The sequence below is a fragment of the Aeromonas sp. 102P genome (assembly GCF_051920345.1).
Taxonomy (GTDB): domain Bacteria; phylum Pseudomonadota; class Gammaproteobacteria; order Enterobacterales; family Aeromonadaceae; genus Aeromonas; species Aeromonas veronii.
In genome coordinates this window covers 3,277,669-3,332,228 of record NZ_JBQBCZ010000001.1, presented here as the reverse complement: position 1 = coordinate 3,332,228, position 54,560 = coordinate 3,277,669, and the positions used below count along the sequence as shown (strand labels likewise).

Genomic DNA, 54,560 nt, shown 5'->3' with positions numbered 1-54,560 from the left:
CGGCAATGCCGATGAGGCCTATCTCGATCTGAAAGCGGGTCGGGTGCTGGCCCTGCTGGCCGATGCCTCTGCCATCGAGCAGGGGCTGCTTGGCAAAGAGGGGGGTGACCAGTTCGATTATGTGGGGCCCGCCCTGACCGATCGCCAGTGGTTTGGTGATGGTATGGGGATCGCCGTGCGCAAGAGCGATAAGGAGCTCAAGGGCAAGCTGGACGAGGCGATCAAGGCACTGCGTGCCAATGGCACCTATCAGCAGATCAACCAGAAGTACTTCAAGTACGATATATATGGTGGTTGACGGGGGGAGGGAGCTTGCTCCCTCTCTTTTCATTGGGCAAGCGACAATCGTGCAAGGAGGATCGCCATGTTGACCCTGATCGAGGGGGCCGAGATCTTCAGCCCCACCCACCTTGGCCAGCAGGATCTGCTGGTGGCTGATGGCCGTATCGTCTGGATGGGCAAGGGGTTGACGGTGCCCACAAACTGGCCGCTGCATCGGGTCGATGGTCGTGGCCGCTATCTGGTGCCCGGGCTGGTGGATCCGCTGGCCCATATTACCGGCGGCGGCGGTGAGGGGGGCTTTGCCTTTCGCACCCCTGAGCTGGCGGCGAGCGAGGCGCTCAGGGCCGGTGTCACTACCCTGGTGGCGGCGCTTGGCACCGACAGCCTGACCCGCACTCCCGCGCAGGTGCTCGGCAAGGTGCGCGAGTTTCGCGCCGCCGGGGTGAGCGCCTTTATGTATAGCGGCTCCTACCATCTGCCGGTCAAGACCCTGACCGGCACGGTGGAGTCGGACATCATCCTGATCCCCGAGGTATTGGGGGTGGGGGAGGTGGCCATCAGCGACCACAGATCCAGTGCGCCGACCCACGACGAGCTGGCCAGGCTTGCCAGCGAGGCGCGGGTGGCCGGGCTGCTTGCGGGCAAGAGCGGGGTCAGCTTCTTCCATGTCGGGGATGGCAAGGGGGCATTGGCCCCCCTAAGGGCTCTTCGCGATGAGACCGATATTCCGCTGCGCCAGCTCTATCCCACTCACTGCAACCGCAACCCCTGGCTCTTTGCCGAGGCCATCGAGTGGGGCAAGGCGGGAGGTTGGGTCGACCTCACCACCTCGAGCTTTCCCGATCTGCTGGAGGATGGCGAGCGGCTTGCCGCCGATGCGTTTCTCGAGCTGCTGGCTGCCAACGTGCCTGCCGATCGCATCACCTTCAGCTCGGATGCCAACGCCAGCCTGCCGCGCTTTGATGGCGAAGGGCGGCTAATCGAGATGCGCTGCGGCCAGATTGCCAGCCTGTGGCAGCAGTGCGTGCGCGCGACCCGGCTCGGTGTCTCGCTGGAGAGGGCGTTGGCCGTGGTGACGAGCAATCCGGCGCAGGCGCTGGGGCTTGGCAGCAAGGGGCGTATCGGGGTCGGGCAGGATGCGGATCTGCTGCTGGTGCACGACCGGACGTTTGCTATCGAACGGGTGATGAGTGGCGGCCAATGGCGCGAATAAGGCTGCGGGCAATATCGCAGCCAGTGCGAGTGCGTGGTTGCTCCAAACAGCCAAAGCCCGACAACAAGGTCGGGCTTTTTTATCTTCAATGTGGGAATCAGGCTTAGAGCGCCAGAAACCCGAGGATCAGGATGGGGCCGAGCAGGCTCAGGATAAAGCCGGAGACAATGGCCACCGGCACGACGGTGATGCCGCCTGACTTCTGGATGACCGGCAGGGTGAAGTCGAGGGCGGTGGCGCCGCCGTAACCGATGGCCGCCGAGGGGTGGCGTCGCATCAGGACCGGGATGATCAGAATGGCGATAAGCTCGCGCCCAAGATCGTTGATAAAGGCAGCAGAACCGAGCACCGGCCCCAGTTTGTCGGCCACCAGAATGCCGGAGAGCGAATACCAGCCGAAGCTCGAGCTCATCGCCAGACCATGGGCAAAGGGCATCCCCAGCAATTGGGCCGCCAGCAGGCTGCCAAGCCAGCTGCTGAGGATGACGGTGGCGGCTATCTTCATCCCCCAGGGGTTGAGCAGGATCTGGCGCAGCCGCATGCCGGAGTTGCGCATCTGCACCCCGATGAGAAACAGCAGCAGCATCAGGGCCCACTCGCTCCACTTGTCGATGGGCAGTGCGCGCAGATCCACCAGCAGCCCGAGCAGCACGCCGCCGAGCACCACAAAGCAGAGCTGCAGGGATTCCCACAACAGGTGCAGCTTGCTCGGCATCTTTGCATCGCTCGCCTCATGGGTCGGCGGTGTGCGCTTGTCGAGCCACCAGAGGGCCAGCAGGTTGCAGAGCGTGATCGCGGTCAGCATCACCCCGGCGACCTTGAAGATCACCGCCAGATTGCTGCCCAGGTTCTCCACATAGGCAAGCCCGAGCCCCATCAGAAACAGAATGAGGTAGACCATCTTGCCCAGACTCTGGTTGACCAGCTTGATCAGCCGGGCAGAGGAGAGGGGAATCAGATAGCCGATTGCCAGTGGCAACAGGATCAGCAACACATTGAGCAGCATCGAGGCCTCGATCACAAAAACTGATAAAAACACCACCTTATCATTACTTATTGGCTCTGTGTCACATATCTATCGCTTTCATGGCCGAAAACAGCCCTTTTGGGGGCAGATTGTTACTTTTTTGCCACAACCTCTCTGTTTGATAAGGTTCTGTGCGAGCCCGAGTGCACCAATGAAATCAAGTTGATCCAATCGGGGGGCCGATATTTCGCTCGGCAAGGGGGTGCATAAAGCCATTTTGGTGCCGGTTTGGCACACATCACGCTTTTCTCTTGCCACTGATATGATTGGGGTATAAAAAGGCGGTATCGGAATAGCCATTGAAACGGCTGTTTATGCAAACAAAGTGCTGAAAAATACGCAAAGAGCGAATAAAAATAGAGCGAAATCCCTGAAGACCCTCGTTCTGTATTGTTTTTTCACTATCCGGGTGATATTTTCGCTGAAGGTTGCCATCGGTTAACTTTTTGTTAAATGGACGATGGCTGAGTCACGCCCCCTGCGGCGTCTAGGGACAGACAAGGTTGTAATGGATGAGCGACGTTGCCGCACTGGAAGTACGTGATCTGCACAAATATTTTGGCACCCACGAAGTGCTCAAGGGCATCGACATGACCGCCCACAAGGGGGATGTGATCTCCCTTATCGGCTCCTCCGGCTCGGGGAAGTCGACCTTTCTTCGCTGTATCAATCTGCTCGAAACCCCCTCATCCGGCACCGTCTCGCTCCATGGCGAGTTGATCCGGATGAAAACCAGCCGCGCCGGCGAGCGGTTGCCCGAGGATATGCGTCAGGTGGAGCGGATCCGCAGCCGACTGGCCATGGTGTTTCAAAGTTTCAATCTCTGGTCACACATGACCATCATGCAGAACATCATCGAAGTGCCGATCCAGGTGCTCAAGGTGCCTCGCGCCGAAGCACTGGCCAAGGCGGAGCAACTGCTCAACCGGGTTGGACTCTGGGAGCGGCGTGACTACTATCCCGGCCACCTCTCCGGTGGTCAGCAGCAGCGGGCCGCCATTGCCCGTGCGCTGGCGGTAGAGCCCGAGGTGATGCTGTTCGATGAACCCACCTCGGCGCTGGATCCCGAGCTGGTGGGAGAGGTGCTCGGCCTGATGCGCGAGCTGGCTGAAGAGGGGCGCACCATGCTGGTGGTGACCCACGAGATGTCGTTTGCCCGGGATGTATCGAACAAGGTGATGTTTCTGCATCAGGGGCGGGTGGAAGAGGAGGGCAACCCCAAGGAGATTTTCGCCCATCCCAAATCCGAGCGGTTCAAGCAATTCATCTCATCCATCTACTGATGGCGGGATGCCTGGTTACCCAATCAACTGTTTTATCAAGGAGAGATACATGAACAAGCTGATGCTGGCGACAGCCGTAGTTACTGCCCTCGCGTCCGGTAGCCTGATGGCCAAGGAGTGGAAAGAGGTCCGGATCGGTGTTGAGGGTGCCTATCCCCCCTTCTCCTGGACCGAGCCCAGTGGCGAGGTGAAAGGCTTTGATATCGACATCGCCAACGCCCTGTGCGAAGAGATGAAAGTGAAGTGCACCCTGGTCAAGCAGGACTGGGACGGCATCATTCCGGCGCTGCTGTCACGCAAGTTTGACGCCATCATCGCCACCATGGACATCACAGAAGAGCGCAAGAAGAAGGTGGACTTCACCCAGAAGTACCAGCACATTCCGGCCCGCTTTGCCGCCAAGAAGGGCACTGATGTGCAGCTCGACAAAGCCTTTATGGAAGGCAAGTCCGTCGCGGTGCAGCGTGCGACCTCCATGGATACCTTTATTACCGACAACTTCCCCAATGCCACCATCAAGCGTTACGGCACCGCCGATGAAGCCTATCTCGATCTGAAATCCGGTCGTGTGGACTATGTGCTGGCCGACTCTGCCGCCATCACCGACGGTCTGCTGAAGAAAGAGGGCGGTGATGCCTTTGAATTCGTCGGCCCGAAACTGACCGATCCTAAGTGGTTTGGCGAGGGTGCCGGTATTGCGGTGCGCAAGGCTGACAAGGATCTGAAAGAGAAATTCAACGCCGCCATTCTGGCGCTGCGTGCCAACGGCAAGTACAAGGAAATCAACGACAAGTACTTCGAGTTCGACGTATACGGCGAGTAAAAAACCGGAGCCGTGTTCGGTGAGTCATTCGCCACATAGATAGCGAATAACAGGCCGACCGGCTCACCTCGTCAGTCGTCATCGGGCCCGTTCTCTCCGCGTGGAGTGATGGGCCCTATTAATTGCAATGGAGCTGCATCTGACCGTGTTAAGGATGTGGGTTCTCTTGTTGTTCAGAGGCATCAGCCCACTCGATAAGTTGCAATGGAGCTGCATATGTTTGATTTGAAAGGATACGAAGCCTCGCTGCTGGAGGGCGCCTGGGTCACCCTGGAAGTGGCGCTGGCCTCCCTGCTGCTGGCGTTGCTGCTGGGGATGCTGGGGGCGCTGGCCAAACTCTCTCCCTACAAGTGGGCCCGGGCCATCGCCACCGGCTACACCACCATTATTCGCGGTATCCCCGATCTGGTGCTGATGATGCTGCTCTTCTTTGGCGGCCAGGTGCTGATCAACGGCATCTGCACCTGGGTCAACGAGACTTACAACAGCTGGTTGCTGGAGAGTAATCCCAATCAGGAGTGGGTCTCCCTGCTGCCGGACTATATCGACATCAGCCCCTTTGTGGCCGGTGTCGCGACCATCGGTTTTATCTTCGGCGCCTACATGACCGAGACCTTTCGCGGCGCCATTCTGGCTGTGGACAAAGGCGAGCTGGAGGCCGCACGCGCCTTTGGCATGCGTGCAACCCAGGTGTTTGTGCGGATCCTCTTCCCCCAGATGATGCGCCACGCTCTGCCCGGGTTTGGCAACAACTGGCTGGTACTGCTGAAAACCACCGCGCTGGTCTCCATTATCGGCCTCGATGACATGGTGCGCAAAGCCTCGCTGGCAGCGGGCTCGACCCAGCAACCCTTCACCTTCTACATGGCGGTGGCGCTGATCTTCCTGATCTTCACCGCAGTCTCCACCTCGGCGCTCAAGTGGGCCGAGCGTCACTATGCCATCAAGACGAGGTAAGCCATGGATTTCTCAATCATTCTCAAAGAGTGGCCCACCTACTGGGAGGGGCTCTATACCACCGTCTGGCTGGTGGCCCTCTCTCTGATCCTTGGGTTGATGCTGGCGGTGCCCATGGGCATCCTGCGCAACAGCCGCAACTGGCTGATCAAGGGGCCAATCTGGGCCTATATCTACTTCTTTCGCGGTACCCCGCTGCTGGTGCAGCTCTTTATCATCTACTACGGTGCCGCCCAGTGGGAGTGGCTGAAGAACAGTGCCGCCTGGTCGCTCTTCTCCGAAGCCTGGTTCTGTGCGCTGCTGGCTTTCACCCTCAATACCGCCGCCTATACCGCCGAGATCGTGCGCGGAGCGGTGCACAATATGCCGCGCGGCCAGATTGAGGCAGCCAACGCCTTTGGCATGACCCGCTGGCAGACCCTGACCCGGATCATTTTGCCCAACTCGTTTCGTCGGGCACTGCCGGCTTACAGCAACGAGGTGATTTTCATGCTGCAGGGCTCGGCGGTGGCGGGCATCATCACCATCGTCGATCTGACCGGCGCGGCGCGGATCATCAACTCTCGCTACTACAGTCCGTTCGAGGCGTTTTTGACCGCAGGGCTGCTCTATATGCTGCTCACCTTTGTCATCGTCTGGCTGTTCAAGAAGTGGGAAGCGCGCTGGCACGCCCATCTGCGCCCGCGCAATGTGTAAGGTGTGATCTGCCAAGATGAGCGAAAATGACCCCGCCTGTTGCAGGCGGGGTCATTTTTCATCTTCATCCTCTGCCCGCCCGGTTTGCCAAATGGCGGCCGAGCAGGGAGAATGCAGCACTCCCGAGCGCCGCCAGTCGTTGGCTGCATGCCTTATTCCCCAGTTCCCGAGGTTTTATGTACCGGATATTGTTTGAGCATCCCGCTTTCCTGGTTATCGACAAGCAGCCCGGTATCGGCATGCACGACGAGAAGGGTGACGGTGAGTCGGTCAATTCGGGGCTGGTCAATCGCGTGAAGGCCGATACCGGGCTCACTCTCTATCCGGTACACCGGCTCGACAAGATGACCTCCGGCTTGGTGCTGCTGGCTCGCACCACAGAGGCGAACCGTGAGCTGAGCATGGCTTTTGCGGCCCGCGAGGTGAGCAAACAGTATCTGGCGCTCTCCGATCGCAAACCGAAGAAGAAGCAGGGTTGGGTGAAAGGGGATATGCAAAAGGGGCGTGGCGGCAGCTGGCTGCTGGCGCGCACGCTGGATAATCCTGCCATCAGCTGGTTCGATTCGGTGTCGGTGCGCGAGGGGCTGCGGCTCTATCGCGTCAAGCCCCAGACCGGCAAAACCCACCAGATCCGGGTTGCCCTCAAAAGTATCGGTGCCCCCATTCTCGGGGATGAGCGCTATGGCGGCACGCCAGCCGATCGCGGCTATCTGCACGCCTGGCGACTGAGTTTTACCCTGGCGGGCGAGCCGTTCGATTTTGTCTGCCCGCCCGATGTGGGGAGTGAATTTGTCACTCCCACGCTCACGGCAGCCATCGCAGCCCTTGCGCCCTGATGCTTATGCGCCCAGCGCCTGACGCCATTATCCATTCAGCGAAAGAGCGTGATCCTGACGGACGTGCGCCGCGCTGGATCCTGGCCGACTTTGACGACACCCTGGCCCCCGGCGACAGCCACGCCGGTCTGCTGCGCTATATCCTGCGCCGCCGGATCTGGCCGCTGCTGCTGTTGCCGGTGATTGCGCTGGGCGGGGTGGTCTATTTGCTGCCCAGCCAGCGGCGGCGCGGTATCTCCCTGATCTGGTGGGCCATCTCGTTGGGGCTTTCTCCTTTGGAGTGGCGCAAGCTGGTGCGCGTCTATTGCCGCACCAGGCCGGGGCTGTTTCGTCAGGCTCGCGATCTGCTGCAAAGCGAGGGGGCGCGCTGCTGGGTGATCTCCGCCAGTCCCTGCGCACTGGTGCGTGCCCAGCTCCATCAGCAACTGCCCGGCCAGTTGCCCCACCGGATCATTGGCTCGCAGATGCATTACCGTTTTGGCGGTCTGATGCCGCGCTTCTATTGCCACGGCCAGCACAAGCTGTTGCCTGAAATCTGCGCCCTCGATGTCGAGCTGGCGCTTAGCGACAGCCTGCACGATCTGCCGCTGCTGGGGTTGGGGGAAGAGGCGTGGTTGATCAATCCGACGCCCACGCGACTGCAAAAAGCCCGGGCCCGCTTGCCCCATCTGATAGTCAAAAACTGGCAACTGTAATGCAAAGCTGACAGCCATGCGGGTCGTCACACTTTGATCCGCAGGGCTGCGGCTTGAATGTCACAATCCATTTACATCTTTTGCTACCAGCTGCGAAAAACTATCTGCATCTCGCCTCTTCTCTTCCTGCTACGCCCTGCCTCTAATGAAACAAGTTGTTAACACTTGCTGCGCCACTGGGTGCTGCAATCCGTTTTAACCTAATCAAGAGCAAGGAGCGCCCGATGAATGCCACCTCTTCCGCCACTCACACCATCAATCCGTTAGGCACAGATGGCTTCGAGTTCGTCGAGTACACGGCCCCCGATGCCAAAGGGATTGCTGCCCTCAAGAGCCTGTTCGTTTCGCTGGGGTTTGCCGAGGTCGCCAGGCACAAACACAAGCAGTGCTGGCTCTACCGACAGGGGGATATCAACTTCGTGGTCAATGCCGAGCCTCACTCCCAGGCGGAGCAGTTTGCCAGCCTGCACGGGCCAAGTGTCTGCGGCATGGCGTTTCGGGTGAGCGATGCGGGCAAGGCCCAGCAGTTCGCCATTACCAAGGGGGCCAAGCCCTTTGTCGGCAAGATTGGCCCGATGGAGCTCAACATTCCCGCTATTTACGGTATCGGCGAGAGCACTCTCTCCTTTGTCGACCGCTACGGCGACAAGGGCTCCATCTATGACGTGGACTTTGTCTTCTACCCCGACTGGCAGGCCCGGATGGCCGAGGTGGATGCCGGTCTTATCGAGATCGATCACCTGACCCACAACGTCCATCGCGGCAATATGGATGTCTGGTCCAATTTCTATGAGCGGATCGGCAACTTCCGTGAAATTCGCTACTTCGATATCGAGGGCAAGCTGACCGGGTTGCATTCGCGTGCCATGACCGCCCCCTGCGGCAAGATCCGCATCCCCATCAACGAGTCGGCGGATGACAAGTCCCAGATTGAGGAGTACCTGCGCCAGTACAAGGGGGAGGGGATCCAGCACATCGCCATGGCCTCCAGCGATATCTACCAGACCATCCGTACCCTGCGCAGCCGCGGTACCGGCTTTATGCCGACGCCCGATACCTACTATGAGCAGGTGAACAGCCGGGTCGAGGGGCATCAGGAGGATCTGGCGGCCCTCAAAGAGCTGCGCATCCTCATCGACGGCTCCCCCACCAAGGATGGCATCCTGCTGCAGATCTTCACCGATACCGTGATTGGCCCGGTTTTCTTCGAGATCATCCAGCGCAAGGGCAACGAAGGGTTTGGTGAGGGCAATTTCAAGGCGCTGTTTGAATCGATCGAGCTGGACCAGATCCGCCGTGGCGTGCTGGATGGCGCCGAGGATGAGAAGGGTGCCCGCAAAGAGGGAGCGAGCGATGCGTAACTGGATTAGCTTCCCCCATCGGGAGGGGACCCACTCCCGGCAGGCCCATGCCGACCTGCCGGAGCAGGCCATCTATGAGCGCGAGCTGGGGCGAAGCGGCTTTTTCGGCCCTGCCACCCACATGCACCACAAGCATGCCCCCACCGACTGGAGCAGTTGGGAGGGGCCGCTGCGGCCACGGCTGTTTGACCTCAATGCCCTGCAAGAGGAGGTGAGTTCCCTCTCCCCCTGGGTGGCCCCCGATATTCTCAGCAACCCCCACTGTCGCTACCGTATCTGGCGGCTCTCCGAGGCGATGCCGTTTCTGGTGCGCAATGCCGACGGTGACGAGCTGCTCTTTATCCACGAGGGGGGCGGCGAGTTCTTCTGCGACTACGGCCACCTGACTTTGCGTGATGGCGACTATGTGGTGATCCCCCGCGGTACCATGTGGCGCATCGAGCCGACGGCGCCCATGTTCATCCTGATGATCGAGGCGACCAACGACAGCTACCAGCTGCCGGACAAGGGGCTGGTGGGCAATCACGCCATCTTCGACCCGGCGGCGCTCGATGTGCCCGCCATCAACGAGCGCTTTTTGGCCCAGCAGGATGAGAACCCCTGGTCGCTGCAGGTGAAGCGCCACGACGAGATTAGCGTCATCACCTGGCCCTTCAACCCGCTGGATGCACAAGGGTGGCACGGGGATTTGTGCGTGGTGCGCCTCAACTGGCGGGATATCCGCCCGCTGATGAGCCACCGTTACCATCTGCCGCCGTCGGCCCACTCCACCTTTGTGGCGAGCCGCTTCGTGATTTGTACCTTCGTACCGCGCCCCATCGAGAGCGACCCCGGCGCCCTCAAGGTGCCCTTCTATCACAGCAATGACGATTACGATGAAGTGCTCTTTTACCACGCCGGGGACTTCTTCAGCCGGGACAATATCGAGCGGGGCATGGTCACCTTCCACCCCGCCGGTTTTACCCACGGCCCCCATCCCAAGGCGTTTGCGGCGGGGCAGGTCTATGCCAAGAAGTTCACCGACGAGGTGGCGGTGATGCTCGATACCCGCGATGCGCTGAACGTCGGCAGCCTGTGCGAAGGGATCGAGAACACCCGGTATGTCTCCAGCTGGCAGCGCCCGGACGCGGCTGCCGACAAATAAGGAATCGCTTATGAAATTGGCAACATTGAACAATGGCAAGCGCGATGGCGCGTTGGTGGTGGTGAGCCGGGATCTGACCCGGGCGGTGCGGGTGAGCGAGATTGCCCCCACCTTGCAGGCAGCTCTCGACGAGTGGGCAGAGGTTGCCCCCAGGCTTGAGGCTGTCTATCAGCAACTTAACGAGGGCCGTGCGGCCGAGGTGTTCCCCTTTGACGAAGCGTCTTGCCTCTCTCCCTTGCCGCGGGCCTACCAGTGGGCCGATGGCAGCGCCTACGTCAACCACGTGGAGCTGGTGCGCAAGGCGCGCGGCGCCGAGATGCCCGAGAGCTTCTGGCACGATCCGCTGATGTATCAGGGGGGCTCCGACAGCTTCCTCGCCCCCCGTGGCCCCATCGTGATGGGCTCGGAAGAGTGGGGGATCGATTTCGAGTCGGAAGTGGCCATCATCACCGACGACGTGCCGATGGGGGTGAACCCGCAGGGTGCCGCCAGCCACGTCAAATTGCTGATGCTGGTCAACGACGTGAGCCTGCGCAACCTCATTCCGGGGGAGCTGGCCAAGGGCTTTGGTTTCTTCCAGTCCAAGCCGTCGAGCGCCTTCTCGCCGCTGGCCATCACCCCTGACGAACTGGGGAATGACTGGCGCGATGGCAAGGTGCTGCTGCCCCTGCGCACCCATCTGAATGGCGCCCTGTTTGGCGCACCGGATGCGGGGGTGGACATGACCTTCAGCTTCTTCGAGCTGATTGCCCACGCCGCCAAGACAAGACCGCTCGGGGCGGGCTGCATCATCGGCTCCGGCACCGTCTCCAATTACGATCGCAGCGCCGGTTCATCCTGCATCGCCGAGCGCCGCATGCTGGAAATTCTTGATTGTGATCAAGCTACAACCTCCTATTTGCAGTTTGGTGATAGAGTGTCGATCGCGATGGAAGATCGCTCTGGCCAAAACCTGTTTGGCACCATCTCTCAACAAGTGGTGCCTGCGAGCGGTCAGGGAGGTTGATGGCCAGCGCCGGTTGGCGGCAACGATATCCCGATTTTTCTGGATAACGACAAGCCGTCAACCGGTGCCGGATACACAAGGAGGCAGGTGGCGAGCACCTGCCGGGCTTCGGGCCCAGATAAGATGCAGGGACAGATTATGTTGCAGTTGTTTGGCTATTGGCGTTCGTCGGCAAGTTTTCGGGTTCGGATCGTGTTGCAGCTCAAGGGGCTCGCCTACGAGCAGCATCCCATCAATTTGCGGCAAGGCGAGCAGAGCGAGAAGGCCTATCGCCGGATCAACCCGCAAGGGTTGGTGCCGTTTCTGGTGGATGGCGATGTGCAGATCGGTCAGTCGGTCGCCATCATGGAGTACCTTGACGAGACCTATCCTGCCTATTCTCTGATGCCCTCTTCCCCCGACGCGCGGGCCCGAGTGCGCCAGATCGTCAACATGATCGCCTGTGATATTCACCCGCTCAACAATCTGCGGGTGCTCAACTATCTGGAAGAGCACTTCAGGGCCAACAACGAGCAGGAGGCTCGCTGGTATCGCCACTGGATTGACGAGACCTTCACCGCCCTCGAACAGCTGTTGATGACCACCGCCGGTGTCTACTGCGTCGGCAATGAAGTGACCCTGGCCGACTGCATGCTGGTGCCACAGGTCTACAACGCCCGCCGCTACGACATGACCCTGGACGATTACCCCACTATCCGCCGCATCGTCGCCAACTGCGAACAGTTGCAAGCCTTTATCAAGGCCGCCCCCGCCAACCAGCCGGATGCGCAGTGACCTACTGACTTGAATCGCGGGATGGCGTCAGCACGCCATCCCGCGCGTTATTTTCCCGTCATCTCAGTCTGGACCTGTGATATCACCTATATCGCCACCGACGAAGGTTGGCTTTATCTGGCTGGTCTCAAGGATGTGTTTACCTGTGAGATAGTGGGTTATGTGATGGGAGAGCGAATGACCACCGGGTTGGTCAGTCAGGCGCTGTTTCGGGCTGTGCAGCAGAAGAGGCAGCCTGTTGGGCTTATCCATCACACAGACCGGGGTGTGCCAAGGCTTACCGGGCTCTCCAGGTACAATTTGGTATGCAGACCTCCATGTCACGCAAGGGGAACTGCTTCGACAATGCCCTGATAGAAAGCTTTTGGGGGACTCTTAAAAATGAACTGGTTCACCACCATAGATTCAAGACGAGAGCGGAGGCCAAGGCAGCGATCCAGGAGTACATAGAGATTTTTTACAACCGCCAACGTCGGCATTCACGACTTGGCAATGTCAGCCCGACGGAGTTTAACAAGAGGTATTGGAGAACAGCTCAGGCTGCTTGATCCGGGACTGTCCGATCTTGTCAGGACACCTCATTTCTCCCACTTGTCCGTTGTAGTTACGCAGACTGATTTTCCCCGCCAGCAACTGCTTGAACCGATGTATCGCCGTCTCTGCCAGCGAGTGCCGGTGATACCCCGATATCTTCTTCCAGTGCGCCAACCCTTCCTTGCGCATCACCAGCACGGCCTCATTTCTTGGGTGTCCCTTTTTCCATAACCCCGCGTTCTTGCGAGGCGGGATACAGGCTGTCGCCCCTTTACCTGCTATCAGCTGATGGCTGGCTTTGCTGTCGTAGGCGCCATCCGCATAAATACGGCACAGCTTGCGCCGCAGGGGATCGAGTAAGGTGGGCTGCACCTCGGCATCATGGACATTTTCCAGCGAGACTTCCGCTGCCACGATATCGTGAGTTGCTGGGTCCACCGCCAGATGCAGTTTGCGCCACACTCGCCACTTCTCGGCACCGTGTTTTCTGACTTTCCACTCGCCTTCGCCAAACACCTTCAGCCCGGTTGAATCGATAACCAGGTCGGTAATGCCTCCCTTTGGTGGCTGTCGATAAGCCACTGTCACCGTGCGTGCTCGCTTGCTGACACAGCTATAGTCCGGCTCACACAGCGGTACGTTCATCAACTCGAACAGGGAGTCGAGTAGCCCCTGAGTTGCGCGAAGCGTGAGGCTGAAAATCCCCTTGAGCATCAGGAAGGTAGAGATGGTTTGGTCGGTGTAGAGCTGGCTGCGTCCCCGCCGCCTATGATGGTCGTGGTGAAACCAGTTACGCATGGCCTCGGCATCAACCCAGAAGGTGAGTGAACCACGGTTAAGCAAAGACTTGTTGTATTGAGGCCAGTTGGTGACCCATGATGCAGACTTGAAGAGGATGGTGGTGATCAGATCACCAAGTCCTCAGTTAGTTCCTTGATTTGGACAATAACACAAATAGACATAACAGGATTCTGTGTTCAAAAGAGGCTCCCGCGCGAAGCGGGAGCGGGGGGATCAGGGCTTGAGCAGTTGCAGCGACTCTTCTGCGGCCTTGCCTTGAGAGAGGGTGATATCGACCCGGCGGTTCGCCTGGCGATGTTCGGGGGTGTCATTGGCAAAGCGGGGTTGAGTGTCGGCAACACCTTGAGCGATGACTCGTCTGGCATCCAGCTGGGGATTGGTCAGCATGGTCTGCACGATGGAAGAGGCCCGCAGCACCGAGAGCTCCCAGTTGTTGCGATAGAGCTCCACCGGCGCTTGGGAGTTGTCGGTATGACCGGTGACCACTACTTGCCCCGGGATGTTGGCCAAAATGCCGGCGATCTTGTTGACCAGCGGGATGAACTGGGGCTGCAGGAACGCCGAATCGGCGGGAAACAGCGCCTTCTCGCCGATGCGGATCACCAGCTGACTGCCAAGCTGCTCGACCTCCAGATCCTTCGATTCGATCTGGGCCTTTAGCTGCTGCTCCAGCTTCTGCTTGGTCACTTGCACCCACTCCTGCTCCTTGGTCTTGTGGGGCCAGGCTTCGGTGGCGCTCGGTTTTTCAGAGGCACCTATGGTCTCGTTGAAGGGGTCCGATGCCGCCATGGGGGCATCTTTCTCCAGCACAGTCTCCTCTTTCGGGCTGCTCGGCGTAGTTTTTGATTCTGGCTCGAGAATCCCTGTGCCCCCCTGCATCAAAGGTGAGCCGGCAGGCGGGGAGATAAGGCCGATTTTACCCAGCGACTCGATAAAGCCCTGGATAAGCACCCGGGTTTCGGACTGCTTGGCCATGGCAAAGGAGTAGAGCACCACAAACAGGGCGAACAGCAGGGTCATGAAGTCGGCATAGGAGACCAGCCAGCGTTCGTGGTTCTCCGGTGCTTCAGCTTTTTTCTTTTTGGCCACCGTGACCTCCCAGATAAGGTTCGAGGGTAACTTGCAGGCGCGCTTGGGATTCGCCATCCACGATGCAGAGAATGCCGGTCAGGGTCATCTCCTTGTAGTGGCGGATCTGGTGGGCAAACCCTTTGTAGCGGTTGCCGAACGGCAAGAAGATCAGGTTGGCGGCGGATACCCCGTAGATGGTGGCGATAAAGGCCACCGCGATGGCGCCGCCCAGCTTGTCGGGGGCATCCAGCAGACCCATGGCGTGGATCAGGCCAAATACCGCCCCGACGATCCCCATGGTCGGGCAGTAGCCGCCCATGGCTTCATAGAATTTGACCGTCTGTTCGAGATCTTCCTGTTCAAATTCGATCTCGTTCTCCAGCACCTCGTGGATTTTGGCCTTCTCGTAGCCATCGACCATCATCTGCACCCCTTTCTTCAGGAAGGGATCCTTGATCTCCTCGATCATCCCTTCCAGCGCCAGCATGCCGCTGCGGCGGGCGTTGCCTGCCAGGGTCTCCAGTAACTGGGCCTGTTCATGCATGTCGAGCTTGAGGGGGAGAGCAGCCATTTGAAACGCTTCATGGTGCTGCCGACGACGGAGAAGGGGAACTGGGTCAGCGCAGCACCTATGGTACCGCCGATCACGATAAGAAATGCGGGCAGATCGAGCAGTGCGCTGGGATGACCACCCTCGATCATGTTGCCGCCAAGGATGGCGATTAACGCCAGTACCAAGCCAATCAAGCTCATTTTTTACACATCCCTGCATGTTGATAATCGCTAGTGTAGCTACTTAAGTATCAGTTTTTCAAAATGATATCCAATCGCTGAGCAATTAATGGGCGCTGGGTAACGTCCATAAAAGAAGGCGTGTTGCGGCCATAAGATGGCATTGCAATCATCTTGTTGCTCCTGTTGTGACTGGAAGGAACGCTTGTCGGGTGGGGCAATCACAAAAGCAAGGTAGGGGGTGGGGGCTGGCAATACGAAAAGCAGTGATGTTCCATCAGGGCTTTGCAAACCGGGGGATGAGTGCGTGGATGATCTGCCACTGCGTGGCTCTGGCTCACTTGTCGGCATAGGTGTTTGCCGGAAAGCAAAAAACCGACCCTGAGGTCGGTTTTTTTAGATTTGGCGGTGAGGGAGGGATTCGAACCCTCGATACGTTGCCGTATACACACTTTCCAGGCGTGCTCCTTCAGCCACTCGGACACCTCACCAAATTTTCGTTCGCTGCGCTGTTGCGCTGGAACGGGGCGTAATTTAGGGGAAAGGGCTGTGTGGGTCAACCTCTTTTCCCCTTATTTTTCATAATCTTTTCCGAATGCCTAACGCTTGCGCAGAATGCCTGTTTTTTAAACCGGATCAGGGCTTGTCGAGGATGATCAGGCTGTCCGGCAGCTCGTTTTGATCCCGGGTGGCCGGGAAGGCATCGGTCAGAATGGCGCTAACGCGCTCAACGCACTCCAGAAAACCTTGTTCGATCTCCTTGTTGCGCACTCGCGCCACGAAGTCGTCGATGATCTCCTGCCACTGGCCGTTGTCGATATGCTGGGCGATGCCGTCATCCACCAGTATTTCTACATAGTGCTCGGCGGCCGAGACGAAGATCAGCACCCCGAGCCGGTCGCGGGTGCGGTGCAGCCCCTGCTCGACAAATTGCAGGCGGGCCATCAGGGCCGCCCGGTGCTGGCGAACCTTCTTCGGGATTAGCCGCATCTTGATGGGGGTCCAGTGGAACAGCAGGCTCAGCAGCAGCCAGACTGACCACTGCACCAGCAGGATTTCATACCAGCCTAGCCAGAAGCCGAGCTGGAACACCAGCAGCGGGGTGAGCATCGCCAGCAGCGCCGCCCAGAGGGTGGGAATGTAGCGATAGCCATCGCTGGCCGGGGCCAGCACGGTGACCAGTTCAGCATCAGTCTCTAGCTCCGCTTCGCGCACCTTGGCCTGAAGCGTGTGGAAGAACTGTTTAGAAATCATGATTTGTCTCTTTACTCCTGTTACCAGCCACCGGAGGCTCCGCCGCCGCCAAAACTGCCGCCGCCACCGCTGAATCCGCCGCCAGAGCGACCACCAAAGGAGCCGGCACCCAATCCACCAGCCATGTAGGTCGACCGACGTCGTCCTCCCGGCCCACCGCCGCCACCCCCGCGCAGGTTGTGGAGCACGATCATCGCAATCACCACCAGAATAAACAGCCAGGGGCCGCCACCGTTGTCACTCTTTGGCTGCTCGACCGGCTGATATTCCCCGGCGAGTGCCTTCATGATGCTCTGGCTGCCCGCCATGATCCCGGCCACCATATCGCCGCGCTTGAAGGCGGGCAGGATGCGGCCATGGATGATGTTGGCGGCGATGGCGTCGGGCAGGGCGCCTTCCAGCCCATATCCCACCTCGATCCGCACCTTGCGCTCATCCTGGGCGATCAGCAACAACACGCCATTGTTCTTGCCTTTCTGGCCGATCCCCCAGTGGCGACCGAGCTGGTAGCCGTACTCCTCGATGGTCTCCCCATCGAGGCTGTCGACAGAGACCACCACCAGCTGGATACCGCTGCGCTTTTCAAAGGCGGCTAGCTGTTGGGTCAGTTGATGGGCCTGTTTGCGGGACATCAGACTGGCTTCATCCACCACCCGTCCGCTCAGCGTCGGGAAGTCCGGCGCCGCTTGCAGGGCACTGGCCCAGAGCAGTAGACAGGGAAGAAACCAGCGCAGCATCATCTTCATTGGAAGCTGACCTTGGGCGCCTCATCGGCACCGGGTTTGGCACTGAAACTGGGTTTGGCCTCCAGATCCGAGTAGAGCAACTTGGACCAGATGACGCCGGGGAAGGTGCGGATCTCGGTATTAAACTGGCGCACCGCCTCGATATAGTCGCGGCGTGCCACCGAGATGCGATTCTCGGTTCCTTCCAGTTGGGCCTGCAGGGCAAGGAACTGCTGATCCGCTTTCAGCTCGGGGTAGCGCTCTACCACCACCATCAGGCGAGAGAGGGCGCTGGAGAGCTGGTTCTGCGCCGCTTCAAACTCCTTGAGCTGGGCAGGATCGCTCACCTGTACGCTGCCGACCCGGGCACGGGCATCGGTGACCGCCTTTAGGGTCTCCTGCTCATGGCTGGCGTAGCCCTTGACGGTGGCGACCAGATTGGGAATGAGGTCGGCGCGGCGCTGATACTGGTTCTCCACCTGCCCCCAGCTTGCTTTAACCTGCTCATCCAGGGTCGGAATGTTGTTCATGCCGCAACCGGTCAGGCCGAGCAGCAGGGTCAGGGTCAACAGGCTCTGCGTGGTTCTGCGCCAGAGTGATGTGGCCATCTTGTTGTTCTCCTTTGGTATTTCGAGTCGATAGTGCGCCATGGATGGTTTACGACCAAGAGTGCACCACCATACCAGCTTGGTGTCAGTTGCCACAACGCGCAGGTAGCTCAGGTCGCTTGTTGATGCCGGAGACCTTGGGCAACTGGGGCTTGTCTTTTAGCCAGGATGCCAGCTCTTCCCCACAGCCATTGCCGGGCGGAATGGGAGCCTGGGGTTCACAATCGGGGCTGCCCACCGGGCAGCGCAGCCGCACGTGGAAGTGGCTGAAGTGGCCCACCCAGGGGCGTAGCTTGGCGACCCAGGGTTCGTTACCAGCCTGCTGGCAGACCGCGGATTTGATCACCGGATTGACGAAGATGCGGGCCACCTCGGGCTTGCTGGCCGCCAGCCGCAGCAGGGTGAGCTGCTGGGGGCCAAAGCGCCCCGGCAACATCTTGTAGCTGGGTTCGTCGATCAGCGCCCACTCCTTGGGGGCATCCTGCTCCCACTTGCTGATGGGGCGGTTGGCCATGCGAAACCAGATATCGGCATCAAGGCCAGTCTGGTGGCTGCGATGGCCGGAGGTAAAGGGGCCGCCCCGGGCCATCGCCAGATCGGCGATATAGAGATCCGGCAGCCCGGCCATGCGGGTCTGGTTGGCCAGCGCTTGCAGATAGTGGATGAGGTCGGGGTGGCCGTAGTAGCGCAGCCGTTTGGTGCGGATCACCTGATAACCCGGCCCTTCGAGGGGCAGGGATACGCCGTTTTTCAGGCAACCGGCGGCATAACCACCGATGGCTTCCGCTTGCAATACAGTCGCCAGCAACAGGGACGTCAGCATGTGCGTGCTCCTTGTCTTGCTTCGAGTCGGCTCAGCAATACGAACAGACTCAAACATATAAATAAATAGGCTGCGGCTACCAGCAGCCAGATCTCGTAGACCAGTCCGCTGGAGTTGGCCATCTCGGTGCCGACAAACGTGAGCTCCTGTACCGAGATAAGCGAAACGATGGCGGTATCCTTCACCAGCGCAATGAGCTGGCCGGTGAGGGGGGGGAGCATCAGCAACATGGCCTGCGGCAGGATCACATGGCGCAGCCGCACCCAGGGGGAGAGCCCGAGGCTCTGCGCCGCCTCCCACTGGCCACGGGGGATGGCGGCCAGCCCGGCGCGGACGATCTCGGCGACGAAGGCTGCGCTGATCATGCCAACGCAAAGGGTGCCTGAGATGAGGTTCTCCCAGCGGGCAGGGGGGCCAAACAGCGCCTCTTGCCACGGGGAGAGTGATACGGTGCCGAGCCAGCGGGAGAGGCCGCTCGCAGGCAGCAGCTGGTTGGCGATAAAGAAGTAGAAGATGAAGATAAAGACCAGCGGCGGCAGATTGCGGATCAGCTGGATAAACAGGGTCGCGGGCATCACCAGCCAGGGGCGGCGGCTGAAGGCGGCTACCCCCAGCGCAGTGCCGAGCAGCAGCGCCAGCACCATGCCGAGCAGGGCGATGCGCAAGGTGGTGAGCAGACCGCTGAAAAAGTAGGGCAACTCGCCGTGAGGGCCAGGGGTGAACAGCAGATCGAAGGCCTCATGCCAGCGCCACTGATAGGCCACTCCGATGTGCAAGCGGCTGGCCAGCCAGAGGCCAGCCAGCAGCAGGATCAGGGCGATCGCCCCATCCAGCCAGTTGATGTTCCGACATGGCCCACGGACGATGCGTCGGATGGTCTCTTTTAGAGCAATCAGCATCAGGGGTTGGCGACCTGCGCTTCCCAGGCCAGCGACTTGAACCAGTAGTCATGGCGCGCCTTGAGCCAGCCATCGGCCTGACGGGCGGCGATCCACTCGTTGAACTGCTCAGCCAGGGCATCATCCCCCTTGCGCAGGGCAAAGCCTTCATCGCCTTGTGCCAACGGCTCGGCAAACGGCATAAAGAGGGCATCGGGGTGGCGCAGCGCCTCTTGCTCGGGTTTCGGGGAAGAAGAGAGGGCGCCGTGGGCGCGGCCGTTCAGCACCTCCTGAAATACCTGTGACTCGTCATCAAACTGGCGCAGGGTGGCCTTGGGGAAGTGTTCTTTTGCCACCTGTACCGGTGAGGCGCCACGACGTACCGCCAGGATCACCCCGCGCTGGTTGAAGTCCGCCACGGTTTTCTTCTCTTTGGCCATGGTGCTGGAGGCGGCCAGCTGCACCCCCGAATGGGAGTAGGCCTGGGTGAAGCGCACGCTCTTCTCCCGCTCGGGGGTGATGGTGAGGCCGCCGATGATGACGTCATATTTTTTCGCCAACAGGGAGGGGATGATGCCATCCCAGGCGGTAGGCACGAACTCTACCTGCCAGCCGTTATCTGTGGCGAGGCGACGGGCCACGTCAATCTCGAAACCGATCAGGGCCCCCTGCTTGTCGCGCATCGCCCAGGGGGCGAAGGTGGACATGCCGACCCGCAGGGTACCGCTCTGCTCGATCTGTGCCTGGGTGTCGGAGGGGGCAGTTTGTGCCAGTGCCGGAGTGAGCAGGCTTGCCAGCAGCAGGGCAGCGCCCGACAGGGTGGTCTTGAATGACAGATTCATGGTTAGCGTCCTTGTTGATCCGGATTCAGGTGACGGGCCAGCGCCCGCGAACAGGCTGACAGCGTCAGGGTTAACAGCAAATAGAGGGCAGCCACGGTAAACCACACCTCAAAGGTCAGAAACGTATCGGCAACCAGAGTACGCCCTTCGTTGGTCAGATCGAAGATGGCGATCACACTCACCAGCGCCGAATGTTTGATAAGGGAGACCAGCTCGTTGGTCAGTGGCGGCAAGGTGATGGGCACCAGCTGGGGCAGGATCACCTTGCGCAGGGTGATGGCCCGTGACAAGCCAAGCGACCGGGCTGCCTCCCACTGTCCTTTGGGAATGGCCTGTACACCTGCACGCAGCACTTCGGCGGTGAAGGCCCCCTGATAGAGGGAGAGGCTCAACACGGCGCAGGCAAGGGGGGCCAATCCCAGCATGGGGCCCAGCAAGAAATAGAGAATATAAAGTTGCACCAGCTGGGGCGTGGTGCGCACCAGCGCCAGATAGGCGATGGCGAGCCAGGGGCCGAGCATGGAGGGAAGCAGCCGCAGGCTAACCACGCACACCCCGACCGCCATCGTGCCCAACAGACTGAGCAGCGCCACCTGCAAAGTGACCAGCAGGCCGTTTAGCAAGGGGCCGGCATAAAAGGTTCCCTCATCCCATTCGCCGAGAAAGGGCAACACCCGCGGCCACTGCCACTCATAGCCCATCTGGCGAGCGCCGCTATAGAGCGCCCAGCTCAGTAGCGCAGAGAGCATCACAGTGCCTGACAACCAGCCGAGCAGGCGGGGGCGTTTGAGCCTAGCCATGATAGCTGAGCACCTGTTCGAGGAAGGCCCGGGTGCGCGGGTGCCGGGGGGCGTTGAACAGCTGGGCGGGCGGTGCCGACTCGATGATCTTCCCCTCGTCCATAAAGAGCACCCGATCCGCCACCTGACGGGCAAAGCCCATCTCGTGGGTGACGCAGATCAGGGTCATCCCCTCGTCAGCCAGCTCGCGGATTACATCGAGCACTTCGCGGATCATCTCGGGGTCGAGGGCGGAGGTGGGTTCGTCAAACAGCATCAGCTCGGGTTGCATACAGAGTGAGCGGGCGATGGCGACCCGCTGCTGCTGGCCGCCGGAGAGCTGGTGGGGGTACTTGTCGGCCTGTGCCTGAATGCGCACCCGCTCGAGCAGCCCGAGCGCCCGGGCTTTGGCCTCCTGAGGGCGCAACCCCAGGGTATGCACCGGCGCCACCATCAGGTTCTCCAGCACCGTCATATGGGGGAAGAGGTTGAACTGCTGAAACACCATGCCAACCCGACCTTGCAGGCGGCGCAGGTAGGAAGGGGTCACCGGCTCGCCAAACAGGAACAGCTGGCCGTCGTCGATCCCCTCCAGCCCGTTGATGGTGCGGATCAGGGTCGATTTTCCCGAGCCTGACGGGCCACAGATGACCCACTTCTCTCCCCGTTCAATGGTGAGATCGATGTGATGAAGAGCCTGAAAGTCGCCATAGAATTTGTCGACGCCACAAAAGCGCACACAGGGTTGCGAGCTGGTCAAGAAGCGGGTTCCACTGAGAATCATTTACGCCATGGTATTGATTTTATAGGGGGATGACAAAGAAAACCCCCTTGTCAGCATCCTGATGGCTATTCACAATGGCGCCATTTCGTGATGACAGGAGCTTTTCATGCGTATTACATCCTTGCTTGCCGGTTCGCAGGTGCAGCTGTTGATGCCGCCAGTGGTGCGCTATCGCTGCGTCATTTTTCTGCTGTTGCTGGTGAGTTGGGGCGTGGTGGTGGCCTCCTTGTGGGATGGTTGGGGCGCCATGGCGCTGCTCAACTGGGTGGGCGTGGTCTTTGGTGGCATCACCGGGATCATGGTGTCGCTGCCCCGCAGCTGGCAGCCCTGGCGCCTGGCGGAGCTGGGGTGGGATGAACAGCATATCTATCTGCTCAATGGCAACAAGGATGAAGCGCTGGCGCTGCCCCGCAACCAGCTGGTGGCGCTTGAGCGGGAGCGGCGAGTGGGCCACGACGGCCAGTGGCTCGACTTCAGCCTCGATCTGCAACTGAGTGAAGAGGAGCTGGCGGCGGCCATGGCCTTGCTGGATCTCAAGGCGGGGGAGCTGCATCTGGTGAGCCCGTCTGTCTATCGCTTCGGCTTTAAACGGGCCTGGCACGGTCGCCGGATGCTGGCGCAACGGTTGTCAGATCTGCAATCGGTCTGAGTCGACTATTTTCTCGACAATTCCCGGCAAAGCTCAGATACTGCCAGTGACTCGAATTGATCTTGTCTGCACTGTTAACCCAAGAGATCAATCACTTGACGACAGTGTGGAGAAGGCCACGGCATGAAGCCATGGCAGGTCCGGCATAGGGGTTGTGCCCTTACCGTTATGCTGGGAATTGCATAGAGAAGGCACCTTGAATCGAGAGTGGATGGCATGAAGATTTACGTAGGAAATCTGTCGTACCGGATGACGGCCGACGAACTGAAAACCCTGTTCAGCCAGTTTGGACAGGTCGACAAGGTTGATATCATCATCGACCGCGATACCGGCCAGTCAAAGGGGTTTGGTTTTATTGAAATGCCGGTCAATGGTGATGCCGAAAAGGCCATCGCTGGTCTGCATGGCACTGAAGTCGGTGGCCGTACCATCACCGTCAACCAGGCCAAACCGAAGACAGATGCTCCCCGTGGTCGCCCGCAACAGCGCCACCGCTAAGGTGCCTCGGCAATAAAAAAACGGCATGGGTTTCCCCCATGCCGTTTTTGTTTCTGGACGTTTTGCTGTTATCAGGGGACGTCGTAACCGAGCGCCGCCTTGCGGATGCGGAACCACTGCTGGCGGTTCAGCTCGACAGATTCGGCGGCTACGGCGGCAGCAATCCGCTCCCGTTTGCCGGAGCCAATCAATGGCAGCGGCTGGCTTGGCAGCATCATTACCCAGGCGTAGACCACCTGCTCGATAGTCTGGGCGCCCACTTCCTGACGGATCTGCTCTAGTTCGGCACGCAGCGGGGCATAGGCGTCATCGCTGAACAGTCGGCCGCCGCCGAGACATGACCAGGCCATCGGCTTGATGCCAAGCTGCTGGCACTGATCCAGGGTACCATCGAGGGTCGCTTCCTGATGAAGCGGCGAGATCTCCAGCTGGTTGGTGACCAGCGGGAAGGGGAGGCGCGATTGCAGTAGCTCGAACTGACGGGCGGTGAAGTTGGATACCCCGGCGTGCTTGATCTTGCCCGCCTGTTTCAGGGTGATAAAGGCGTCGGCCACTTCATCTGCGTTCATCAGGGGATCCGGGCGGTGGATCAGCAGCAGGTCCAGATGGTCGGTGCCGAGCTTGTGCAGCGAGGCCTCGGCGCTGGCGATGATATGGTCCTTGCCGGTGTTGTAGTGGTTGAGAGCATGCTCCGGATTGGCGGTGAGGGCGATACCGCACTTGGTGACGATCTCCATCCGGCTGCGCAGGGAAGGCTCGAGGCGTAGGGCGTGACCAAAGGCCTCTTCGCACTGGTAGCCACCATAGATATCGGCGTGATCGATGGTGGTGACCCCCAGATCCAGATGATATTTCATCAGATCGAGCAGAGCGGCCGGAGAGAGCTGCCACTCCATCAGGCGCCAGTAACCCATGATGAGGCGAGAGAAGGTGGGGCCTTGCGGATGCAGGGCGACACGGGATACAGACATGGTTGACTCCTTGAAAAACACGATGCGAAAACGATGTGCAACATAGATGACTGCGGGCATCTTGGCCTCATGTGGCTGGCAAAGCAATAATGGGCAGTGGCATGATTCGAACTTTGGTTCTGATCGCAGAGTAGGAGAGAGAGTTGGATGGAAGGATTTGCCGAGCGTTTGCAGAGCCTGATCGGGGAGATGAGCGTGAGCGCGTTTGCCCGCAAGGTGGGGCTCAGTGAAGCGCTGATCCGCAAATACTTAAAGGGAGCCGAGCCTGGCCTGGCGCGGGCCAACCAGATCGCCATGGGGGCCAACTGCTCGCTGGAGTGGCTGGCAACCGGCTGCGGTTATCTCTACCGTCAGGCGGAAGTGGTGGACAGGGAGGCGCTTGCAGCGGCGCAGCTACTGCTGGGCGAGCAGCAACCCGGGGTGGGGCTGCCCGATGAGGAGGCACTGGTCACCCTGCTCGCCTATTACCAGTTTTTGCGCACCCACAAGAAAGCGGACGGTTTTCTCAACTTGGCGATGGCGCGGGAGTTTGGTCGCCATCTGGGGGAAGCGTGATGAGGGGCATATTACCCTTTGGTCGTGTCACGGCCGGTTGATTATTCTGATACGCTCTAAGCAAGATAACTCTCCATGGAATGGGCGATGAGCTACTTGATCCTCGGAAGCGGTGCGCTGGGCTCGGCGCTGGCAAGAGAGCTGATGGCAAGGGGGGAGTCCTTCCTTCTGGCCGGGCGCACCTATCCAAAAGGGATCGAGATGGGGGCCTTCTTCCCGCTGCAAGAGGTGGACGCCATCTCGTTCGACGCCCTGTTTACCCTCTACGACACCGATCCGCTCCCCACTGTGGTGATCAACACCATCGGCCTGTTGCACGATGTCAGCTTTATGCCAGAGCGGCGGGTCGAAGAGGTGCACCCCAAGTGGCTGTGCGACAGCCTGCTGGCCAATGCCTGGCCAACACTGGCGCTGGCTGCCCGTTTCAGTCGGTTGATGGGCAATGACCATCCGCTGTGGCTCTGTGCCATCTCTGATCTGGCGGGTTCCATCACCGCCAATCTGGAGGGGGGGCGTTACAGCTACCGGATGAGCAAGGCGGCCCTCGACATGGGGGTGAAAACTCTGGCCCTCGAGTGGGCGCAACGTTTCCCGCAAGCGGGGGTGGTGGCGGTGGCGCCTGGCTTGATGGACTCCCCGATGAATGCTCCCTTTCTGAGCGAGTTGCCTGTGGAACAATTACAGGAGCCTGCCGAGGTGGCGGTGAAACTGCTCAATCTCATCAAGGGGTTATCGTTGACCCAATCGGGTCAGCTACTGAATCTCAACGGTCAGCCGCTGCCTTGGTAAAACCCGCCTGCGGGTTCTATGGACGTCTATTGGCTTCACATTCTGCTCATGCGCCCCTTGCCAAGCGAGGGGCGCATGGCTAACGTCACTCTCCTGTTTCAGGAGGGATCTCATGCGCTATATCGATTTACGAAGTGACACCGTCACCCAGCCTACTGACGCCATGCGTCAAGCCATGCTCCACGCCGAAGTCGGTGACGATGTCTATGGTGAAGATCCGGGCGTCAACGCGCTGGAGGCCTTTGGGGCCAGATTGCTGGGCAAACAGGCTGCGCTGTTTGTGCCGTCCGGCACCATGTCCAATCTGTTGGCGGTGATGAGCCACTGTCAGCGCGGTGAGGGGGCCATCCTCGGCAACGCCGCTCACATCTATCGCTATGAAGCGCAGGGGAGTGCCGTGCTGGGCTCCGTAGCCCTGCAACCCTTGCCGATGCAGCGCGATGGCACGCTGGCATTCGATGATATCAAGGCTGCGCTGGCCCCTGATGATGCCCACTTCGTCCAGACTCGCCTGATCTGCCTTGAGAACACCCACAACGGCAAGGTGCTGCCGCTCTCCTATCTGCAGGAGATGGGGGCATTCGTTGCCGAGCGCGGCTTGAAGCTTCATCTCGATGGCGCCCGGCTCTTTAACGCCGCCGTGGCCAGCGAGACCCCGGTCGCGGTGATCGCCGCTCCATTTGATAGCATCTCGATTTGTCTCTCCAAGGGGTTGGGCGCACCGGTGGGCTCGCTGCTGGTGGGCAGCCACGATTTCATCGCCCGTGCGCGCCGCCTACGCAAGATGCTGGGAGGTGGCATGCGCCAGGCGGGCATTCTGGCGCAAGCCGGTCTGTTTGCCCTCGAGCAGCATGTGACCCGTCTGGCCGATGATCACCGCCGTGCCAAACGGCTGGCCGAAGGGTTGGCTGCACTGCCGGGCATCGAGCTCGACCTCTCGCTGGTGCAGAGCAACATGGTGTTCCTGCGGCTGCATGAGGGGGAATCGGCCCCTCTGCTCGCTTTTATGAAGGAGCGGGGGATCCTCTTCTCCGGTTACGGCGAGCTGCGGCTGGTGACCCATCTGCAAATCAACGATGACGATATTGAAGAGGTGATCGACGCCTTCACCGAGTATCTTGGAGCGCGTTGAGACGGCTGGTGAGGTAGAGGTTATACCGAGACCTGTTCATACCTAAATAACAGAGGGCGCCGCGGCGCCCTCTGTTATTTGCTGAAAGCTCAAGCCTGCCGCTGGCCGCTCATCAGCATGGCCTCATCGGTGGCATCGTAGATCATCACCGCGATGTGGGTCACCTGACCGCCGAAATCGGCCAGTGGCACCAGGGTCAGGTTCTGGAACATGTGGGGGGCCGAGCCGGTAATGGGGCGGTAGTTGGAGAAACGCAGCAGATAGGGCTTCTGCTCCCAGGTGCTGAAGGCGCGGTTGTTGAGTTTGAAGACCATGTTGGCCTTGCGTTCGAACCAGGCTCTGTCCACATCGGGGAAGAGCTCGAACAGTACGCCATCGCGCACGTCACTGGCCAGTCGGCCGCTGTGGCTCTCCATAAAGCCGTTCCACACCTGAACCTTGTACTCCTTGTCGAGCACTACCAAGCCTACGTCCAGGTTCTGGACTATGTTCATCAGCCAATGAAATTCACGGATTTCCATAGTCACTCCTAGAGCATGTGCATGATTTTGTTGTTCATGGTGGCGATGGAATCTTCGGTAAACAGCAGCAGCAGATCACACTGCACCGCGTAATCCTGGATCCGGTAGTTGATCTCGATGGCGAGCGTGCGGCGCCAGCGACTCTTGTTGGTGTTGATCAGCTCGTTGATGGGTCTGTGCTGGCCGAGCACCACCGGGTGCCCCTGACTGAAGGGGGTGTCGAGCTGGTTGGCGTAGCCGCGCAGGAAGGCGCCGATCAGCACGTTGGCGGTATCCATCAACAGCTCCAGTTCGGCGGTGCGATCCAGCGTCCCCTGATGGTTCATCAGCTTGGCCAAATCTTTGAAGCTGGAGTCATGGAACAGGATCAGCGCTTCACCGGCGATCCCCGCTCCGATAAACCCCTGACAGACGGCGGAGAGGGTATCCGAATCCGCAGCGGCCGAGAGGGCCATGTGCAGCTCGGAGACCTCCAGCACGTTGACGTTGGGGATGGGCAGTACCACGAAGGCGTTGAGCAGACGAGCCAGCAAGTCGGCTGCCTGACCCATGGAGACGTTGGCCAGCTCCTGATAGACATCGCGGATTTCGGGGGTGATCTTGACGCCTGCATCGGCTACCACGCCGCTTGTCAGCTGCTCGGGGGCGCTTGGTTGACCGCTCGGGGCGGTACTCCAGAAATCATGCTTTTTGAGCAGGGCGAGCAGGGTTTCTGGGGCGGCGGGTTTCTTGATGAAATCGAGCGCCCCCAGCCCCATGACCCGTTGATAGGCCTCTGGCTGGATATCCCCGGAGACCACGATCACCTTGTTGCGTAGACCCTCCCGTTGGAGGGTCTCCAGCACGCCGTAACCGTCCATTTCCGGCATGGTCAGATCGAGGAAGATGAGATCGCCATGACCCATCAGCACCTGTTCGATCCCTTCGAGACCATTGGCTGCGTAGTGCAAATCGACTTTCCAGTCGGCCGGGAGCGCCCGCGCCAGCTGTTTGCGGGCGAACCCGGAGTCATCACATATCAATACATTCATGGCGTTAGGCAGGCTCTGTTGGCAAGGGATGCTATAAGTGTGGCCCGCTAACGGTCAGATGCAATGGGTGAGGCTATCACCTTGTGAAAATTGGTTGTCCCACTGCCGATTGCGATAGCGTGCTGAGTATTTTTCAACAAATTCAACGAACATCTTAACACGCAACGGAGCGAACTGGTGCTGGCAACACAACATGTAGAAGGGGCGATTGCCGGTTTGCCAGTCGGTCAGTACCGGCACCAGCTGCTCGTCATGGAGGAAGCTGCTCAGATAGTGCAGCGGGGCGTTGACGATCCCCAGATGACGCCGGGCTGCGCGTACCGCGGCCTGGGTCTGGTTGACGGTCAGTTTGGCGCTGCGTTTGATGCAGACGCTCTGGCCATCCTTGTCGGTCAGCTGCCAGTGCTGGTGAGGCCAGCAGTAGATGAGATCGTGCTCTTCCAGCTGGTTGGGGTGGGAGGGGGTGCCCTTCTTGGTCAAATAGAGTGGTGAGGCAAACAGGCCGTACTCGATATGACCGAGACAGATCGCATTGGGCAGCGACTGGGGCAGCTCACCGTTGAAGAACACCAGATCCCGATCATTGTCGAACAGGTGCTGGTGATCATTGGTCTGGGTGATATCGAACTGTACCTCGGGATAGTGCAGCCCGAATTCGGCCAGCATATCGATGAGGATGGTGTTGGAGAGCGCGATGGGCGCAGCTATCCGGATAAGCCCGGTGATGTCGGCCTCTTGACCCTGGATCTCGCTGGTGGCCTGCTCGATTTGTGCGAGTGGCGTGCAGAGACGTTCGTAGTATCTGAGGCCATCATCGGTAAGGCGGAGCTTGCGGGTAGAGCGATGTAGCAGGGAGCAACCCAGTTGCTCTTCCAGCTGGGAAATGCGTCGACTGATGGTGCCTGTTGGCATGCCCAGTGCGGCTGCAGCGTGGGAGAATCCTCCCTCTTGCACCACCTTGACGAACAGGTAGAACTCTTCGATGTGCTTCATAAACGCTGTTCTGGGTGTAACAAGGGGGCAACCATAAAAAGAGCGTTCCGGGTTGGCAAGGGTAATTCAGCGTTTAATTGATCTGGATTCGATTTCTGTTGATACCAGTTATCCACCCGCCCGTCATCTCAGTTTCCCCGAGCTGGTGATTATTTCGGCACGATGCCAAATGGTGCTGCGGCAGAGATGTTTGCCATATTTCCTGATTTGTTCCGCTATAACCGCGGGCGAAGGCCGATATTGCAATCTGATGGAAGGAATCTGGGTTGCTCTGCGTACTCAGCCGGGGTGGTTTGCCATCCACTGCCAATGTGATGCAGATCATATATTCGGGTTTTGCCCATTGCCTGTTGAAAAATGAATTTGGGGTATATCAATTCCGCCTTAGTGAACTATTTTTGTCCGTTTTGGCGTTTTTTTGGCTGTTTATCCATCCGCTTGGTTAATTAATGGAAGCTTTGTGACAGAGAGTGATGACTATTTCCACCATTGATTTAAATGTTAATAACAAATTTATCGCAGCAAATATGCAATTGCTCTTTCAAGGTCTCGAGTGGATAGCTCTTAGTGCTTGTTTTTACTGGGGAAAAAAGTTAAAAATCGACTATATGATTTGCTTGGATTAACAGGGTCCTTGGCTGAGTCCTTTGTAGTATTGCCGTACAGGCTGCCCTGTTGTTGATATCTGAAATAGTTTTGTCCGCTCTTGGCTATGTGAAAAGGGATAATGGCCGAGAGGTATTTGCACCTTGCATTCTGCAGCTAGCGGTTTGCCAGATCTGTTTTCCGGTTAACCAGTGACCATCCAGCATGAATGACCTTGACCAGATGAATACGCTTGACGAACGGTTACTGAAGACGATGGATGTTCTGCATACCCCGATCTGGGTTTATGACATCGAGCATCACCATATTTTCTGGGCAAACAGCGCCGCGCTCTCCGTGTGGGAGGCGACGTCTCTCGACGAACTCTGCTCCCGCGACTTCTCTGCCGATATGGCAACCGCCATCGATCTGCTGCTACAGCGCTATCTGGGTGATTTTCAGCAGGGGCGCAGTTACAACGAGTGGTGGACCCTCTCCCCAAAGGGGGTCAAGAAGCAGATCTATCTGCGCCTCTCTGGCATTCAGCTGGCTGGCCGGCTGATGATGATGACCGAAGCGGTGCTCGACTCCGATACCCTCTATCAGGAGTCCTCGCTGGCAACCGGCGATACCCTTGCCTGCCTGTTCGATAGCCATGGTGTGTTCGAGAGTGGCAACTATCACTTCGAAATGTGTTTCGGCCACCAGATCGCCAAGCTCTCCCAGGTTTTCTCCGGCAATGATGACAGCTTCTACCAGAAGCTCTCCCGTCTCGATGAAGTGGTGACCGAGGGGGAGTGCCGAACCCTCAAGGGGATGCGCTGGTTCCAGTATCAGTTCCGCTATATCCAGCAGGGGGCCCGCATTCTGCTCACCATGCGGGATATTACCGATCGCAAACTCGAAGAGCTGGAGCATCGCCACCTCGCCTGGCACGACTCCCTGACCGGCCTGCTCAATCGGTATGGCTTGATGAAATCCCTCGAGGCCTATTGCGGGTTGGGGGAGCGTTTCGCGCTGGTGTTCATGGATCTGGACAACTTCAAGCTGGTCAACGACAACTACGGCCACAAGGCGGGAGATCGCCTGCTGGAGCGGGTCGCCGGTCGCCTCAAACAGATTTGCCCGCGGGATGTGGAGCTGGCTCGCCTCGGTGGCGATGAATTCACAGCACTGGTGCCGCTGGGCAATCAGGGGGATCGGGCGCAAGAGGTGGCCGATCAGATGCTCTCCCAGATGACCAAGCCGCTGCAACTGAGCGGGCTGCCGGAGGTGACCATCGGCGGCAGTATCGGTATCGCCATCTATCCCGATGATGCGGATGACGGGGACAACCTCATCACCCGTGCCGACATGGCCATGTATCAGGCCAAGCAGATGGGGCGGCTGCGCTGGCAGCGTTTCACCCCCAGCATGCAGCAGACCCTGCAGCGCAAGCTCAATCTCAAACAGTTTCTGGCCAAGGCCATCGGCCGCCAGGAGCTGAGCCTCTGTTACCAGCCGCAGGTCGATGCCGCCAAACGGCGTCTGATCGGTTACGAGGCACTGCTGCGCTGGTACAACCCGGTGCTCGGCCATGTCTCGCCGGTGGAATTTATCCCGCTGGCCGAAGAGATGGGGCTGATCCGCGAGATCGGCAGCTGGGTGCTCTCCACCGCGCTGGCACAGGTAGCCAGCTGGCAGAAGCGCTTCCATCAGCGGGTGCCGGTCTCCGTCAACCTCTCCGGTTTCCAGCTCTCGTCGGCGCTGCCCGGGCAAGTTCGCCAGCAGCTGGAACTGCACGGGGTGGATGCCTCCCTGTTGACGCTGGAGCTGACCGAAACCGTGTTGATGCTCGATATGAAGGGGTGTCTCGGCATTCTCGATGATTTGAGCGAGCAGGGGATCAAGATTGCCATCGATGATTTCGGTACCGGCTACTCCTCGCTGGCCTATCTCAACCGGTTGCCGATCAACAACATCAAGCTGGATCGCTCCTTCGTGGTCGGCCTCAACTTGCCGGTGATCCGGGCGACTGCGGCCATGGCCACCAATCTGGGGTTGGGGATCATGGCGGAAGGAGTGGAGGAGCCCCACGAGCTGGCCGCACTGCAGACCCAGGGGTGCCATGTGTTCCAGGGATATCTGTTCAGCAAGCCGCTGACTGTGGCGCAAGTCGAGGCGAGCGGTTTTGTGGTTGAGTGCCAGGTTGGGCGTTATCCACTGCTAGATGCCGTAATGGCAGAGTAACAAGTGTGCGTTAGGCCACAACTTGGGATTTTATTCCGCAATATTTAATCAAAATTAATCATTCTTTTGCGATCGGTCATGAGACGGATTGGCTGGAATTGCTAGCATGCGCCCTCGTTTCTAGGGAAAGGAGTATCGCAATAATGAGTCATGCTGCTGTCAATGACCGTCCGGCCAGCCCTCCCAAAGGTTGGTTGAACCGTTTCCTCAATGGCGTCGAGAAAGCCGGGAACAAATTACCCGACCCCGCCATGCTGTTCCTCTACGCCTTGCTGATCGTCTGGGTCGGCTCCTGGGTGTTGTCACAATTCCAGTTTGATCTGGTCAATCCCCGTACCGGGGAAGCGGTAGTGGTCAACAACCTGCTGACCGGTGCCGGTCTGGCCGAGTTTCTCTCCACCATGGTGACCACCTTTACCGGCTTTGCCCCGCTCGGGATCGTGCTTGTGGCCATGCTCGGGGTCGGGGTGGCCGAGCAGTCAGGTTTTATCAATACCGGTCTGAAAAAGTTGCTCAAAGTGACGCCTGCCCGTTTTCTCACTCCCATGCTGATCCTGGTGGCGATCGTCAGCCACACCGCCGCAGATGCGGGTTATGTGCTGGTGATCCCCATCGGTGGCATCATCTTCCACGCTGCCGGACGCCATCCGCTGGCGGGGATCGCCGCTGCCTTTGCCGGCGTTTCCGGCGGTTTTGCCGCCAACTTCCTGCCCTCCGGCGGTGATGCGCTGCTGCAGGGTTTTACCCAGTCCGCCGCTCAGTTGCTCGATCCTGACTACATGGTCAACACCCTGTGCAACATCATCTTTACCGGTGCCTCTTCGTTGCTGATCATCTGCGTCGGCTGGTTCATCACCGAAAAGGTGGTGGAGCCGCGCCTCAAGCACGTGGCGCTCAACGAGGATCTGGAGAGTGCCGACGAGATGGGGCGCTACAGCGCGCAAGAGAGCCGGGCTTTCAACTGGGCCGGGTTTGCCATGCTGGCGGCTATCGTGCTGCTGGCGCTGGCGCTCTCCCCGAGCGACTCACCGCTGCGTGCTGCTGATGGCTCTCTGACCACCTTCGCCGCGCCAGTGATGAAGTCCATAGTGCCGCTCATCTTCCTGCTCTTTATCCTGCCCGGGATTGTCTACGGCTTTGTCGCAGGCAGCTTCAAGAGTGGCAAGGATGTGATCGATGCCATGTCGGCCACCATGAACAAGATGGGCTCCTACATGGTGATGGCCTTCTTCTGCGCGCTCTTTATCAAGGCGTTTGGTGACTCCAATCTGGGCACCCTGCTGGCCCTCTCCGGTGCCGAAGTGCTCCATGCGCTGGCGCTGCCCGGTGAGGTGACCATCGTCGGGATGATCCTGCTCACCGCCACCGTCAATCTGGTAGTCGGCTCGGCCTCCGCCAAGTGGGCGCTGATCAGCCCGATCCTGGTACCCATGTTGATGGCGGTGGGGATCTCCCCCGAGCTGACCCAGGCGGCCTATCGGGTTGGGGATTCTGCTTCCAATATCATCACCCCGCTGATGGTCTTCTTCCCGCTGGTGGTGGTCTATTGCCAGCAGTATGTGAAGAGCACCGGGATCGGTACCCTGGTCTCCATGATGCTGCCGTACTCGCTTGCCTTCCTGGTGAGCTGGACGATTTTCCTGCTGATCTACTGGGCGCTCGGCTTCCCGCTCGGGTTGCAAGCCCCTTACGTCTATCCGGCCCCTTAAGCTGGGTGTGCGAGGGAGCCTTGGGCTCCCTCGTTTTTTTCGCTATGGTGTTACCTCATTTTGGAGGTGCCATGAATCAGACCATCGATCTTATCCTTTCCCATCGCTCCATTCGTCAGTTCACTGCCGAGCCGATCGCCCCGCAGCAGCTGGATGCCATTCTCGCCGCCGCCCAGTCCGCCTCGACCTCGAGCTTTTTGCAGGTGACCAGTATTGTGCGAGTCTGCGAACCCGAGGCGCGTCAGCAGTTGGCCATGCTGGCGGGCAATCAACCCTATGTGGTGCAGGCGGCCGAGTTTCTGGTGTTCTGCGCCGATTACCACCGCCACACCCAGATCGTGCCAGAGGCCCAGACCGGCTATGCGGAGCAGTTGCTGATCGGAGCCATCGACGGCGCCCTGATGGCGCAAAACGCCTTGCTGGCGGCGCAGTCGCTGGGGCTGGGCGGGGTCTATATCGGCGGCATTCGCAACCATCCCGCCGAGGTGAGCGAGCTGCTGGGCTTGCCCCATCAGGTGATCCCGCTGTTTGGCCTCTGCCTCGGTCATCCTGCCCAGCAGCCGGAGCAGAAACCCCGTCTGCCCAGGGGGTTGGTGGTGCATCAGGATCGCTACCAGCACGAGCTGGATCGTGACCTACTGGCTCAATACGATCAGCAGATCGCGGACTACTATCAGGCCAGCAGCAGCAACAACAAACAGCAGACCTGGAGTGGCCAGATCCGCGCCATTCTGGGCAAGGAGTCCCGTCCTTTCATGTTGGGCTTCCTGCAATCACGGGGCTTTAACCTCAAGTAATGGCGCTGATGGGCGATACTATGAGGAGGTGACCGTCATGGTCATCATCCCCTGATCCTGCAATCTCTCCCTGAGACCGGGGGCACAGCTTGGTGACAAATCGTGGGCAAGGGGGGATCTGCAGGCTACCTTAAGTGGGTAAGCTGTTGTAGGATCACGCAATTGGATAGGAACAGGGGTTTGGACATCCTATGATTTTAACTTTGGTATTGCTGTCTATTGGCGCACTCCTGTTTTTGGTTATCGCCTATAACGTGGTGCAGCAATATAAGCAGAAGGCTGAGGCGGACAAGCGTCACGCCGTTGCCAGACACAAGACGGTGGCTGACGAGACCGAAGAGGTGTTGCTGAACGTCAATCTGGTGCCTTTCTCCAAGAACATGGTGTTGCTGTTGCAGCACCGGATCCTCGATGCCTATCGCGCCATCGCCCAGGTGATGCCGAATAATCAAATCAAGCAGCGCATCGTTGATGTGCAGACCCAAATCAAGAATGTACAGGAGAACTACAGCGTGCAGGATGAGGGGCAGTTCAAGACCCCGGAGTCCGATCGTCAGGCGATCCAGATGCTGCAGCTGGTCAAGAAGATGCGGGCTGTGCTGCGGGTCGAGCACAACAAGGGCAAGATTGACCCTCAGGGGTTTGCCCAGGAAGAGCGCCGCCTCGAGCTGATGCAGCTCAAGATCAACATCTCCAATCTGGTCAAGCGGGCGATGGATGCCCGCATTCAGGGCCAATATGGTACTTGCCGCCAGCTCTATACCAAGGGACTCTCTGCCATGGCGAGCGTGGGCGACAAGGATCCCTATCTGCTGGCCCGTGAAGAAGATATGCGTCAGGGGCTCAAGGAGCTTGAAGAGCTGCAGCAGCAAAATAGCGCGCAGGATCTGCAAAACATCAAGGACAAGGAAGCCGACGAGCTCGATGTCCTGTTTCAACCCAAGAAGAAATGGTAAGCATGTCCCATCCACTCGATTCCACACTGGGGCCAATGGCCCCATTTGTTTCTCAGCTGTTGGCCGAACTGTCCGCCACTGGCGTCACAATTTCCCGGCCAACGGTCGATCACCTCTGTTATCGGGCGGCTACCCTGCAGGAGTACCGCGCGCTATGTGCTGTGCTGGCTGAGGCAGGTACCTTGCTGGTGGAGGGGATGATTGGCGGACGTCCCATCGCCACTTATCAGTTGCATCAGCCGCTGTTGGCTGGTGAGGTACAGGTACCCTGTATCGAGCTGGCTGCACCGAAACCGGGTCGCGCCCATCAGGCGGGGCTGGAACATATCGAGCTGGTGGTCACTTCACTGCAAGATCTGGTAGCGCGCTATCCCGAGCTGCCATTCAAAACTGGCAACATGCAGGATACCCGCAACCCCGATATTGGCCTGATGTTGCCCTCCGGACAGATCAAGTTTCATCTGCGCTCGCTGGCTGAGGTGATCGCCGAAGAGGTGGCGACCGGTGCTGTGGTCGCGGTGCCTGCGGATTATTTCAATCAGGAGTGATCCTGCTCTAAATGCGGTGCGAGCCTGACAGGCTCTTGAATAACGCAGCAAAAGGGGTCACCGGTGTGACCCCTTTTGTTATCTGGTGGCGCTGGGTTGCGGATCGCCATCTGCTCGTGGGTGACCCTGTTTGCGCTGAGCCTGTTACCCGTGTCGGTGGGGTTGCTGGGCGGGCAGTGGCGATTGGCTTCGCTGCTTGAGACGGCCGAGCCAGAGGCTCAAGCCCGCCGTCAAGATGAGGACCAGTTCAATTCCCATGACCAGACCGCCCAGCTCGCCCAGCTCCCAGAACGGGTGCAGGTAAAGTCCCCCCAGACTGGCTCCCAGATAGTAGGCTACCAGATAGAGAGAGGAGGCGAGGGCGCGGTTGTGTTCGACATGATGACCGACCCAGGCACTGGCGCAGGCGTGTGCCAGGAAAAAGCCGAAGCTGGAGATCAGCAAGCCACTCAGGATCCCGAGCAGGCTAGCTTGCAGTAGCCACAGACTGCCGAGGGCCATCAGGGCGATCCCGACCAGCAGCATGCGTTGTGCCCCCCAGCGGTTGGCAAAGCGACCGCTCAGGGAGGAAGCCACCGTTCCCGAGAGATAGGTGAGAAATAGCATGCCGAGCCACTGGGTGGGCAGGGAGAAAGGGGGCTTGGCCAGCAGGAAGGTGAGATAACTGAACTGGTTCAGAAACACCATAAAGTTGAGCCCGCCTATAAGGTAAGCCCCTACCAGCAAGGGATTGGTCAAGTGTTGCTGCAAGGCGCGGGCAAATTGACCGCGAACGGGGGCGCTCGCCACAAAGCGGGTTTGGTGGGGCAGCAGCCAGAAGACCAGCGGCAGCAGTAACAGGCTGATCACTCCGATCCCCAGAAAGGTATGCTGCCAGTCGCCAAACCAGCCCGCCAACAGACCGCCGACCACCCGACCGGCAATGCCACCGAGGGAGTTGGCGGCAATATAGACCCCCACCGCCGAGAGGAGCGCCCGTTTGCTGAACTCTTCCCCCATATAGGCAATCGCAGTGGCTGGTAACCCGGCCAGCAGCGCGCCCTGCAGGATACGCAGCAGCAGCAGGGAGCCAAACTGCTCAACCAGCGGGATCAACAGTGAGAGCAGGATCGCCAGGGTGAGGGTACCCAGCATGACCTGCCGACGGCCATGGCGATCCGCCAGTCTGGCGCAGATCAGCAGGGAGGCGGCGAGGCCAGCAGTGCATCCTGCTAGGGTCCAGCTGGCCGAGAGGGAGTTGACCGAGAAGACCTCGGCAATCAGGGGTAACAGGGGATGGGTCTGGTAGAGGTTCAGAAACACCAGAAAAGAGCCCAGGCTGAGGGCCAGGGTTGCACGTATCCACTCGCGACTTCCAACTTCAATCATTGCGTATTGTCCTGACTACTTTTGGTCAGGGTAGAGTCCATGCAGTTATAAATATAATATATTTAAGTTATCCATCTCATAAGATGAATTGATACATGGATCTGAAACAGCTCACCTATCTGCTGGCGGTCAGGGATGCCGGCTCATTTACCAAGGCAGCCAACAGTCTGCATGTGGCACAGCCGGCCATCAGCATGGCCATCGCCAAGCTGGAGCAGCAGCTCGAATTGCGGCTGTTTGATCGACAGGACCGGGCGGTACGGCTCACCCCGGAGGGAGAGGTGCTCTGTCGCCATGCCGAGCGCTTGTTGTTGCAGATGCATCAGGCCGAGGCCGAGATGGCCGAGCTCAAGGGGCTGGAGCGGGGGGAGGTGCGGATCGGGATCCCCTATATGATGGGCTCCTACTATTTCCCCCCTCGACTGATGGCCTTCAAGCATCGCTATCCCGGCCTCAAGATCCGGGTCGAAGAGGCCGGCACCCGCGAGCTGCTCAGCCGGATGGTGGATGGTTCCCTCGATCTGGCCATTCTCATCACCAGTGATCTCCCCCCGCCATCGAGGGGGCACATCTGCTGAGCGAAGAGATGTTGATGGTGGTGGGGGACGATCACCCCTTGCGTGGCGCATCGGCCGTCACCCTCTCTCAGTTTTTCGCTCAGGAGCTGGCGCTGTTTCGCCGCGGCTTTTATCACCGGGAGCATATGGAGGCGCTGGCCCAGAGCCTTGGCGTTGAACCCGATATCGCCTTCGAGAGCAATCTTATCCCTCTGCTCAAGGCGGTGGTGCGGCAAGGTTTTGCGGTGACAACCTTCTTGCGGATGGTGCTGGAAGAGGAGCCGGATCTGAGTGGCGTGCCCTTCGACCCGCCCATCTACCTCGACCTCTGCGTGGCGTGGCGGCGTGGCGATCCGCTCTCCATGGCCAACCGTGCCTTGCGTGATTTCCTACTCAAGGAGCGCCCGGCCTGATGGCGGCGGGTCATTGCTGAAAGTTTGTTACTATTAACGGTGGGTTCGCTTGAGGGCTACACCATGAAACTGCAGCAATTGCGCTATATCGTCGAGGTGGCGAACCACAGGCTGAATCTGTCGGCCACCGCCGAGAGCCTCTTTACCTCCCAGCCCGGGATCAGCAAACAGGTGCGGATGCTGGAGGATGAGCTGGGGATCCAGATCTTCGAGCGCAGCGGCAAACACCTGACCCAGATCACCCCCATAGGTCGGGACGTGATCAAAGTGGCCGCGGAGGTGCTGGACAAGGTCGCCACCATCAAGGTGATGGCCAGGCAGCATGTGCATCCGGAGCAGGGAACCCTCACCATTGCGGCTACTCATCTGCAAGCCCGTTATATTCTGCCCGCCATCCTCAAGGGTTTTATGGCCCGCTTTCCCAAAGTTGCCGTAACTGTGATGCAGGGGAGTGCGGCGCAGTGCCGCGCAGCCGTGCATGATGGCGCTGCCGATCTGCTGCTGGCGGATGAACCGGAGGAGGGGAGCGATCTGCTGATGCTCCCCTCTTTTCAGTGGCAACGGGGCTTGGTGCTGCCAAAGGAGCATCCGTTGGCCAAAGCAACATCGCTGACCCCGGCCGAGCTGGTGGAGTTTGCATTGGTGACAGATGGAAGGGCTCTCTCCACAGCTCATGGCACTGATTGCGCTCATGCCGAGAGCCGGATCGCCTGCTGTGCGAGCGACAGCGATGTGCTCAAGACCTATGTCAGACAAGGGATGGGCATCGGGGTGATGGCAACCTTTGCCTGGGAGCCCCAGCGCGATGGCGAGCTGGTGCTCAAAACGGCGCCCTGGCTACCAGGCGGTGTGGCCGCTATCGGGTTGCGCAGAGGGGCATTTTTATGCGGCTATCTCTACGATCTGATTGAACGTCTCGCGCCGCAATTGACCCGCGAGCGGGTCGAACAATACTGTGCTGCCTGCACTGGCGAAGAGCTTGAAGCTCTGCTGGCCAATCTGACCGTACCACAGCGATAGCTAGGGTCGTCCCAAGAAAAACGCCTCCGTTCGGGAGGCGTTTGACTATCTGACATTCGTCAATTCAGGCTCACTTCTTCAGCATATGATCCAGCTTGTTGGCCTTGGTCGACAGATAGAACTCGTTGTGGGGATTGCGCCCTTCCTGCAACGGTACCCGTTCGGCCACCGGAATACCGAAGGATTCCATGGCTTTCATCTTGCGCGGGTTGTTGGTCATCAGTTTGAGAGACTTGACCTCAAGCTGCTTGAGCATATCGGCGCAGATGGTGTAGTCGCGCATGTCGGCGGCAAAACCAAGGGCCACGTTGGCCTCCACGGTATCGGCACCCTGATCCTGCAGGTGATAGGCGCGGATCTTGTTGAGCAAGCCGATGCCACGGCCCTCTTGACGCACATACAGCAACACGCCACGACCGGCTTTGGCGATATTCTCCATGGCCGCCTGCAACTGGAAACCGCAGTCACAACGCAGGCTGAACAGGGCGTCGCCGGTCAGGCACTCTGAGTGGATCCGGCCCAGCACGGGCTCGTCACCGGTAATGTCGCCCATCACCAGTGCGGCGTGGTCTTTGCCTGTGCCGGTTTCCTGAAAACCTACCAGCGTGAAGGTGCCCCAGGGGGTTGGCAATTTGGATTTGGCCACGAGGGTAACGCTGCTCATAGGTTGCTCCTTACTACTAACGGCTCAAAAAAGGGGGCCAGTTTAGCGCGCCTTGTCAGGAACGACCATAAGAACAAGTCCCTGCATTGCTTAATGAAATCTCCAAATGAGATACAAGCACAGCTGTCCGTCGGGGTTTTGGCCCTTTGTGCGGATTGATGACTGCCAGGCTCACCACATTCGGGTATAATCGGCGCCCATTAACCCACCCCTTCGGGATGGGAGCAACACAGTGCAGGAGAGAAGTTATGCCTCAGATGGCCCCCGTAATGACAATTGATGGCCCCAGTGGTGCAGGTAAAGGCACCTTGTGTCAGCTGCTTGCTGAGAAGCTGGGTTGGCACTTGCTGGACTCGGGCGCCATCTATCGGGTGTTGTCCCTGGCCGCCCTGCATCACGATGTAGAGCTGGACAGTGAAGCCTCACTGGTGCCGCTGGCCGCCAATCTGGATGTGCAATTTCAGGTTGAGGGCGATCTGGTCAAGGTTATCCTGGAAGGGGAAGATGTCTCCCGCACCATCCGCACCGAAGAAGTGGGTAATGCTGCCAGTAAAATCGCCGCCTTCCCCCGGGTGCGCGAAGCATTGTTGCGCCGTCAGCGTGCATTTCGTCAGGCCCCGGGTCTGATTGCCGATGGTCGTGACATGGGTACAGTTGTTTTCCCCGAGGCCGAGGTGAAGATTTTCCTCGACGCCAGTGCCGAAGAACGGGCCCAGCGTCGCTATAAGCAGTTGCAAGATAAGGGCTTTGATGTTAACTTTGAGCGTCTTTTAACCGAGATTCGGGAACGTGACGATCGCGACAGAAATCGCGCTACTGCACCCCTGAAACCGGCAGAAGGTGCTCTGGTGGTAGACTCTACCGCCATGACCATAGATGAAGTGCTGGCAACAGTACTCGCCTATGCAGAGCAACAACTTGGTGATGCCAGCGCAAGCTGACATCCGGTCGTCTGCACCAAGGATGGCGCAGATTATTTAAAACAGCCCCGCTTGTGCCGGATTGCAAGTGGATGTTTCATTTGTGACATAAACAATGATCGAATCTTTTGCTCAACTCTTTGAAGAGTCCCTGAACGCCGTTGAAACCCGTCAAGGTTCCATCGTCAAGGGTACTGTCGTTGCTATCGAGAACGGTTTCGTACTGGTTGACGCCGGTCTGAAATCCGAGTCCGCTATCCCGGCTGAAGAATTCAAGAACGCCATGGGCGAGCTGGAAATCAACGTCGGCGACACCGTTGACGTGGCTCTGGACTCTATCGAAGATGGTTTCGGCGAAACCAAGCTGTCCCGCGAAAAAGCCAAGCGCCACGAAGCCTGGCTGCAGCTTGAGAAGGCTTACGAAGAGCAAGCTACCGTTATCGGTATCATCAACGGCAAGGTCAAGGGTGGTTTCACCGTTGAACTGAACGGCATCCGTGCCTTCCTGCCGGGTTCTCTGGTTGACGTGCGTCCGATCCGTGACACCGCTCACCTGGAAAACAAAGAACTCGAGTTCAAAGTCATCAAGCTGGACCAGAAGCGCAACAACGTTGTTGTTTCCCGTCGTGCCGTGATCGAGACCGAGAACACCTCCGAGCGCGAAAGCCTGCTGGCTAACCTGCAAGAAGGTCAAGAAGTTAAGGGTATCGTCAAGAACCTGACCGACTACGGTGCATTCGTAGATCTGGGCGGTGTTGACGGCCTGCTGCACATCACCGACATGGCGTGGAAGCGCGTTAAGCATCCTTCCGAAATCGTCAACGTTGGCGACGAGATCGCTGTCAAGGTTCTGAAGTTCGACCGCGAGCGTACCCGTGTATCCCTGGGTCTGAAGCAGCTGGGCGAAGATCCCTGGGTTGCTATCGCCAAGCGTTACCCGGAGACCACCCGTCTGTCTGGCCGCGTGACCAACCTGACCGACTACGGCTGCTTCGTTGAAATCGAAGAAGGCGTTGAAGGCCTGGTACACGTATCCGAGATGGATTGGACCAACAAGAACATCCACCCGTCCAAAGTTGTTAACGTTGGCGACGTGGTTGACGTGATGGTTCTGGACATCGACGAAGAGCGTCGTCGTATCTCCCTGGGTCTGAAGCAGTGCAAATCCAACCCGTGGCAGCTGTTTGCCGAAACTCACGCCAAAGGCGACCGTGTTTCCGGCAAGATCAAGTCCATCACTGACTTCGGTATCTTCATCGGTCTGGATGGCGGCATCGACGGCCTGGTTCACCTGTCTGACATCTCCTGGAACAACCAGGGCGAAGAAGCCGTGCGTGAATTCAAGAAAGGCGACGAGATCGAAGCCGTTGTTCTGCAAGTGGATCCGGAGCGTGAGCGCATCTCCCTGGGTGTCAAGCAGATCGAAGAAGACCCGTTCAACAAGTACCTGGCTGACAACAAGAAAGGTGCTATCGTGAAGGGTAAGGTTACTGAGGTTGATGCCAAAGGTGCCGTTATCGAACTGGCTGATGGCGTAGAAGGCTACCTGCGTGCCTCCGACGCTGCTCGTGACCGCGTAGAAGACGCCACTCTGGTGCTGTCTGTTGGTGACGAAGTTGAAGCTAAATTCATGGGCGTTGATCGTAAGAACCGCACCGTAAGCCTGTCTGTCCGTGCTAAGGACGAGGCTGATGAGCGTGTTGCTATCGATAACCTGAACCAGCAAGAAGAAGTTGTGTTCAGCAATGCTATGATGGAAGCGTTCAAAGCCGCCAAGGGTGAGTAATCCTTGATGCAAGAAAAGGGCGGCATTGCGCCGCCCTTTTTTATCCTGGCAAAATGAATATTGCATGTGATCGGGGAAGGAGATTTAACGTTATGACCAAATCAGATCTCATCGAACAACTGGCAGCCAGCCGCATGCATATGCCGGCCAAGGATGTCGAAGCCGCCATCAAGGAGATCCTTGAGCAGATGGCGTCGACCTTGCAAAACGGCGACCGGATTGAAATCCGCGGATTTGGCAGTTTTTCACTGCACTATCGTGCGCCCCGTGTGGGCCGCAACCCCAAGACTGGGGACAAGGTTGAACTGACCGGGAAATATGTCCCGCACTTCAAACCTGGTAAAGAGTTGCGCGAGCGCGTCAACATCATTGAATAATGCAGAAATGGGCATACCTCGGGTATGCCTTTTTTCTTTTTGGCACCGATTCCTGTGCCAATCGTCTTGTTTCTTAAACTCTTTTCCCATTCACTCTAGAGTCTGCCTGCGATTTTAAGGATAATCAGCCTCTCATTAGATACTGACAGGGAGCTCTTATGAAGCGTATTTTGGCCCTCATTCCGCTGGTGCTGGTGTTTGTTCTGACCCTGGCGCTGGGCTCACAAAATGGCCAGCTGGTTCAGTTCAATTACCTGATCGCTCAGGGTGAGTTTTCACTTGCCATGCTGTTGGGCTTCTTCTTCGCTGGCGGTTTTTTGCTGGGCTGGCTGGTATTCGGCCTGCTGTTCCTGCGCCTGAAAATGCAAAACCGCACCCTCAACCGCACCATGCGTCGTCAATCCCGCGAGTTGGAGCTGGCCCGGTCACCGGGTAAGGAATAATGTTCCTCAATGCTTGAACTGCTTTTCCTGCTGTTGCCCATCGCCGCCGGTTATGGTTGGTACATGGGTCGCAGGAGTGTTCGCCAGGACACCCAAAAACAGAGTAACCAGTTTTCCCGCCAGTATGTGGCGGGCCTCAACTATTTGCTGTCCGATGAATCCGACAAGGCGGTGGATCTCTTTATCCAGCTGCTTGAGGTGGACAGTGAAACCATCGAAACACACCTCTCCCTCGGCAACCTGTTTCGCCAGCGTGGGGAGGTCGATCGTGCCATCAAGATCCACCAGAACCTGGTAACCCGCCAACTGACCCGGGAGCAGCGACAGCTTGCCCTGCAGGAGCTTGCGCGCGACTTTTTGGCTGCCGGTCTGCTGGACCGAGCGGAAGCGCTCTGGAATGAGCTGTGTGATGACAGCGACTATGAAGAGACGGCGCTGGCACAGCTGTTGATCATCCATCAGCAGTTGCGGGATTGGGATAAGGCCATCGATGTGGCGGTTCGTCTACAAAAATTCCAGGGCAAGAAGCTGGCCGACCCCATCTCCCATTTCTATTGCGAGCAAGCCGAGATCGCGCTGCGTGAGGGCAATAAAGGGGAGGGGCTGGCCAAGCTCAAACGGGCGCTCAGTATCAATCCGGCATGTGCCCGGGCCAGTTTGCGCCTCGCTGAGCTCGCCATGGCAGAGGGGGAGTATGAGCAGGCCAGCAAGGAGCTGCTACGGGTGTTCGAGCAGGATATCGACTTTGCCTCCGAGGCAATGCCCAAATTGCTCGAGTGCTATCAGCAGTTGGGGCGCACGCCTGCGTTGATCCCGCTGCTTGAGAAGGCAGTGGAAGATCACGCCGGTGTCAGCGTGACCCTGGCCCTTGCCAAGCTGGTTGAAGAGCGTGATGGCCTGAGCCAGGCCCGTTCGCTGGTGCTGCGTCAGCTGCGTCGTCATCCGTCGATGAAAGGTTTTTACCAGCTGGTGGGTTTTCAGCTGGCCAGTGCGGAGGAGGGGCCTGCCAAGGAGAGCCTCGAACTGCTGCAACAGCTGGTCGGCGAGCAGATCAAAATCAAGTCAACCCACAAGTGTCGGCAGTGCGGCTTTGCCACTCACTCGCTGTTCTGGCAGTGCCCGTCTTGTCGCCAGTGGGGTTCCATCAAGCCGATCCGTGGTCTGGACGGTGAATAACAAGCAATAGGATGTGAGATGCAAGATCCCAAAGTACTGGTAGCGCTGGATTATCAGCACGAGGCAGATGCCTTAGCGTTCGTTGAACGTATCTCTCCGGCCCAGTGCCGTCTCAAGGTAGGCAAGGAGATGTTTACCCTGTTTGGCCCGCAGTTTGTACGCCAGCTGGTGGCCAAGGGATTCGATGTCTTTCTGGATCTGAAGTTTCACGATATTCCCAATACTGTTGCCAAAGCCGTGGCAGCCAGTGCCGAGCTCGGTGTCTGGATGGTCAACGTGCATGCCAGTGGTGGTGAGCGGATGATGCGTGCCGCCAAAGAGGCGCTACTGCCTTATGGCGACAAGGCCCCCCTGCTTATCGGCGTGACCGTGCTGACCAGCATGGAGCAGTCCGACATGATCCCTCTTGGCCTGGATGTGAGCCCTGCCGAGCAGGTGATCCGGCTGGCTACCTTGACCAAGGCATCCGGCTTGGATGGGGTTGTCTGCTCTGCCAACGAGGCCCATGAGCTTAAAGCCTTGCTGGGTGATGAGTTCAAGCTGGTGACCCCGGGGATTCGCCCGACCGGTTCAGCGGCCGGGGATCAGCGCCGGGTGATGACACCGAAAGCAGCGGTCGAGGCGGGGTCCGATTATCTGGTTATCGGTCGCCCCATTACGCAGGCTGCCGATCCGGCCGCCATGCTGGCCAGCATCAATGCCGAGCTGGCTGGTGCGTAACAGGCTCACTCAGTGATACGCGGTGCAGGCCGAGCAACAGGCCTGCACCGGCCCCGATAAGATGAGAGCCGATGTGTACCTTGGCATTGATCAGGGTGGATATCGGGCTCTCTCCTGCGTTGTAGAAGTCCATCGCCAGCTTGAGCCCCATCCCTGCCAACAGTAGCCAGCCCGACGTGCGGCGTCCGTGGCGGATATCCTGCATTGCCCCCCAGACAAACAGACCATGCAGCGAGCCGGATAGCCCCATGTACCACTGGGTCTGCGGGCACCACCACCAGATCCCCAAGCCCACTGCCAACCAGAGCAGCAACATCAGCAGCGGCAGGCGAGCCCCACCCAGATAGTCGCGAAACAGGCTATAGAGGATGGCGAGGCCGCCCAGATTGAGCAGCAGGTGCCACAGATTGGTATGAGCCAGATTGCCTGTTATGATCCGCCACCCTTCGCCCCCGGCGATCAAGGGCCGATCGAAGGAGAGCTGAAGATTGGGAACGGTAAAGAAGAGTAGCAAGCTGGTGAGAGAGAGCGTGATAACCCAGAGCAATCCAGATTTGTCTGACAACATGAAACAGTCCAACGACAAGAACAGTCGATACTGTACACGTTGCACCCGAGCCCTCAAAGCCTGCCTGTGCGATTATATTGTGCCGGTTGACAATCACACGCCCCTCTACATCTTGCAGCACCCCAACGAGGTGGCACATCCCAAGGGGACCGCGGCACTGCTGACGGCCTCTTTGCAACAGTGCGAGATCCATGTGGGGGAGGACTTTTCCCGCGATGAGTGGCTCAATATGCTGCTGGCTGACCAATCCCGTCGTTATTATTTGCTCTGGCCGGATGAGGATGCCATTTCGCTGACCGATCTTCGCCAACAGTGGGAGAGTGAATCCTCTAGCTCCGCATCCGTCGCCTTTATCTTGCTTGACGGCACCTGGCGCAAAGCCTATCGCATGTTGCAGAGCAACCCGGCTCTGGCCCGCTTGCCCCGCATCGGCATTGGTGCCATTGCCGGTCAATATGCCATTCGCAAGAAACCCTTTCCCGATGCCCTCTCTACCATAGAGGCGGGCTATCACCTCTTGTCCCGGTGGGAGGGGAGGCCGGAGCACTATGCGCCCTTGCTGACCCTGTTTAACCGGTTGAATACCCAGTGGCAGGACTTTGCCGAAGGCCGCCGCGCGTGACATTTGAAGGAGTTATCAAGATGAAAAAAGCAGTCGTGGTTTTCAGTGGCGGTCAGGACAGCACCACTTGTCTGGTACAGGCATTGGCTCAGTATGATGAAGTGCACGCCATCACCTTCGACTATGGCCAGCGCCATCGGGAAGAGATCGACACCGCGCGTCGTCTGGGCAGTGCTCTGGGGATCGCCGCCCACAAGGTGATGGATGTGACGCTGCTCAATGAGCTGGCGGTCTCTGCCCTGACCCGTGACGACATTCCTGTCAGCTGCGAGCTGCAGGATAACGGGCTGCCCAACACCTTCGTGCCAGGCCGCAATATCCTGTTCCTGACCCTGGCTTCCATCTATGCCTATCAGGTGGGCGCCGAAGCGGTGATCACCGGTGTCTGCGAGACCGACTTCTCCGGCTATCCCGATTGCCGTGACGAGTTCGTCAAGGCCCTCAATCAGGCGGTGTCGCTCGGGTTGGATCGCGGCATCCGTTTTGAAACTCCCTTGATGTGGCTCGACAAGGCCGAGACTTGGGCTCTGGCGGATCACTATGGTCACCTCGACACGGTGCGCCAGCAGACCCTGACCTGCTACAACGGCATTGCCGGTGACGGTTGCGGCACGTGTCCTGCGTGTGAACTGCGCCGTCGCGGCTTGAACAACTATCTGGCCGACAAGGCGGGCATCATGGCCAGACTGTTTGAGAAAACCGGGCTGGGCGAGAAAAGCGCAGAGTGAGCCTGCGTCTTGCCGTGGCTTGGGGTATAATCCGCGACTTTTGCAACAAGCCGTGATCGAGATGCACTACCCAATCAACGAGATTTTCCAGACCATCCAGGGGGAGGGCATCTTTACCGGCCTGCCCGCCATCTTTGTTCGCCTGCAGGGTTGCCCGGTGGGCTGCCCCTGGTGCGATACCCGTCATACCTGGGTTGTTGATCCGGCTCGTGAAGTGGGCAAGGCGGCGGTGCTGGATCGCTCCAACGAATCCGATTGTTGGAGCCAACTTAGCACCGCGCAGATTATCAAGAGCTTTACCGACCTGGGTTATCAGGCGCGCCATGTGGTGATCACCGGTGGCGAGCCCTGCCTCTACGATCTGCACGAACTCTCGTCAGCCCTGCTGGCGGCGGGTTATCAGGTGCAGATTGAAACCAGTGGCACCAGCGAGATCAAGACCCATGAGCAGACCTGGGTGACCGTCTCCCCCAAAATTGGCATGAAAGGGGGGCTGCCTGTGCTGGTCTCGGCGCTGGAGCGGGCCAACGAGATCAAGCATCCGGTGGCCACCGAGCACCATATTGAAGAGCTGGATGCGCTACTGGCGACCGCAACTCTGCGCCCGGACGTGGTCATTGCCTTGCAGCCGATCAGCCAGAAACCACGGGCCACCCAATTGGCGATGGATACCTGTATCGCGCGTAACTGGCGACTCTCAATCCAGACTCATAAATATCTGGATATTGATTAATATGGATTGGCTATCCGACGAACAGGTGCTGCTGACTCTGACCAACAAGATGCCTTACGGTAAATATCAGGGGCGGCGTATCATCGATATTCCCGAGCCCTATCTGGTGTGGATGGCGCGCAGCGGTTTTCCGGCGGGTAAATTGGGCCAGACGCTGGCGTTGGCTTACGAAATCAAACTCAATGGACTCGAATCCATGATTATTCCCATTATTAACAGGATGTCGGTATGAGAATATATACGAGGCAGGGCGACAAGGGCATGACCCGGCTGGCCGATGGTATCCAGTTGCCAAAGGATCATTTGCGAGTCGAGACCTACGGTTATATCGATGAGCTCAACTCCCATATTGGCTTGCTGATTTGTGACGTGCCGTCGCAAGAGATCGGTTTATTGGCTGATTTACAGCTGTTGCAACAGGAGTTGTTTGATCTGGGGGGGAGTTGGCATTCTCCAGCGACGCCCAGAATGAATCTATTTGGCAGGTTAATGCCGCTTGGACAACTCGCCTTGAACAGCAGATAGATCGTTATAGCGAGCCATTGCCACCGCTGCGCCAATTTATATTGCCCGGTGGTTCCCGTGCCGCGGCGCAAGCACATGTGGTGCGTACTCTGGTGCGTCATTGCGAGCGCTTGCTGCTGACATTGAGCCGGGAAGAGCGGGTCAATCCCGAGCTGCTGCCCTATCTGAACCGGATGAGTGACTGGTTCTTTACCGTTGCCCGCTATCTCATCTGCGTGGCAGGGGATCGTGAAGTGCTGTGGGTCAAGGCAGCAGATCGCCCGCAATCGGCTATCTGATATGTCACATTTAAGCGGCAATAAAAAACCTCGCCTTGGCGAGGTTTTTTATTAGCAACGAGATTGAGATCAGATAGCAAAGTCTTCCAGTGATTTGCCTGCTGCCACTGCGCTGGCAATAGCCGAAGGCATACGGCCCTGGCCGGTCCAGGTTTTCTCTACGCCATTATCCTGATAGCGATATTTGGCAGGACGTGGCGCCCGCTTGGCTTTTTCTGATTTGCCGGGGTTGGTAGCGACAGCGCTTACCAATTCTGCCGGGTCAATACCGGCGGCTTTCAGCATTTCGCTATATTCGTTGATTTTCCGCAGATGCTCTTCACGGGCCTGACGCTCGGCAGCTTCATCCTGCTGACGCTCAGCAACGATCGCAGAGAGTTTTTCCAGTGCCTCTTCCAGTTGTTCCAGAGAAAGTTCGCGGCAGGTCGCACGCAGACTGCGGATATTAAGCAGTACCTTTAAAAATTCATTCATAGGAGTTACCACGTCGAGTCAGAGAAAAATATTATGTTCTAGCTGATTCTTGCTTGGCGATTTAAATAAGTCAAGCCGGGTTAAATATAATATCCGTGGGGAACATCAATACAGATATTTAATATGGCCTGCAATAGGCTTGGAGATTGGATGCCAATGAAACCGCAGTAGGTGAAAATAGCGTCAAAACAGGCGTTGCTGCATCATTTGACTACCATTTTTCGACCTTGATATGTTTATCGTGACTATTTAATCAAAAAACTTGCTATAAGCTGCCATCTCGATAAAATGTGCGGTGAATACCTTTAAGTAGAGGCGCGCTGCCTATGAGTATTTGTGCGGAGGGTGATGCCTGTGATGCACAAGGAAAGGAGTCAGCGCCGAAGTGGCCAGGCCATCATACCGGGCTGCTGGTTCTGCATCTAATAGGTGCAGGACTGCCATAGTCATCCACTATGGAGCGCTACCTGAAGGGGCTGAGGAGTATGACCTCCCCATAGGTTTTGTTTCTTTAGATCCTCTCGGTAGATCTCCACCTGTAATCTTTAGGTGCAAAGAGATCATGGACATTAGTCATTTCGCCGACTCCGGTTGGTCCGTTCTTCCCCCCCTGTTGGCTGTCGCGCTGGCGATCATGACCCGCCGCGTGCTGCTGTCCCTTGGTGTGGGCATCGTCACCGGCAGTTTGCTGCTCAATCAGTTTTCACCCCTCGAATCCCTGCATTACATGTTGAATACCGTGCTCAAGATCTTCTGGGTCGATGGCGCGCTCAATCGTGACAATGTCAACATGATCCTGTTTATGCTGCTGCTGGGTGGCCTCATCAGCCTGATGAGCGTCTCCGGGGCGACCCGTGCCTTTGCCGAGTGGGCCGAGCGTCGAGCCAAGACCCGCAAGGGCGCCAAAGCCCTGACTGGCATGATGGTGTTTGCCTTCTTTATCGATGACTTCTTCCACAGCCTGTCGGTGGGGGCCATCTGCCGTCCGGTGACCGACCGCTTCCAGATCTCCCGTGCCAAATTGGCCTATCTGCTGGACTCCACCGCGGCGCCGGTCTGCGTGCTGATGCCCATCTCCTCCTGGGGGGCTTATATCATCGCCCTGGTTGGCGGCATCATGGCGGCCCACGGTCTGACCGAGCAGAGCCCCATCGCTGCGTTTGTCGAGATGATCCCGATGAACCTCTACGCCGTCTTCACCCTGATCATGGTGTTGGTGGTGATCGCCTGTCAGCTGGATATCGGCCCGATGCGTCAACACGAAGCGTGGGCGCTGGAAGGCAAGCTGTGGGATGAGTCCAAGGGCCGCCCCATCGGTCTGGATATGGAGAGCCCGGAGGAGAGCAACGGCGGCATGATCGACATGGTACTGCCGATCCTGACCCTGACTGCCGCCACCATCTATTTCATGATCGATTCCGGTGCTGCGGTGCTGAGCGAGAAAGGGCTGCCATTCAGCGTGCTCGGCTCGTTCGAAAATACCAACGTCGGCTCTTCGCTGGTCTACGGAGCCCTGTGCAGTCTGGTGGTCTCCATCGGTCTGGCGATGCGCCTGAAGCTGGGTGCCAAGAACTGGATCAAGGCCGCGCCGCAAGGCGTCATGGCCATGCTGCCAGCCATCAACATCCTGCTGTTTGCCTGGACTATCGGTGCCGTGGTGCGCGACGTGGAGACCGGCAAGTATCTGGCTTCGCTGGCTAACGGCAACCTGCCGATCGAAGTGCTGCCTGCTGTGGTCTTTATCCTCTCCTGTGCCATGGCGTTTGCTACCGGCACCAGTTGGGGTACCTTCGGCATCATGCTGCCGCTGGCCGGTGACATGGCCGCCGCCAGCGACATCAGCCTGATGCTGCCGATGCTGGCCGCGGTACTGGCTGGCTCCGTGTTCGGGGATCACAGCTCACCCATCTCCAGCACCAGCATCCTCTCTGCTACCGGTGCAGGTTGCCATCACATCGATCACGTGATGACCCAGCTGCCCTATGCACTGGCCATCGCCTTCGGTGCGGCCATCGGTTACCTGGCGATGGGCTTGATGCACTCCAGCCTGGCCGGTTTCAGTGTCAGTGCCCTCTGGTTCGTGCTCTTTACCGGCTATCACCTGAAAAAGGCCAAAGCGCGGCCAGTGCTGGCCACCGCGTAACATTTATAGAGCAAGGGGCCCGCGGGCCCCTTGGTTTTGTCAGGGGCTTTGGTTAGCATGCGCCCCATAAATTCAGTTTCGGAACAGTATCATGGCTTCACTGCACTACAAATTTGCCACCATGAATTCAGGCAAATCCACCCAGCTCATTCAGGCGCACTTCAACTATCTGGAGCGGGGCATGCATCCTCTGGCGATGACGCCAGCCATCGATGACCGTTTCGGGGTCGGGGTGATCAGTGCCCGGGTTGGCCTTGAACTGAAGGTGGACGTGTTCAGCGACAGCTGCGATCTGTTTGAAATGGTGAAAGCGCGCCATGCGAAGAAACATATCGATGTTTTCATCGTGGACGAGGCCCAGTTCCTGACCCGTGAGCAGGTCTACCAGCTGGCCCGCATCGTCGATGAGCAGGATATTCCGGTGATGGCCTATGGCCTCAAGACCGATTTTCGCGGCGAGCTGTTCCCGGGCTCCTACCATCTGCTCTGTCTGGCCGACAAGTTTGAAGAGCTGAAGAGCATCTGCTGGTGTGGCAACAAGGCTCACATGAACTCCCGGGTCAACGAAGCGGGGCAGGTGATGCGTGATGGCGAACAGGTGGAGATCGGCGGCAACGATCGCTATGTGTCACTCTGTCGCAAACACTATCTCGAAGGTCGGGCCTACAAGTAATTCGGCAGCGATATCTGAATAGTCGAGCAGGGCGCCAATCTTGCGCCCTTTTTATTTTCCCCAACTTGTATCGCTGTGGTTCAGTCTATCTCGATATCCACCGGCGCAATGATGGGGTCGGCCACCGGCAGGCGTTGAAACAGCTGGCGAAAATGGTGCTGTACCCGGCCGATATCCACCAGCGACATGCCGGAGGCAAAACCGAACCAGACATAGAGGCCGGTGAGATCGCGAAACATCGGCGGCAAATAGCGGGGTGCGGCAATCAGCCCCTCCAGATAGTGCTGATAGAGCACCGGAATGTCATCCAGTGTCACCTTGCCGACAAACAGCATCGGCAGGATTTCGGGCACCCCTTCCAGTACGGCGCTGCGGATGAAGTTGACCGTCTCCACATAGCCACGCACGTAGGAGAGATCCTTGGTAAAGCAGGCGCCGCCGCCCACCATGCCGCCACGAAAGACCCGCTGGGTGATCTTGTAGGCGTCGTGCTCGCTGGTGCCCTGCTGCACGAAGTGCTGAAACACCTCGATAAAATCGGCGCCGCGCTCGGCCATGTCGATGGCCATCACCCGATCGGAGATACGCTTGGCCCGATCCGGAAAGGAGCTGAAGGTGAGGGTCTCTATCAGGACGGCCAACCCCTCCTGACAGGCGGTGATCCGCGGTGAACCGGCGCTCAGCCAGGTGGCATAAGGCTGCTGGCGACCGTTGAGGGTGGTGCCGACATGGACCCAGCCCTCATGTACCTCCAGCACCTGCAAGTCCAGCTCGGAGAAACGGGCGTGGGAGTTGAGCTTGATGTAGTCGCCCCCGGCAGCGGCATCGGAGACGATGCCATCGCTCAGCTTCACCTGCACAGTGCCGTCACTGAAGTAGCTCGACAGCTTGCCCTGCAGTTTGGCGACCGCGGCTTCTCCTTCGAACTCCTTGGGGTAGGGGCGCACCAGATGGCGGGCGCCGGGCAGGGAGAAGATATCGCACAGGCGGGCGCCCAGCTCCTTGAGAGTCTTGCGATCCCCACGCAGGTGATCGCTGGCAGAGCCATAAAGCAGCTGGCTGTAACGCTGAAAATCGGGTTGGCCGCGCTGGCGCAGCATCTCGATCACCACCATGTACTGATCGACCGTCTCTTGCAGGATCCGGCCAAGATCGTCCTGTGGCCCCAGTTTTCTGCGGATCCGGTCCCGCAGCTCCTTGAGCTCCAGATACTTGTTGCGCGGATCGAAGCCGAGGGGGAGGGCATCATAGAAGTGCCTGTCGATAGCGGGCAGCTCCCTGCCACCGCTTGCCAGAAAGCGATCCTGCAGATGGCGTGGCCATTTGATGGCATCCAGAATGCGGATGGGTTTTTGCAGGGTGAGCAGCTCATCCGAGAGTGATTTCAGATGAAGGCGATACTTTTCTTGGATAGTCATCGGGCCCCCTGTGGGGCAAGCGTCGTCGTGGATTTGGCTGAGTATATGCATAGCGCTTGTCAAAAAGAAGCGAGCCGCAGGGTTATCGGGTTGGCGTGCTTTTTGTTGATAGCAAATTGGTTTAGACTGCGCCCCTTGATCCCAATCTTGTCGTGGAAATGATGAATATCCCCAGCTCCGAAATGATAATGCGTTGGTTGCAACAGGCTCGTATCGAGCACTATGTCTGCGACCAGTGTCACGGTATCCACATTGTCTCTTTGCAGTCGGTCGATGGTATTCAGGAGAGCCGGATCTTCGTGGAAGAGGAAGGCCTGCTGTTCTCCTCCGAGCTGGAAGTGCGCCCCTCCGCAATGCTGCCGCTGGTTGCCGAACTGGGCCGACTCAATATGCAGTACCCCTCCCTCAAGGTGTTCCTCGATATCATCGATGACAACCTGCCGCGGCTGGTGGTCGGCCACACCGTCTTTACCAAGGCCGGACTCAGCGTCGAGCAGTTCCTGTTGTTCGTGCAAAGCACCATCGCCGCAACCCACGAACTGGTTGCCGAATGCGAACGTTCCGGCTTCCTCAACCTGCCGGAAATCCAGGTTGCACCGGAATCTGTGCATTAAGTGTTCGAACGGTTCGCCAGGTGAAAAAAGCCGTTGACGCGGGCGGGGCTTTCCCCTAAATTACGCCCCGTTCCAGCGCAACAGCGCAGCGAACACGTGTTGGCTGAACACGTTAAACCCCAGACCAAAATTTGGTGAGGTGTCCGAGTGGCTGAAGGAGCACGCCTGGAAAGTGTGTATACGGCAACGTATCGAGGGTTCGAATCCCTCCCTCACCGCCACATTGCAAAGCCCTGATGGAAACATCAGGGCTTTTGTTTTATGGCGCAATCCCGAGCGGTTGTCAGCATAGGACTGCAAATCCTCATTGCTGATAGCCCAGCATCTGGTTGAACCTCTTGGGCAATCGTAGTGAAAAGCCTCGGTGACTTTGACGCCACGGCCAACCCATTGGTCGATCCTTTTAAAGTTTCCGCCCGATTCAGTACAAGGGCCTCTCGAAAGAGAGG

General features: G+C 58.5%; 56 protein-coding genes, 2 tRNA genes, 4 pseudogenes and 1 riboswitch (1 of these 63 running past the window's edge). Of the genes and pseudogenes, 40 read left to right on the top strand and 22 right to left on the bottom strand.

Going from position 1 to position 54,560, the window contains the following annotated elements; all coding sequences use genetic code 11:
• Together ACTG1K_RS15580 and iadA are read left to right on the top strand one after the other, a co-directional pair.
• Window positions 1–298, top strand: the end of a protein-coding gene (locus tag ACTG1K_RS15580) for an ABC transporter substrate-binding protein (RefSeq protein ID WP_440005955.1). It extends 485 nt beyond the left edge of the window; 298 of the gene's 783 nt are visible here — the last part of the coding sequence; the start codon falls outside the window, past its left edge; it ends in the stop codon at window positions 296–298.
• Between the two features lie 66 nt (window positions 299–364).
• Window positions 365–1,495: a beta-aspartyl-peptidase gene (iadA, locus tag ACTG1K_RS15575; RefSeq protein ID WP_440005953.1), complete on the top strand. Its 1,131-nt coding sequence runs from the start codon at window positions 365–367 to the stop codon at window positions 1,493–1,495.
• Window positions 1,496–1,598: 103 nt separating this feature from the next.
• On the opposite strand, the gene ACTG1K_RS15570 is transcribed toward iadA, so the two are convergent.
• A complete protein-coding gene (locus ACTG1K_RS15570; protein ID WP_440005951.1) occupies window positions 1,599–2,501 on the bottom strand; it encodes a lysine exporter LysO family protein in 903 nt (300 codons plus the stop codon).
• Window positions 2,502–3,034: 533 nt separating this feature from the next.
• Here ACTG1K_RS15570 and ACTG1K_RS15565 point away from each other — a divergent pair.
• From ACTG1K_RS15565 to ACTG1K_RS15515, 11 genes and pseudogenes are all read left to right on the top strand, one after another.
• Window positions 3,035–3,805 (top strand): ABC transporter ATP-binding protein, encoded by a 771-nt coding sequence (locus ACTG1K_RS15565; protein WP_005337310.1) that lies wholly within the window; start codon window positions 3,035–3,037, stop codon window positions 3,803–3,805.
• Between the two features lie 49 nt (window positions 3,806–3,854).
• On the top strand, window positions 3,855–4,628 hold the full coding sequence (locus ACTG1K_RS15560) for an ABC transporter substrate-binding protein (RefSeq protein ID WP_005337307.1): 774 nt from the start codon (window positions 3,855–3,857) through the stop codon (window positions 4,626–4,628).
• A 216-nt stretch (window positions 4,629–4,844) separates the two neighbouring features.
• Window positions 4,845–5,585, top strand: coding sequence for an ABC transporter permease (locus ACTG1K_RS15555; RefSeq protein WP_005352911.1), 741 nt, complete (start codon window positions 4,845–4,847; stop codon window positions 5,583–5,585).
• A 3-nt stretch (window positions 5,586–5,588) separates the two neighbouring features.
• Window positions 5,589–6,281 (top strand): ABC transporter permease, encoded by a 693-nt coding sequence (locus tag ACTG1K_RS15550; RefSeq protein ID WP_005337302.1) that lies wholly within the window; start codon window positions 5,589–5,591, stop codon window positions 6,279–6,281.
• Between the two features lie 176 nt (window positions 6,282–6,457).
• Entirely contained in the window at window positions 6,458–7,117 is a 660-nt protein-coding gene (locus ACTG1K_RS15545; protein ID WP_440005949.1) for a TIGR01621 family pseudouridine synthase, read from the top strand.
• Window positions 7,117–7,812 carry an HAD family hydrolase gene (locus ACTG1K_RS15540; protein ID WP_440005947.1) on the top strand — a complete coding sequence of 232 codons (696 nt, stop codon included), beginning with the start codon at window positions 7,117–7,119 and terminating at the stop codon, window positions 7,810–7,812. Before ACTG1K_RS15545 ends, ACTG1K_RS15540 begins: the two co-directional genes overlap by 1 nt.
• 224 nt (window positions 7,813–8,036) lie before the next feature.
• Window positions 8,037–9,173, top strand: a complete 1,137-nt coding sequence (hppD, locus tag ACTG1K_RS15535; RefSeq protein WP_440005945.1) for a 4-hydroxyphenylpyruvate dioxygenase — start codon at window positions 8,037–8,039, stop codon at window positions 9,171–9,173.
• Window positions 9,166–10,317 (top strand): homogentisate 1,2-dioxygenase, encoded by a 1,152-nt coding sequence (locus tag ACTG1K_RS15530; protein ID WP_440005943.1) that lies wholly within the window; start codon window positions 9,166–9,168, stop codon window positions 10,315–10,317. The genes hppD and ACTG1K_RS15530 overlap by 8 nt, the downstream gene beginning before the upstream one ends.
• Window positions 10,318–10,327: 10 nt before the next feature.
• Window positions 10,328–11,323 carry a fumarylacetoacetate hydrolase family protein gene (locus tag ACTG1K_RS15525; protein ID WP_440005941.1) on the top strand — a complete coding sequence of 332 codons (996 nt, stop codon included), beginning with the start codon at window positions 10,328–10,330 and terminating at the stop codon, window positions 11,321–11,323.
• A 138-nt stretch (window positions 11,324–11,461) separates the two neighbouring features.
• Window positions 11,462–12,097: a maleylacetoacetate isomerase gene (gene maiA, locus ACTG1K_RS15520; protein ID WP_005361400.1), complete on the top strand. Its 636-nt coding sequence runs from the start codon at window positions 11,462–11,464 to the stop codon at window positions 12,095–12,097.
• A 66-nt stretch (window positions 12,098–12,163) separates the two neighbouring features.
• Window positions 12,164–12,645, top strand: a pseudogene (locus tag ACTG1K_RS15515) (IS3 family transposase); the annotation flags it as partial.
• Here the strand turns inward: ACTG1K_RS15515 and ACTG1K_RS15510 are convergent.
• The 12 genes and pseudogenes from ACTG1K_RS15510 to ACTG1K_RS15455 all read right to left on the bottom strand — a co-directional run bounded on the left by ACTG1K_RS15510 (window position 12,608) and on the right by ACTG1K_RS15455 (window position 21,928).
• Complete coding sequence (locus ACTG1K_RS15510) at window positions 12,608–13,528, bottom strand: IS5 family transposase (protein ID WP_440006832.1); 921 nt, start codon at window positions 13,526–13,528, stop codon at window positions 12,608–12,610. The pseudogene ACTG1K_RS15515 and the gene ACTG1K_RS15510 overlap by 38 nt on opposite strands.
• 117 nt (window positions 13,529–13,645) lie before the next feature.
• Complete coding sequence (locus tag ACTG1K_RS15505) at window positions 13,646–14,521, bottom strand: flagellar motor protein MotB (RefSeq protein ID WP_101529948.1); 876 nt, start codon at window positions 14,519–14,521, stop codon at window positions 13,646–13,648.
• A pseudogene (locus ACTG1K_RS15500) lies at window positions 14,499–15,256 on the bottom strand (flagellar motor protein). The gene ACTG1K_RS15505 and the pseudogene ACTG1K_RS15500 overlap by 23 nt, the downstream one beginning before the upstream one ends.
• Before the next feature lie 382 nt (window positions 15,257–15,638).
• Window positions 15,639–15,726 (bottom strand) — tRNA-Ser (locus tag ACTG1K_RS15495).
• Window positions 15,727–15,871: 145 nt separating this feature from the next.
• Window positions 15,872–16,489 (bottom strand): TPM domain-containing protein, encoded by a 618-nt coding sequence (locus tag ACTG1K_RS15490; RefSeq protein WP_005337196.1) that lies wholly within the window; start codon window positions 16,487–16,489, stop codon window positions 15,872–15,874.
• A 20-nt stretch (window positions 16,490–16,509) separates the two neighbouring features.
• Window positions 16,510–17,235 (bottom strand): TPM domain-containing protein, encoded by a 726-nt coding sequence (locus tag ACTG1K_RS15485; protein ID WP_005351128.1) that lies wholly within the window; start codon window positions 17,233–17,235, stop codon window positions 16,510–16,512.
• Window positions 17,232–17,822 carry a LemA family protein gene (locus ACTG1K_RS15480; protein ID WP_005346564.1) on the bottom strand — a complete coding sequence of 197 codons (591 nt, stop codon included), beginning with the start codon at window positions 17,820–17,822 and terminating at the stop codon, window positions 17,232–17,234. Before ACTG1K_RS15480 ends, ACTG1K_RS15485 begins: the two co-directional genes overlap by 4 nt.
• A gap of 85 nt (window positions 17,823–17,907) precedes the next feature.
• Window positions 17,908–18,645: a penicillin-insensitive murein endopeptidase gene (mepA, locus tag ACTG1K_RS15475; RefSeq protein WP_005359850.1), complete on the bottom strand. Its 738-nt coding sequence runs from the start codon at window positions 18,643–18,645 to the stop codon at window positions 17,908–17,910.
• Window positions 18,639–19,544 carry an amino acid ABC transporter permease gene (locus tag ACTG1K_RS15470; RefSeq protein ID WP_319889633.1) on the bottom strand — a complete coding sequence of 302 codons (906 nt, stop codon included), beginning with the start codon at window positions 19,542–19,544 and terminating at the stop codon, window positions 18,639–18,641. The genes mepA and ACTG1K_RS15470 overlap by 7 nt, the downstream gene beginning before the upstream one ends.
• Window positions 19,544–20,365 (bottom strand): transporter substrate-binding domain-containing protein, encoded by an 822-nt coding sequence (locus ACTG1K_RS15465; protein ID WP_101529944.1) that lies wholly within the window; start codon window positions 20,363–20,365, stop codon window positions 19,544–19,546. Before ACTG1K_RS15465 ends, ACTG1K_RS15470 begins: the two co-directional genes overlap by 1 nt.
• Before the next feature lie 2 nt (window positions 20,366–20,367).
• The gene (locus tag ACTG1K_RS15460; RefSeq protein ID WP_440005939.1) at window positions 20,368–21,165 is read right to left on the bottom strand and encodes an amino acid ABC transporter permease; all 798 of its coding nucleotides are present in this window, start codon (window positions 21,163–21,165) and stop codon (window positions 20,368–20,370) included.
• The gene (locus ACTG1K_RS15455) at window positions 21,158–21,928 is read right to left on the bottom strand and encodes an amino acid ABC transporter ATP-binding protein (protein WP_075115892.1); all 771 of its coding nucleotides are present in this window, start codon (window positions 21,926–21,928) and stop codon (window positions 21,158–21,160) included. The genes ACTG1K_RS15460 and ACTG1K_RS15455 overlap by 8 nt, the downstream gene beginning before the upstream one ends.
• Window positions 21,929–22,034: 106 nt before the next feature.
• Between ACTG1K_RS15455 and ACTG1K_RS15450 the strand changes: the two genes are divergently transcribed.
• Together ACTG1K_RS15450 and ACTG1K_RS15445 are read left to right on the top strand one after the other, a co-directional pair.
• Window positions 22,035–22,577 carry a hypothetical protein gene (locus ACTG1K_RS15450; protein WP_101529941.1) on the top strand — a complete coding sequence of 181 codons (543 nt, stop codon included), beginning with the start codon at window positions 22,035–22,037 and terminating at the stop codon, window positions 22,575–22,577.
• 216 nt (window positions 22,578–22,793) lie between these two features.
• The gene (locus ACTG1K_RS15445) at window positions 22,794–23,075 is read left to right on the top strand and encodes an RNA recognition motif domain-containing protein (protein ID WP_005337180.1); all 282 of its coding nucleotides are present in this window, start codon (window positions 22,794–22,796) and stop codon (window positions 23,073–23,075) included.
• Window positions 23,076–23,146: 71 nt separating this feature from the next.
• Here ACTG1K_RS15445 and ACTG1K_RS15440 read toward each other — a convergent pair whose 3' ends face one another.
• Window positions 23,147–24,046 carry an aldo/keto reductase gene (locus tag ACTG1K_RS15440; RefSeq protein WP_101529975.1) on the bottom strand — a complete coding sequence of 300 codons (900 nt, stop codon included), beginning with the start codon at window positions 24,044–24,046 and terminating at the stop codon, window positions 23,147–23,149.
• A 147-nt stretch (window positions 24,047–24,193) separates the two neighbouring features.
• Here ACTG1K_RS15440 and ACTG1K_RS15435 point away from each other — a divergent pair, with 147 nt between their 5' ends.
• The 3 genes from ACTG1K_RS15435 to ltaE all read left to right on the top strand — a co-directional run bounded on the left by ACTG1K_RS15435 (window position 24,194) and on the right by ltaE (window position 26,522).
• Window positions 24,194–24,601 carry a helix-turn-helix domain-containing protein gene (locus ACTG1K_RS15435; protein ID WP_440005937.1) on the top strand — a complete coding sequence of 136 codons (408 nt, stop codon included), beginning with the start codon at window positions 24,194–24,196 and terminating at the stop codon, window positions 24,599–24,601.
• 87 nt (window positions 24,602–24,688) lie between these two features.
• Window positions 24,689–25,390, top strand: a complete 702-nt coding sequence (locus tag ACTG1K_RS15430; protein ID WP_088869408.1) for a short-chain dehydrogenase — start codon at window positions 24,689–24,691, stop codon at window positions 25,388–25,390.
• A gap of 112 nt (window positions 25,391–25,502) precedes the next feature.
• Complete coding sequence (gene ltaE / locus ACTG1K_RS15425; protein ID WP_440005934.1) at window positions 25,503–26,522, top strand: low-specificity L-threonine aldolase; 1,020 nt, start codon at window positions 25,503–25,505, stop codon at window positions 26,520–26,522.
• Window positions 26,523–26,611: 89 nt separating this feature from the next.
• On the opposite strand, the gene ACTG1K_RS15420 is transcribed toward ltaE, so the two are convergent.
• Genes ACTG1K_RS15420 through ACTG1K_RS15410 form a run of 3 tightly spaced genes read right to left on the bottom strand, consistent with a single transcriptional unit; the run spans window position 26,612 to window position 29,067 of the window.
• Complete coding sequence (locus ACTG1K_RS15420) at window positions 26,612–27,043, bottom strand: PAS domain-containing protein (RefSeq protein ID WP_005337175.1); 432 nt, start codon at window positions 27,041–27,043, stop codon at window positions 26,612–26,614.
• 8 nt (window positions 27,044–27,051) lie between these two features.
• Entirely contained in the window at window positions 27,052–28,074 is a 1,023-nt protein-coding gene (locus ACTG1K_RS15415) for a response regulator (RefSeq protein WP_440005932.1), read from the bottom strand.
• A gap of 54 nt (window positions 28,075–28,128) precedes the next feature.
• On the bottom strand, window positions 28,129–29,067 hold the full coding sequence (locus tag ACTG1K_RS15410; RefSeq protein ID WP_005337171.1) for a LysR family transcriptional regulator: 939 nt from the start codon (window positions 29,065–29,067) through the stop codon (window positions 28,129–28,131).
• 861 nt (window positions 29,068–29,928) lie between these two features.
• On the opposite strand from ACTG1K_RS15410, the gene ACTG1K_RS15405 reads away from it, so the two are divergent.
• The 5 genes from ACTG1K_RS15405 (at window position 29,929) to ACTG1K_RS15385 (ending at window position 35,891) form a co-directional block, all read left to right on the top strand.
• Window positions 29,929–31,881 carry a putative bifunctional diguanylate cyclase/phosphodiesterase gene (locus ACTG1K_RS15405; RefSeq protein ID WP_013723827.1) on the top strand — a complete coding sequence of 651 codons (1,953 nt, stop codon included), beginning with the start codon at window positions 29,929–29,931 and terminating at the stop codon, window positions 31,879–31,881.
• Window positions 31,882–32,024: 143 nt separating this feature from the next.
• A complete protein-coding gene (locus ACTG1K_RS15400) occupies window positions 32,025–33,590 on the top strand; it encodes an AbgT family transporter (RefSeq protein WP_335862933.1) in 1,566 nt (521 codons plus the stop codon).
• Window positions 33,591–33,661: 71 nt separating this feature from the next.
• The gene (gene nfsA / locus ACTG1K_RS15395) at window positions 33,662–34,387 is read left to right on the top strand and encodes an oxygen-insensitive NADPH nitroreductase (protein ID WP_440005930.1); all 726 of its coding nucleotides are present in this window, start codon (window positions 33,662–33,664) and stop codon (window positions 34,385–34,387) included.
• Window positions 34,388–34,578: 191 nt separating this feature from the next.
• A complete protein-coding gene (locus ACTG1K_RS15390; RefSeq protein WP_005337161.1) occupies window positions 34,579–35,343 on the top strand; it encodes a hypothetical protein in 765 nt (254 codons plus the stop codon).
• The gene (locus ACTG1K_RS15385; protein ID WP_279498388.1) at window positions 35,337–35,891 is read left to right on the top strand and encodes a VOC family protein; all 555 of its coding nucleotides are present in this window, start codon (window positions 35,337–35,339) and stop codon (window positions 35,889–35,891) included. Before ACTG1K_RS15390 ends, ACTG1K_RS15385 begins: the two co-directional genes overlap by 7 nt.
• Before the next feature lie 144 nt (window positions 35,892–36,035).
• Here ACTG1K_RS15385 and ACTG1K_RS15380 read toward each other — a convergent pair whose 3' ends face one another.
• On the bottom strand, window positions 36,036–37,259 hold the full coding sequence (locus ACTG1K_RS15380) for an MFS transporter (protein ID WP_440005928.1): 1,224 nt from the start codon (window positions 37,257–37,259) through the stop codon (window positions 36,036–36,038).
• A 95-nt stretch (window positions 37,260–37,354) separates the two neighbouring features.
• On the opposite strand from ACTG1K_RS15380, the pseudogene ACTG1K_RS15375 reads away from it, so the two are divergent.
• Together ACTG1K_RS15375 and ACTG1K_RS15370 are read left to right on the top strand one after the other, a co-directional pair.
• Window positions 37,355–38,229: pseudogene (locus ACTG1K_RS15375) on the top strand (LysR family transcriptional regulator).
• 63 nt (window positions 38,230–38,292) lie between these two features.
• On the top strand, window positions 38,293–39,249 hold the full coding sequence (locus ACTG1K_RS15370; RefSeq protein ID WP_425857337.1) for a LysR substrate-binding domain-containing protein: 957 nt from the start codon (window positions 38,293–38,295) through the stop codon (window positions 39,247–39,249).
• A gap of 70 nt (window positions 39,250–39,319) precedes the next feature.
• On the opposite strand, the gene ribA is transcribed toward ACTG1K_RS15370, so the two are convergent.
• Window positions 39,320–39,913, bottom strand: coding sequence for a GTP cyclohydrolase II (gene ribA, locus ACTG1K_RS15365; protein WP_005351157.1), 594 nt, complete (start codon window positions 39,911–39,913; stop codon window positions 39,320–39,322).
• Between the two features lie 248 nt (window positions 39,914–40,161).
• Here ribA and cmk point away from each other — a divergent pair, with 248 nt between their 5' ends.
• From cmk to pyrF, 6 genes are all read left to right on the top strand, one after another.
• Window positions 40,162–40,854 carry a (d)CMP kinase gene (cmk, locus tag ACTG1K_RS15360; protein ID WP_440005925.1) on the top strand — a complete coding sequence of 231 codons (693 nt, stop codon included), beginning with the start codon at window positions 40,162–40,164 and terminating at the stop codon, window positions 40,852–40,854.
• A gap of 94 nt (window positions 40,855–40,948) precedes the next feature.
• Complete coding sequence (gene rpsA / locus ACTG1K_RS15355) at window positions 40,949–42,619, top strand: 30S ribosomal protein S1 (protein WP_005337148.1); 1,671 nt, start codon at window positions 40,949–40,951, stop codon at window positions 42,617–42,619.
• A gap of 92 nt (window positions 42,620–42,711) precedes the next feature.
• Entirely contained in the window at window positions 42,712–42,996 is a 285-nt protein-coding gene (gene ihfB, locus ACTG1K_RS15350) for an integration host factor subunit beta (RefSeq protein WP_005299934.1), read from the top strand.
• Between the two features lie 158 nt (window positions 42,997–43,154).
• Window positions 43,155–43,439, top strand: coding sequence for a LapA family protein (locus ACTG1K_RS15345; protein WP_005337143.1), 285 nt, complete (start codon window positions 43,155–43,157; stop codon window positions 43,437–43,439).
• Window positions 43,440–43,448: 9 nt separating this feature from the next.
• On the top strand, window positions 43,449–44,615 hold the full coding sequence (gene lapB, locus ACTG1K_RS15340; protein ID WP_005346478.1) for a lipopolysaccharide assembly protein LapB: 1,167 nt from the start codon (window positions 43,449–43,451) through the stop codon (window positions 44,613–44,615).
• 18 nt (window positions 44,616–44,633) lie between these two features.
• Complete coding sequence (gene pyrF / locus ACTG1K_RS15335; RefSeq protein WP_005351164.1) at window positions 44,634–45,335, top strand: orotidine-5'-phosphate decarboxylase; 702 nt, start codon at window positions 44,634–44,636, stop codon at window positions 45,333–45,335.
• Here pyrF and rrtA read toward each other — a convergent pair.
• A complete protein-coding gene (rrtA, locus tag ACTG1K_RS15330; RefSeq protein WP_164537041.1) occupies window positions 45,310–45,903 on the bottom strand; it encodes a rhombosortase in 594 nt (197 codons plus the stop codon). The two genes, pyrF and rrtA, sit on opposite strands and share 26 nt — an antisense overlap.
• On the opposite strand from rrtA, the gene ACTG1K_RS15325 reads away from it, so the two are divergent.
• The 5 genes and pseudogenes from ACTG1K_RS15325 to ACTG1K_RS15305 all read left to right on the top strand — a co-directional run bounded on the left by ACTG1K_RS15325 (window position 45,902) and on the right by ACTG1K_RS15305 (window position 48,789).
• The gene (locus ACTG1K_RS15325) at window positions 45,902–46,525 is read left to right on the top strand and encodes a tRNA-uridine aminocarboxypropyltransferase (RefSeq protein ID WP_100646103.1); all 624 of its coding nucleotides are present in this window, start codon (window positions 45,902–45,904) and stop codon (window positions 46,523–46,525) included. The two genes, rrtA and ACTG1K_RS15325, sit on opposite strands and share 2 nt — an antisense overlap.
• A 20-nt stretch (window positions 46,526–46,545) precedes the next feature.
• Complete coding sequence (queC, locus tag ACTG1K_RS15320) at window positions 46,546–47,253, top strand: 7-cyano-7-deazaguanine synthase QueC (RefSeq protein WP_113740692.1); 708 nt, start codon at window positions 46,546–46,548, stop codon at window positions 47,251–47,253.
• A gap of 61 nt (window positions 47,254–47,314) precedes the next feature.
• A complete protein-coding gene (queE, locus tag ACTG1K_RS15315) occupies window positions 47,315–47,986 on the top strand; it encodes a 7-carboxy-7-deazaguanine synthase QueE (RefSeq protein ID WP_069527953.1) in 672 nt (223 codons plus the stop codon).
• A 1-nt stretch (window position 47,987) separates the two neighbouring features.
• Complete coding sequence (locus ACTG1K_RS15310; RefSeq protein WP_005337126.1) at window positions 47,988–48,218, top strand: DUF3820 family protein; 231 nt, start codon at window positions 47,988–47,990, stop codon at window positions 48,216–48,218.
• Window positions 48,215–48,789: pseudogene (locus tag ACTG1K_RS15305) on the top strand (cob(I)yrinic acid a,c-diamide adenosyltransferase). Before ACTG1K_RS15310 ends, ACTG1K_RS15305 begins: the two are co-directional and overlap by 4 nt.
• A gap of 69 nt (window positions 48,790–48,858) precedes the next feature.
• Here the strand turns inward: ACTG1K_RS15305 and ACTG1K_RS15300 are convergent.
• Entirely contained in the window at window positions 48,859–49,263 is a 405-nt protein-coding gene (locus ACTG1K_RS15300; protein WP_005337123.1) for an H-NS family histone-like protein, read from the bottom strand.
• A gap of 302 nt (window positions 49,264–49,565) precedes the next feature.
• Window positions 49,566–49,737: riboswitch (Lysine riboswitch) on the top strand.
• A gap of 88 nt (window positions 49,738–49,825) precedes the next feature.
• Here ACTG1K_RS15300 and ACTG1K_RS15295 point away from each other — a divergent pair.
• Window positions 49,826–51,406 carry a Na+/H+ antiporter NhaC family protein gene (locus ACTG1K_RS15295; protein ID WP_005351177.1) on the top strand — a complete coding sequence of 527 codons (1,581 nt, stop codon included), beginning with the start codon at window positions 49,826–49,828 and terminating at the stop codon, window positions 51,404–51,406.
• Between the two features lie 91 nt (window positions 51,407–51,497).
• Window positions 51,498–52,079, top strand: a complete 582-nt coding sequence (locus ACTG1K_RS15290; protein ID WP_005351181.1) for a thymidine kinase — start codon at window positions 51,498–51,500, stop codon at window positions 52,077–52,079.
• An 80-nt stretch (window positions 52,080–52,159) separates the two neighbouring features.
• Here the strand turns inward: ACTG1K_RS15290 and ACTG1K_RS15285 are convergent, their stop codons facing one another.
• Window positions 52,160–53,497: a flavohemoglobin expression-modulating QEGLA motif protein gene (locus ACTG1K_RS15285; RefSeq protein ID WP_005337120.1), complete on the bottom strand. Its 1,338-nt coding sequence runs from the start codon at window positions 53,495–53,497 to the stop codon at window positions 52,160–52,162.
• 158 nt (window positions 53,498–53,655) lie between these two features.
• On the opposite strand from ACTG1K_RS15285, the gene ACTG1K_RS15280 reads away from it, so the two are divergent.
• Both ACTG1K_RS15280 and ACTG1K_RS15275 read left to right on the top strand, forming a co-directional pair.
• Window positions 53,656–54,111 carry a YbjN domain-containing protein gene (locus ACTG1K_RS15280; protein ID WP_005337119.1) on the top strand — a complete coding sequence of 152 codons (456 nt, stop codon included), beginning with the start codon at window positions 53,656–53,658 and terminating at the stop codon, window positions 54,109–54,111.
• Between the two features lie 133 nt (window positions 54,112–54,244).
• A tRNA-Ser gene (locus ACTG1K_RS15275) sits at window positions 54,245–54,332 on the top strand.
• Window positions 54,333–54,560 lie beyond the last annotated feature (228 nt).

Coding starts and splice junctions, on each gene's coding strand:
- iadA (WP_440005953.1), top strand. CDS start 365: ATGTTGACCCTGATCGAGGGGGCCGAGATCTTCAGCCCCACCCACCTT.
- ACTG1K_RS15570 (WP_440005951.1), bottom strand. CDS start 2,501: ATGCTGCTCAATGTGTTGCTGATCCTGTTGCCACTGGCAATCGGCTAT.
- ACTG1K_RS15565 (WP_005337310.1), top strand. CDS start 3,035: ATGAGCGACGTTGCCGCACTGGAAGTACGTGATCTGCACAAATATTTT.
- ACTG1K_RS15560 (WP_005337307.1), top strand. CDS start 3,855: ATGAACAAGCTGATGCTGGCGACAGCCGTAGTTACTGCCCTCGCGTCC.
- ACTG1K_RS15555 (WP_005352911.1), top strand. CDS start 4,845: ATGTTTGATTTGAAAGGATACGAAGCCTCGCTGCTGGAGGGCGCCTGG.
- ACTG1K_RS15550 (WP_005337302.1), top strand. CDS start 5,589: ATGGATTTCTCAATCATTCTCAAAGAGTGGCCCACCTACTGGGAGGGG.
- ACTG1K_RS15545 (WP_440005949.1), top strand. CDS start 6,458: ATGTACCGGATATTGTTTGAGCATCCCGCTTTCCTGGTTATCGACAAG.
- ACTG1K_RS15540 (WP_440005947.1), top strand. CDS start 7,117: ATGCTTATGCGCCCAGCGCCTGACGCCATTATCCATTCAGCGAAAGAG.
- hppD (WP_440005945.1), top strand. CDS start 8,037: ATGAATGCCACCTCTTCCGCCACTCACACCATCAATCCGTTAGGCACA.
- ACTG1K_RS15530 (WP_440005943.1), top strand. CDS start 9,166: ATGCGTAACTGGATTAGCTTCCCCCATCGGGAGGGGACCCACTCCCGG.
- ACTG1K_RS15525 (WP_440005941.1), top strand. CDS start 10,328: ATGAAATTGGCAACATTGAACAATGGCAAGCGCGATGGCGCGTTGGTG.
- maiA (WP_005361400.1), top strand. CDS start 11,462: ATGTTGCAGTTGTTTGGCTATTGGCGTTCGTCGGCAAGTTTTCGGGTT.
- ACTG1K_RS15490 (WP_005337196.1), bottom strand. CDS start 16,489: ATGATTTCTAAACAGTTCTTCCACACGCTTCAGGCCAAGGTGCGCGAA.
- ACTG1K_RS15485 (WP_005351128.1), bottom strand. CDS start 17,235: ATGAAGATGATGCTGCGCTGGTTTCTTCCCTGTCTACTGCTCTGGGCC.
- ACTG1K_RS15480 (WP_005346564.1), bottom strand. CDS start 17,822: ATGGCCACATCACTCTGGCGCAGAACCACGCAGAGCCTGTTGACCCTG.
- mepA (WP_005359850.1), bottom strand. CDS start 18,645: ATGCTGACGTCCCTGTTGCTGGCGACTGTATTGCAAGCGGAAGCCATC.
- ACTG1K_RS15470 (WP_319889633.1), bottom strand. CDS start 19,544: ATGCTGATTGCTCTAAAAGAGACCATCCGACGCATCGTCCGTGGGCCA.
- ACTG1K_RS15465 (WP_101529944.1), bottom strand. CDS start 20,365: ATGAATCTGTCATTCAAGACCACCCTGTCGGGCGCTGCCCTGCTGCTG.
- ACTG1K_RS15460 (WP_440005939.1), bottom strand. CDS start 21,165: ATGGCTAGGCTCAAACGCCCCCGCCTGCTCGGCTGGTTGTCAGGCACT.
- ACTG1K_RS15455 (WP_075115892.1), bottom strand. CDS start 21,928: ATGATTCTCAGTGGAACCCGCTTCTTGACCAGCTCGCAACCCTGTGTG.
- ACTG1K_RS15450 (WP_101529941.1), top strand. CDS start 22,035: ATGCGTATTACATCCTTGCTTGCCGGTTCGCAGGTGCAGCTGTTGATG.
- ACTG1K_RS15445 (WP_005337180.1), top strand. CDS start 22,794: ATGAAGATTTACGTAGGAAATCTGTCGTACCGGATGACGGCCGACGAA.
- ACTG1K_RS15440 (WP_101529975.1), bottom strand. CDS start 24,046: ATGTCTGTATCCCGTGTCGCCCTGCATCCGCAAGGCCCCACCTTCTCT.
- ACTG1K_RS15435 (WP_440005937.1), top strand. CDS start 24,194: ATGGAAGGATTTGCCGAGCGTTTGCAGAGCCTGATCGGGGAGATGAGC.
- ACTG1K_RS15430 (WP_088869408.1), top strand. CDS start 24,689: ATGAGCTACTTGATCCTCGGAAGCGGTGCGCTGGGCTCGGCGCTGGCA.
- ltaE (WP_440005934.1), top strand. CDS start 25,503: ATGCGCTATATCGATTTACGAAGTGACACCGTCACCCAGCCTACTGAC.
- ACTG1K_RS15420 (WP_005337175.1), bottom strand. CDS start 27,043: ATGGAAATCCGTGAATTTCATTGGCTGATGAACATAGTCCAGAACCTG.
- ACTG1K_RS15415 (WP_440005932.1), bottom strand. CDS start 28,074: ATGAATGTATTGATATGTGATGACTCCGGGTTCGCCCGCAAACAGCTG.
- ACTG1K_RS15410 (WP_005337171.1), bottom strand. CDS start 29,067: ATGAAGCACATCGAAGAGTTCTACCTGTTCGTCAAGGTGGTGCAAGAG.
- ACTG1K_RS15405 (WP_013723827.1), top strand. CDS start 29,929: ATGGATGTTCTGCATACCCCGATCTGGGTTTATGACATCGAGCATCAC.
- ACTG1K_RS15400 (WP_335862933.1), top strand. CDS start 32,025: ATGAGTCATGCTGCTGTCAATGACCGTCCGGCCAGCCCTCCCAAAGGT.
- nfsA (WP_440005930.1), top strand. CDS start 33,662: ATGAATCAGACCATCGATCTTATCCTTTCCCATCGCTCCATTCGTCAG.
- ACTG1K_RS15390 (WP_005337161.1), top strand. CDS start 34,579: ATGATTTTAACTTTGGTATTGCTGTCTATTGGCGCACTCCTGTTTTTG.
- ACTG1K_RS15385 (WP_279498388.1), top strand. CDS start 35,337: ATGGTAAGCATGTCCCATCCACTCGATTCCACACTGGGGCCAATGGCC.
- ACTG1K_RS15380 (WP_440005928.1), bottom strand. CDS start 37,259: ATGATTGAAGTTGGAAGTCGCGAGTGGATACGTGCAACCCTGGCCCTC.
- ACTG1K_RS15370 (WP_425857337.1), top strand. CDS start 38,293: ATGAAACTGCAGCAATTGCGCTATATCGTCGAGGTGGCGAACCACAGG.
- ribA (WP_005351157.1), bottom strand. CDS start 39,913: ATGAGCAGCGTTACCCTCGTGGCCAAATCCAAATTGCCAACCCCCTGG.
- cmk (WP_440005925.1), top strand. CDS start 40,162: ATGCCTCAGATGGCCCCCGTAATGACAATTGATGGCCCCAGTGGTGCA.
- rpsA (WP_005337148.1), top strand. CDS start 40,949: ATGATCGAATCTTTTGCTCAACTCTTTGAAGAGTCCCTGAACGCCGTT.
- ihfB (WP_005299934.1), top strand. CDS start 42,712: ATGACCAAATCAGATCTCATCGAACAACTGGCAGCCAGCCGCATGCAT.
- ACTG1K_RS15345 (WP_005337143.1), top strand. CDS start 43,155: ATGAAGCGTATTTTGGCCCTCATTCCGCTGGTGCTGGTGTTTGTTCTG.
- lapB (WP_005346478.1), top strand. CDS start 43,449: ATGCTTGAACTGCTTTTCCTGCTGTTGCCCATCGCCGCCGGTTATGGT.
- pyrF (WP_005351164.1), top strand. CDS start 44,634: ATGCAAGATCCCAAAGTACTGGTAGCGCTGGATTATCAGCACGAGGCA.
- ACTG1K_RS15325 (WP_100646103.1), top strand. CDS start 45,902: ATGAAACAGTCCAACGACAAGAACAGTCGATACTGTACACGTTGCACC.
- rrtA (WP_164537041.1), bottom strand. CDS start 45,903: ATGTTGTCAGACAAATCTGGATTGCTCTGGGTTATCACGCTCTCTCTC.
- queC (WP_113740692.1), top strand. CDS start 46,546: ATGAAAAAAGCAGTCGTGGTTTTCAGTGGCGGTCAGGACAGCACCACT.
- queE (WP_069527953.1), top strand. CDS start 47,315: ATGCACTACCCAATCAACGAGATTTTCCAGACCATCCAGGGGGAGGGC.
- ACTG1K_RS15310 (WP_005337126.1), top strand. CDS start 47,988: ATGGATTGGCTATCCGACGAACAGGTGCTGCTGACTCTGACCAACAAG.
- ACTG1K_RS15300 (WP_005337123.1), bottom strand. CDS start 49,263: ATGAATGAATTTTTAAAGGTACTGCTTAATATCCGCAGTCTGCGTGCG.
- ACTG1K_RS15295 (WP_005351177.1), top strand. CDS start 49,826: ATGGACATTAGTCATTTCGCCGACTCCGGTTGGTCCGTTCTTCCCCCC.
- ACTG1K_RS15290 (WP_005351181.1), top strand. CDS start 51,498: ATGGCTTCACTGCACTACAAATTTGCCACCATGAATTCAGGCAAATCC.
- ACTG1K_RS15285 (WP_005337120.1), bottom strand. CDS start 53,497: ATGACTATCCAAGAAAAGTATCGCCTTCATCTGAAATCACTCTCGGAT.
- ACTG1K_RS15280 (WP_005337119.1), top strand. CDS start 53,656: ATGATGAATATCCCCAGCTCCGAAATGATAATGCGTTGGTTGCAACAG.